Below are 57,671 nucleotides of genomic sequence, written 5' to 3'. Positions count from 1 at the left end.
TACTTTCGCCGTGCCGGTGGCGGCTATAATGCCCAGCTCCGACAAATGCCCGCGAAGCGCGTTGATCGCCTGTGTTTGCTGGCGAACTAAAAAAGGCGCGCGTCTTCAGCACCATGGCCGCCGCCTGCTGATCGGCCGATTTGATCGGAACGAAACGCATCGTCTCGCGGGTCACAGCTTCGCTGATCGCCTCGGCGTCGGCAGCGTCCGTCTTGCCCCGTTTCACGAACGGCTTTACGTAAACCGGCGGGATCAAGCGCACGTCGTCACCGAGCGCCGCAATCTCGCGCGCCCAATAATGGGCACTGCCGCACGCCTCCAAGCCGACCAGACACGGCGGAAGCTTTTCGAAAAAGCGCAGCACTTCGGCCCGACGCAGTTTTTGATTGAATATCGGCGCGCCCTCGGCATCGGCACCGTGTATTTGAAAAACGTTCTTGGCCAAATCCCGGCCGATGGTGCTAACCTGATTCACGGAACGGCTCCCTACCTTGTGGCGTTGCCAGCAACGACCCACGTTTTAGCACTTTGATGCTGTCGGTAACGGGGCCGTTCCACACCATCAATCTGGATGGGAAGCGACTTCCATCCTGATTGCCGCGCCGCAAGCTACTCCCAGCCAGAATGTATTCTAACTTGAGCTGGCCTGCAGCCAGCCAGGCATAGTATGCAGATCCGCGGAGCGGCCCACGCCGTGATCGTCGCAGGAAAACGACATTCGTGATGGCTGCTACCTGCGGTTTGGCCAGAGTGCTGCGCTTCTCTCGGCGGCATTGCCCCACCCTAGACTTTCGGCTGCAGCTGAAACGTGGACGAGACTAGCCGTCTCGCGGCGCAGTCGGAGTGCCGTTAGGACTTGGACTATTTGCGCGTCGCGGCGGCCGGCAGGTGGTCGCACTGCAGTGCAAGGGGGTACCGTACTCATCCTTTGAGACCGAGGGCTCGAATACACGGTTCTTGCGGTTGACGATGCCGGAGAAGTGGTCCTGCCACCTGTCCCGCGGCCTGCCTGCTGACGAGACGAAACTGTTGGAAAAAGGAGGCTGCCTGTATACCAATCGCTGGGCGATCTCGAAAGGACCGCCGGCTCTCAAAACCAGGACGATGTCTTCTTATTACCCGATCCAGTGATCTAACCTACGCCTTATGCAGAATTCCGCCAGGTGCTAAGCGGAACCTCGATTTGATTAGACGAGTAAGAGTTGAACGTCTGATCGAGCAAATCGCCAAGAACGCAGGCGCCGTGAGTCGGGTCGGACTTGGCTTCACGTGTCGTTCCCCGAGCTAGAACAAGTTTGGCGATTTGCGTACGATTGGCGATAGTACGGCGATCTGGCGGTAAAGCTGCGACTGCCTGGTCGAAAATGTTAGCTAGGATGCGGAGGTCTTCTGGATAGAAGAGGTCACCGTATTGTTTCGACGGGACTGTTCGCCTGCTGGGTCTGCTGGCGCTCGCCTCGCCTATTTCGCCGAGTTCCAGCTTTGCCGCGACCAGTTCGCTTGTGAGTTCGTCGAGCAGCTTGATCGCTCCAAGCGCGAATCTGTCCTGGCAGATCAGTTGAGCAACGACCTCCAATTGTAGAGCAATGCGGTGCTCAAGGTGCTGAATGCGCGACGTGCAAACAATCTTCTTGGGCTTGTCGGTTGTCGGGCCCGGGCACAAGAACTTGCCATGCGTTCCATTTCCGTTGGGCAAATCGGCTGGTCTGCGCGAGAGCCAGTCGCTGTTGCTCAAGGTACAGAGCGCATAGGCTTTCATCGGGAGCAGGAGGAAGATGTTGATCGGGGTGTGCAGCGAGAAGCCGATAAATCGAAGCTCGCCGGCACGAAGGGCCGCCACGCTGCATCGAATCATGGTCATCACGACGATGGTCAGACCGGTCCACCAGGGCACGGTGCCGGTGAGCGCGAGCTGAGCGAGCGCGGCAATCGATGAGATGGCGAGCAGCAGCGGCCCGAGGTTCTGTCCGAGCACGTCGAGCGTAAGGTACCGGTCGAGGTCGGGCAACAGGTGCAAACCCAGCAGCGTGTCGCGGTAAGTGCTGCGCGCCCAGCGGAGCTGTTGCCGCAGATACGGCAAGAGCCTGTCCGGGACCACCGTGGCGGCGATAGCGTCCGGAACGTATTCGGTTCGAAACCCTGCCTTGAGCATGAGGATCGTCAGATGACGGTCCTCACCGAAGTCGCTCGGCTTTCCCCGGAAGAACTGCGTCTCGTACTGGTCCAGCAGCAACAGCAGCGCGGAGCGGCGGTACATGGCACACGGCCCGCAGCAGCACATGACGGCACCAAAGCGCGTCTGCGCCGCGCGCTCCTCGTTGCAAGCCAACCAGTACTCCATATCGATCAATCGGGTCAGCCAGCTGTCGTTCCGGTTGCTGGCCGTCAATTGCCCCATGGCCGCGCCGACGGCTGGATCCTGCATCTTGCGTACGAGCTTGCTGACCACGTCGCTGGCGATTTCCGTGTCGGAATCGACATTGAGCACGAGATCGCCGAACGACCGGCGTATCGCTGCGATCTGCGCCTTGCGCTTTCCAACGTTGCTTGGCAGCAGAATGACGTTGAACCTCGGGTCATATGCGTAGCTCCCATGGACCGGGGCCACTGCACCGACATTTGCAGAGCCGTCATCGACCACATAGACCTGCAATCGCCCTGGGTAGTCCTGGCTTGCGAGAGACTTCAGGCAGGCCGCCAGCGTGCGCGGGTCCTCGTTGAAGCAGGGCACGATGACATCCACGCTGGGCAGAGCACCGGTGTCGACCGGGTCGTACGGCGGCAGTGAGGCGTCGGTTCGCAGCGCATAAAGCGCCTGCGCGCTCTTATGGACGCTGGAGAGCAACGCGTAGGAGGCAACAGCAACGGTGCTGATGGTGGCAAGCAGGCTCATGGGAATTGATCTATTCAGTGAGTTTGAGGAAGCGACCGGATTGCAAATCCACGGTCATGCAGTGCTGGAATGAGCTGGGCGAGCGCCGTCACGGTCTGGTCGCGCCGACCAGAGTGAGGGCAGCGTTCCAACTCGTCGGGAGGGCACCCGTCGTGCAGGAGCACGATTGCCCCCGGCCGGACCGAGGCCAGCACCGCGGCAACAATCGCCTCGCCGCCAGGACGAGACCAGTCTTGCGGGTCGACTGACCAGTGCAGGGCTGCCAGTTCGGCCTTCGCCGACACGGCGAGGGCCTCCTTGGTCCATATCCCATACGGCGCACGCATGTGCCGCGGCCACGAGCCGCATCGAAAACACTCCAGTTCCTTGTTGACTCGCAAAGGGCTCACCGCGCGCCACCGGACAGATGCGCGTCAAGCGCGGCCATCCGGGATCAGCCTGCCAGAGCGTTGCACCCGGCGACGCTAGATCGCCCTTGTCGCTATTGGCTTGGGCTGCGCCGTTCTCGCTAAGGCTGGCCAGAGATCTGAGGGCGAGCTGCCCATGCTGCCTCATGGCTGATGTTCGGGCCAGATTGATGCATCCAAGCAGCTCCCGCGCGCCAGTGGCTCGCTGATGCAATAGAACACGTTGCACTGCGCCCTAGTCCGATAGCGCGACCAAGACGGGCCTCGATCTGGGCGCAAGAGGTGATCACGTGCTGGCGCTTGCACGACATCCGCCAATTGCATTGAAAATAGCGAATACGTCATGACGCGCCTTTTCCTCAATCATCCTTGATAGCCGGCGGTTAGCTATGTGGATTTGGAGAATATTGGTATTGTTTTGATGCGAGGTATCCATGCTGCGGATGGGCCAAGAGGGATCCATCAACATTGAGTGCGTGAGCCGATCCTCTTGATTCAATTGATCAGGCGCATGCCGAAGAATGGCTCAGCATGCGACCGTCCATTCGGTGAAGGTCCTAGCCAGGCATCGAAGCCATCTCGGGAACGCGAATCATGACGCTTAGCTGGATCAACTCAAGCGCTGCTTCCCACGAGCACAGTCGAGCCTACGCCGCTGCCTAATGACGACACCTGGCCGGTCCTTTGTAAGCGCGAAGCCGATACCCTTGCTTCAGAATTCGAATGAACGTGCGAAGAAGCCTCCGGCTCTGGACGGAGGTTTGGGATGGGATTGGACAGCAAAAAGGACGTCCATTTGGACGGCTCATCGGTAGGGCCGGTGAGCTGGCTGGAGGTCCTTGAAGGACCGTCGGGACGCCGCGTGCGTTCGGAGGCTGAGAGAGCTCGGATCGTCGCCGAGAGTCTGCTACCCGGTGCCCAGGTGTCCGAGGTAGCGCGCAAGCACGGAGCGACGCGCTGGCAGATTTACGATTGGCGACGACGCTTCCGACAGCGAGGCATGTGGGCGCCGTGCGAGGCGTCGCAGTCGACATTCGCGCCGCTGGTCGTGGAAAGCGCGTTGGAGGCGGGTCACGTTCCGGCCATCAAGCTTGAGATCGCGATCGGCGATGTCGTGCTGCGGACGGACACAGCCATAGATGGCGAGCAGCTGTCCCGGGTGATCCGCGCAGTGCGAGCGTCACGATGATCGCGGCCGGTGCCGATCTGAAGATTTACATCGCGACGCGGCCGATCGACTTCCGCTGTGGCCATGATGGGCTTGCGACGAAGGTGCAGGAGATGCTTCGCCTCGACCCGTTCAGCGGCGCAGCCTTCGTGTTCCGATCGAAACGAGCGGACCGGATCAAGATTTTGGTCTGGGATCGAACGGGCCTGGTGCTGGTGCACAAGCGTCTCGAAGGTTGCAAGTTCGTTTGGCCAACGATCGCAGACGGCGTGATGCGCATATCGCCGGCGATGTTCGCAGCCCTGTTCGAGGGGCTGGATTGGAGGTTGGTCCGCCCGGAAGAAGCGCGGCGTCCCCAGGCAGCTGGATAACTGCGGCAGATTGACTCGGAAGCTATTTTGAACGTGGCACGCGCAGTGACGATGTGCTCGAAATAGCGCATGAGCATTGCGGCGCTGCGCAACGAAAATGAACGCCTGAAAGCGCTTTTGGCGCAAACGCAGGCAGCCTTGAGCGAGCATCAGGGGGCACTGGCGGCATCGGAGGAAGCGCGACGTCGGCTGGAGGTCATTCTCGGGGAATTGCGACGCGAGAAGTTCGGCGCGACGTCCGAGAAGCTGCGGCCAGATCAGTATCACTTGCCGCTGGAAGACGTGGAGATCGCGCAAGGCATCCTGGACGCGGCGCAGGAGAGAGCCGAGGCTGTGATCCAGGGCCGATCGCGGACCGCGCCGGATCAAGGTTCTCATCGCAATCGCGGCTGCTTGCCTGCCCATTTGCCGCGGGTGGAACGGATCATCGAGCCTGCGAGCACGCTCTGTCCGTGCGGTTGCGGCGCCATGACGAAGATCGGCGAGGACGTCAGCAAACGCCTCGACGTGATCCCGGCGCAATGGCGCGTGCTGATCACACGCCGCCCGAAATACATCTGTCGCCGCTGCTCGGGCCCTGTCGTGCAGGCGCACGCACCGGAGCACGTGGTGCCTGGTGGACTGCCGACCGAAGCGGCGATTGCGCACGTGATCGTCTCCAAGTTTGGTGACCATACGCCGTTTTACCGCCAGTCCGAGATCTATGCGCGTCAGGGCATCCGGCTTGATCGGGCGACACTGGGCAACTGGTCCGGTCGCGCCTGCTTCCATCTTCAACCCATGGCGGACCACATGCGCCGCCACCTGGCCATGGCGGATCGTCTGTTCATGGACGAAACCACGGCGCCGGTACTCGATCCCGGGCGCGGCCAAACGAAGAAAGGCTACTTCTGGGCGATCGTGTCCGATGACCGCGGCCACAGCGGCCCAAGTCCGCCGATCGTGCTGTTCCGATATGCCCCCAGTCGCAGCGGTGCCTTCGCTGAGCAGTTCCTGGACGGCTTTGGCGGACGCTTCCTGCAATGCGATGCCTATGGCGGTTATGACCGGCTAACCGAAGTCGCCCGACCACAGGGGTCGTGGACGCTCGTGCATTGCTGGAGCCATTTGCGCCGGCGTTTTGTCAAATTGGCCCGCAACAGCAAATCGCCGATCGCTGAGGCCGCCATTCGGCACATCGCACAGCTTTACGCTATCGAAGCCATGGTGCGCGGCTCATCGTCGGACATTCGGCTGGCCGCACGCAAGGAGCATTCGTTGGCTCTCGTCGCCGCGTTAAAGCCGTGGTTCGAGAAACAGTTGTCGATGATCTCCAGCGGCTCGACGCTCGCCGACGACATCCGCTACGCGCTCAATCACTGGCAAGGGCTGACCCGCTTCCTCGAAGACGGGCGCCTCGAGCTTGACACGAACCCGGTCGAGAACGCCATCCGGCCAGTCTGCCTGACCAGAAAAAATGCGCTCTTCGCCGGTCATGAAGTGGGCGCGGAAAACTGGGCCTTGCTCGCCTCGATCGTCGCCACCTGCAAGCTCAACGACGTTAACCCGGCCGCCTACATCGCCGAAACACTCGAGGCAATCATCGACGGCCATCCCCATAGCCGCATCGAAGACCTCATGCCGTGGCGATTCCGCAAAACGTCAAGCCAGCCTCAATAGGGTTGCGGCTAAGCGCTTACGGTCCTTTCGATGATCAAGTTACAGAGCTGAGGGGGAGGCGCACATTGGCTCGACGCAGCGGACCGCTAAAGACGGCCAGAGAAGCCTGGTTCGGGATGCTCGATAAAAACAGAGCCTGCAGCATTTCGGCAGGTGCCCACCCAAGCCTGCGGGCCGCCAGGACAGATTAGATTGATCAACTAGCGAGGTGCTGTCGCTCCATTCCCATCAGCTTCATAGCTGCTCAGGAGCTCAATCGAAGCCCCTCGGCTAACATCAATCCTGCACAGCCAAGTGTCCGGGCAAGCGATCGCTGGAGCGGGGCATGGATCAATGCATCTTGGGATGAGCGCTGCAGGTACCGACTTCGTTAAAAGGGATCCTGAGGGCGGCGCGGTTCGCTGGTCATGAACATTTTCATTGCAAAGTCGAGCGACCTGTATGCTCGATCGCGGACCGCCTGCGGCAAATCAGGAGTTGCGTCAATCGCAGCGCGCGCGTCGCTCAGAATCTTATCTTTTGCGGAAAGAAGCTTTGCATCTAACTGAAGTGGACCCCGGAAATAGGACCAAACGTTAAGGTGTGAAGCGTCCTGCTCTGTTTGAACCGACGGAGCACGGATATGACGAAATCACGCAAGAAGTTCGATGCCGCATTCAAGGCCAAGATTGCCCTGGAGGCCCTGCGCGAGGTCGCGACGGTGCCTGAACTGGCGAAGCGGCACGGCGTTCACCCGAACCAGATCTACGGCTGGAAGAAGCAAGTCCTCGACAATTTGGCGAGCCTGTTTGTGCGTGGCGCGACGGCTTTGGGAGATGGCGAGGAGGAGCATGAGCGTGAGACGGCGAAGCTATATACCAAGATTGGCCAGTTGACGGTTGAAAGGGATTTCTTGGCCAAGAGGCCCGGGCGATGACCGTCCCCGAGCGCAGGGCGATGGTCGAGCGCCCTGGCGAGAATTTGTCGGTTCGGCGGCAATGTGAGCTGCTGAATCTGGCGCGTTCGGGCGTCTATCGCTCCGAGCCGGTGACCAGCTCCGACGATCTGGCCATGATGCGACGGATCGACGAATTGCATCTGAAGTGGCCGTTCTACGGCTCGCGACGAATGGTGTTCGAACTCAACCAGGCAGGCTACGGCATCAACCGCAAGCGCATGCAAAGGCTGATGCGCGTGATGGGAATCGAGGCGCTGGTCCCGCGTCCCGGCACCAGCAAGGCAGCGCCCGGCCACAAGATCTATCCATATCTTTTGCGCGGCGTCAGCATCACCGAGCCCAATCACGTCTGGGCCAGCGACATCACCTACATTCCGATGGCGCAGGGATTCCTGTATCTGGTGGCGATCATCGACTGGGCTACCCGGGCGGTACTGGCGTGGCGTCTGTCGAACACGATGGATACGGGCTTTTGCATCGCCGCGCTCGACGAAGCGCTGGCGCGGCACGGCCGGCCTAAAATATTCAACACGGATCAGGGCGCGCAGTTCACCAGCTCAGCCTTCACCGGCAGGCTTGAGGCTGTAGGCATTGCGATTTCGATGGACGGACGCGGTCGTTTCATGGACAATATTTTCATCGAACGGCTGTGGCGCTCGATCAAGTACGAGGAAGTGCATCTGAAGGCCTATGCCGACGGACGCGAAGCGCGAGATGGCATCGGATCATGGATGAGCTTTTACAATCATCACCGCCCGCACCAGGCAATGAATAACCAGTTTCCGATGGCGGCATGGCGTGCCGGCATCGACAGGATCGAGGCGGCGAGGACTGTGGATATGCCGCTTCGCTTGGACAACGCAAACGCGTTGCCCACATACCCACAGCAGACGCAACAGCAGCAGAAGAAAGCTGCTTGATTTGAACGACAAGGCAGGCCGGATCACACCTTAACTTTGGCGATCCATGGTCCCCGCTCCGGGGTCCACTTCATAACATTACATGAAGCGTCTCTCGAACTTCAGGTGAGATCGCGCTATCGCCATCGATCAATTCTCGAAGTTTCCAAAACATACGCTCGACTGCTACCATCGACCCGAGGACTGACATCAGTCTTGGTGACATCATTGGCCATCTCCTTCTCCAGCCAGAATCTGGCGACCATCCCAGCGAAATCAGACCTGTCCCCGTTTGACACCGGCGCGCGAGGCGGCCCTGAACAGGCGAATGACTGGGATACATGTCCGCTGCTACGCCTCAGCGGGCGTGAGACGGACGTTCAAGATATGCTCAGGGGAACTCGCAAAGTGTGCGATTTGCGAGCAAGGCATTTATCTTTCCTGTGCTCCAGGCCGTAACCCGGTAGCGTCCGGTGGCTCACGTGCAAAACTGACATGGTGTGCGCCGCTTTCCATTTGCCACAATACATGCAGCGGCATCGGAGTTGGACTTCTGCCACGCGTCCGTGCTCTTCCGCTTTCTCACTCGGATCGCTCTTAGGCCGAATTGAGTGAGTGATCCCGGTCACGCAAAGGTGGTCATCCGATATCCCGGTGCTCGGGGCGCCCACCCGTTTTGTGATTGCGTGGGTGCATCGACATCGAGTCTCCCGATCTGGCGATGGTGTGTTGGTCGTGCGCCACGTCGACCTCGATCGATCTCTTGATTCTCCATTGGCCGTCCGGTCGAGCTCAGAAAAGCTAGCAACTTAAACGCGCAGATCATTTCCATGTGCTGGACTCCGTATCTCGAATTGGTTCATTTCGTCTGTCTTACTGTCCTCGCCACTGCACGGCTATGCTGTGCAAACCGTGCATTTCACCCACCAGCGGCCACCGCGCTTCTCCGCGCGCAACTTGCCGCGGCGGATCCGAGAGAGCACGCCTTCGGGGCTTATTTGGTTCATCGCTGCGAATCGCTGAACAGTGAGGTAGTCCTCATGCAGAGGTGGAGGGGTGCTAATTCCGTGCGCAGCCAGCAGAATGCGCAGCGAAGCCAACTCCGCCAGCACGATCTCGAGCTTACGCGCGATCTTCTCCGTCTGGTCGGAGCGCTGCCGGGACCGCGTCACGACAGGCCCGCCCGTGCGATAAGCCACATCTTGGATTCGTGTGGAATGCGATCGACGAACTGGCGCGCCAAAGCGGGATGAGCGTGAGCCAACTCACCTGTCCAAGCAAACCACTGCTCGCGCAATGTCAACGCTCGCAAAATGGCAGACAGGGCATTTATTGCCGTTGAGACTACTGTTTGGTGATGTAGTCGAAAAGATCTCATGCGCGTAAGAGCCATTTGAACCATAAGAGCGGCCTGACAAATGCATCCGGCTGCGGTGCTCATGGGCCTCGGTGTTGCCATTTATTGCCTGGTCAAGGACGAACTTATTGGAATCGCTGTTGGCTCACCGTCAGTGGTCTGCCGCTATGAGCTCGGAGTGAATCGCAGTTGCTGTGTTGAGGCAGGCATCCAGTGACAGAGATCCAAAGGCGAGCTGACAAAGGAGATAGTTGGCGCCTGCCTCTTCCACGTGATCGAGAAGAGTTTGGCGCACCGAAGCGCGCGTTCCGACAACGCACAGTTCACTCTCAATTGCGGCATCCAAGGTTAGGGGCAGGTTGGATGGAGGCGGGATGTCATTGAGCTCGTACAGGAACTTAAAGCTCTTGAGCCATGTTTCGTAGGCTGGCGCGGCGAGGGAGCGGGCGGCTGCTTCAGAGCTGGCAATTACGACCATGCGGAGTAATGCGAGAAATGGTCCTGAACCGTTGGCGTCATGCTTGGCGCTTCGATGAGCGCGATAGCGATCTGTTACCTTGCGAACGGCAGAAGAGGGCCCCATGCACGCCAGATTAGCGCCATTCGCCGCCGCCCAATGCGCGGACTCTGGCCGATTTGTAGCAATCCATGTCGGGGGACAAGGACGCTGGTGAGGCGAAAGCGTCAAAGGAACGTCGCTCAGCGCAAAATGTTGCCCTTCGTACGAGAGCGGGCCGCCATTCATCGCGTTAACGAAGATTTGGGAAGCTTCCTCGTAACGGCTTGAGGCAACATCGGCTCCAACCCCAAAATAGCTCAGTTCGATCGGTAGGGAGCCGCGACCAAGACCGACCTCGACCCTGCCGCTGCTCAGGTGATCCAACATGCAGATCTCCTCGAATGCCCGCAACGGGTGGTAGAGGTTGAGCAGCATGACCAATGGACCAACGCGAAGTCGCCGTGTGCGTTGTATGACGCTTGACAGAAACAAGTTCGGCGATGGACCGCGTCCATGCGGGGTGCAATGATGTTCCGCCAGATGATAGGCATAGAAACCGAGCCGGTCGTAGGCCTCCGCCAGCGCGAGGCGGTCCGCGTATTGCCGGGCGATATCGGGGCCGTCCTCGTCAAGATGATCAAAGATGCCGCAGGTCAGGTTTGAGGGAAGAACGTTTCTCACTCAGTTATCTCCTATACAGAGGACCGGAGTCCGCCGGGTTTTTGGGTGCAAGCGGCGCTCGCTGGCACTGCGGTGCATATGCTGCGAAGCCGTTCTCAACAGCTCGTAATGCGCCGACCGGACAAAAACTGAATCGGGCTGCGTCGCGAAGCTGCATCATGTGTGAGTCCGGATCGATTACGAACGGGGATCTGTGACCTGAGTGGAAGGGGTCACTAGCCACGGCATCCCACTTTCTTAAGAATGCTGCCGACAGCCGCAAGGAACGCATCCATCTGGCGCTTTGTACCGATGCTAACCCGAATGCACTCTTGCAGGCCGGCATCCGGAAAGAAGGCAACGAGGACGCTCTGGTCTTGCAACGCCGCCTGCCACCATCTGCCACCCTGGCCTACCGGCACACGGGCGAGGAGGAAGTTCGCGTGGGAAGGCGTTACGGAGAACCCAAATTCTGAGAGGGCGGCCGCTACGCGCTGACGCTCAAGCCTGACGTGGCGATGGTTCTCCTCGTAGGCGTCGCGATGCGCAAGGACGCTCATGCCCACGGCATGAGCGACCACATTCATGTTGAAAACATTCTGGATGTTGCGAAGCCGCCCAATCAGCTCGGGATGGCCGAAACCGAAGCCTACGCGAATGCCAGCGGCGGAATAACTCTTGGAAAACGTGCGCAGGACCAGAAGATTCGAATGGCGCTCAACGAGGCGTAGGCCGTCCTCAGGTGCGAAATCGACATAAGCTTCGTCCAATACAATCAATCGGTCAGATCGTATAATAAGGCGCTCGATCTCAGCGAGCGGAACAAAGGTTCCGGTCGGATTGTTCGGATTGGCCAGCAGAATGAACTTGGCATGTTTAGCCGAACCGAAAAGCAGCTCGTCCATCGGCAAGCAGTCGGGTTCAGACCAGGGAATTTCGATGAACCGGGCCCCTTGCAACATGGCAAGCTTGCGATTGAATGAGAAGCCGGGCGACATCATTGCGATGCCGTCGCCCGGGGCAAGAAAGGCTCTGTAAATGAGACTGAGGAGTTCAGACGATCCATTGCCAGCCATCACGCGATCAGTGGCAATCCCATAGGCCGCTGCGGCCGCTTGTCTCAAGCTGATATTGTCGTCTTCTGGATAGCGGTATTGCACCTCAAGAGCTGCAATTGCGCTTCGCATCACGATGGCTGGCAAAGGAAATGGGTTCTCATTCGTGTTCAGTTTCACGCAAGTATTGTCCGGGGTGGGCCGCCCGGACGGCAGTGCATCCAATTCGCGAGCCACCGGCGAGAGCGAGGAAAGCATAGTTTGCAGTTTTGCATCCAATTTGGTGTTCTCCCTTTTGTCGGCGAGAGCAGTTGACGGCCTTCATCGAGCCTACGTGATGCGCGCGCTGTGTTCGGAGCCGGGAGCGCAAGGCGTGCATGAATGTTAAGGGGTGGGGTGCCATAGGCGGGCTCAGATCTAAGCGCCGCACCGGATCAGAGCCCGTCTCAAAGTCCGGCAGGGATCAGCACGGATCAGGCGGCGCACGGCGTTATCCCAGCGAATACCTGTTTCACGAGGGGAGGGAACGCCACGTCCACTCGGCCGAACAGCGCTGCCAACGCTTGGCTTGAACTCGCGTAATCCGCAGACAGACTGCGCACGACTGACATCTTGCCACAAGCTACGTTCCTTCTAAAGAGGTCCTGGCAGCTCACTCCCGAGAGCGAGGTGCGCATCGGTCTCACGAGCTGGAGGAAGCCACCGATGTTCGTCGGCCTTACGAATGTGGAAGTGATGCTCACTCTAGTGGTACCAGGCGAATGGGAACGTACTCTTCGGGCGGCCGTTCGGGCGTGCACGACAGCTGTGATAGCGTTGCCGCGAGGGCGAGAAATGCTGCGACTGCGGCGACTGCGACGCACGTGAGCAGCGCGTAATCGCCATGTCGAGGATGGTTCATCTTTCAACGCTCCGTGCGGTGTTGGTGCGGGCGGTCAGGTCTGCGCGACCACTTCGACGGTATTGTCGCGCCAGCGGTAAACGATGAACCCAGGAGCGGCATTGTCTCCCTTGGAGTCGAATCGAACCGTTGCAATGGCCGTTTCGATTGAGCCCGAGGAGGGCCGCAGCGACCCGCGTGGCAGCGAAGGTGCCCGCCTGTTTGACCGAGCCTTCCCATGCCTGAACTGCGGCATAGGCGTAGAGCGTGCAACCTGCGGCAGATAGGCTCGAACCCTTGAGCTTGGCGACAGCGGCTGCCCCTGCAGCATTCGTCGTCGAGTCCGGCATAAAGGTAAAGAGCGTGCCGTTTGCGCAGTCGCCGGCAATGGCCAAAGACGATCATCCACCGACTTGTTCTCGCCCAGCGCTCTCACCGGAAATTTCCGAAAGTGATGCCGATCATTGGAGTCTCCGTCGGCCTAGCCGGCGCTCTGTCCGTTGCCCCGCCGCTGTGTCGATGCTTTTAGAAGGTACAATTTGACGCTACGTACGAATCAAGTACTTCGAAGCGTGCTCGTCGAGGTTGATTGCCAAGATCCACAGAGCGAAGGACCCCAAGAGTGCCGACAACGCAGATTCTGAGGCGAATTGCTACGGGCCAACGATCCTCAGTCAGACAAGGATCAGCATCAGCTCATTGGGTTTAGAGACATTCCAGTAACCGAGTCGCGGGCAACCGGGTGCGTCAACTCTTTCCCAGCTGGTCCTCCAGCGCGGCGAGGGCGCAATCCAGATACCGCATGAGGCTCGCATCCCAGCCGGCGAGATTGTGTGGTTCGGTCAATCGCGTCAGCACCTTAAGTATCATCGAGACAGTCGAGTCAACTCCTGCGATCTCAGTCAGCAGCGAACGGGCCTGACGCGCGACCGCATTTGCCCGCTCACTGCATGGAGGCTCGCCCCGATCCATGCAGCTTCGTAGCTCGTCCCGAATCTTCCGCCACCGATCTTCGCGGCTAGCGTTAGAGGCGCACGTGCAGATGGCCGAGGGGGTACGCTCCTCAATCCGCGACATTGCATCTAACGTGGCCGGCAGCTCGTCGACACTGACTTCTGTCTCACCTTGCGTCGTCATATTGCGCAATCGATCCCGTAATAATGTCGCCCGCGCGACTTGAACTTCAATTCGCTCCAGATGGTTGCGCAATAGGTCCGTGAGAGATGTCCGCCCCTCGATGGCTTTGCGGATCTCAGGAAGCGAGAAGCCGAGCTCACGTAGCGCGCGAATCTGAGAGACGCGTTGTAGACTTTCACGATCGTACATGCGGTGACCGCCATCGGTACGTTCCGAGACCGTCAACAACCCGGTATGTTCATAGTGATGCAGAGTGCGCACCGTTACGCCGGTCGCCTCTGCAAGTTCTCCAATGCGCCATCGGCGCCGTCGTGGTGTGGCGTTTGTCATGGTCCTCAATTTGCAAGCCTACAACCTGACGTCACGTGAGAATCAAGTTATTTCAATGATCTAGATGATGGTCTCTTGCTGCGAACCCCCGGGAGGACTGAGCGCATGCTGTTGATCAAGTGGCCGAGACAAGTGCAAGCATCAAGTTCGCCAGCGACGCCAATTCGTCCCTCGCTGCGCGTTGCATCACAAGTCTGGCGATCGCCACGCGATTCTCGCTGGTTCGCATGCATGTCGGTAAAGACGCGATTGCTCGATCAAAAAGGTTTCCCAAGCTCGCGAGATCCTCCGGATCGTAGACTCCGCTCGGCTTATCCAAGAGTAAGCTCCTTTGATTGTCGCACCCGCGCCGCACGTGACGAAGCCGTTTGGCTGTGGTGGGGCAAAAAGGAGACGGAGCGGCGACGTGCGCGAAAGAATGTGACAGGTACGTTCGTGTGGTGCCGTTGTGCAACACGGCGTTTGCTTCTCTTTTGTCCAACACTGCCCTAACCGAAACTGTGCAATTTCCGCTGTATGCTGCTGCAGCAGTGGCCATCTGCTGTCTGATCGCCACGCGAAGCGAAAGCAGGTACATGCAGTCCCGCTTGATCTTGAGACACAGCTTCACGAACGGCGGCCCAGACACAGTACTGATCTGATCAGATGGGCCTCTTTCGGTCGCAATCCTTGCTGCGATGTCTATCGTCGAGCCGGGCGTTGATTGGTCAATCATCGCAGATTAGTCCTGCCACCACATCGTGGCGTGGCCGCCCGCTCGGCGCCTAACAGCGTTTTGTACACGCAGCTAGTACCCGGAATCAGAGCTGAGTGATACGGCGGCCTTTGAAGGGGCGTTGACGAACCTTTTTCTTGGTCCAGACGAAGGGCTCGGCTTTGTCATTGTACGCGTTGACGTAGGCATCGATGTGTTCCTGAAGCTGCTTGAGACTTGTGAAGGAGGAGCCGCTAAGTGACTGCCCCTGCAAGATCGAGAACCAGACCTCGACCTGATTGAGCCAGGACGCGCTTGTCGGCGTGAAATGAAATTGCACGTTGGGGTGGGCCTTGAGCCAGTGCTCGTTTTTCTTGTGGGTGTTGAGGTTGTCGAGGATGACGTGAAGCCTTCGGCCCGGAAAGGCCGCGATAACGCCGTTCATGAAGTCGAGGAACTCGACGCGGCGACGGCGTTTTGAATGAGCCGCGATGATCTTTCCGGTGGCGACTTCGAGCGCCGCAAACAATGTCGTAGTGCCATGCCGCTTATAATCGTGGCTCTGGCCGGTCAAGGCGCGGCCATTGGGCAACTTCAGATAACCCTGCGCTCGCTCTAAAGCCTGGATCGAGGGCTTCTCGTCCACGCATAGCACAATGGCCTTCGCGGGCGGGGCGACGTAGAGGCCAACAACATCGGCGGCTTTGGCCGTAAAGTTCGGATCGTTGCTCTCGCACCAGGACTTGCGAGCCGCGAGGTCAATCTTGTGGCTGCGCAGGAACCGCCAGACATATTGGACGTCAACATTGCCCAGCGCCTCGGCCAGCAGAGGCCCGGTCCAGCGCGCAAACCCTTGCGGCGGCGGCTTATCCAGCAGCTTCAGAATCCGCTTGTCGGTGGCCTTCGTATAAATCGGCTGCTTGCCGGGCCGCGGCTTGTCGTGCAGTCCTTCAAGGCCATGATCGGCATAGCGGTGTCGCCAAAGGCTGACAATCCGCGGCTGGACTCCGACTTCTTTGGCGATCGAGCGGGTGCTGCGCCCGTCCGCCGCCAACAGAACTATCCGCGCCCGCTTCAAATCGCGCTGCAACGTCACCGGCGAGCGACAACACGCCTCAAGCACCGTGCGATCTTTCCGCGAAAGGCGGACTTCTCTTGCTTCGGGGATCATCCATATCTTGAATCACGACTCACGTTCCAAGAAAAGTGGGTACTAGTCCTGTCGAGATGGCTTTGTGGGCGCGAAGGCGTTGTTCGCGCATGGCAACATCGGGTTTTGGAATGCCACAAGATGATGGCTGCTCTTCAACGGCGCAAGTCTGCGACGCAAAGCGTCGGTAGAATGAGAGAAGGCGGGCCGCAAAACCATCCCGGCATGTATCTCAACGCAAGCGCACCTCGCGCGGCTGGCGAAACGTTACTCGCGATTGAGGACCGCGCCTCGAAGGATCGCTCCAGTATCCGTTGGACGTGGAGGCGCTCAAAACGGGTCGACGGGCCTCCGGCGCCGCGCGGCCACGCCCGGGAAAACAACGACGTGCCATAGCTCCTACAGCAATAACTCGCATATCCAAACGTGAGCCGGATCAGTGTTGCGCACCACAGTCCAGCTGTCGCGGGCTTGCTCGTCCGGAAACACCCTCACTCGCTTTCATCCTCGAACAGTATCGCTTTGGTGTGCGAGCGCTGGACATAGATGCTTTGGGTAAGATAGGCAAATCATGTTACCGCACCGAAGTAGCTCTTCGGGGGCAGCGGTGAGGGGCCGTAACTCGGGTCTGGCGGCGGCGGCATCCCGCGCGCCACCCGCCACGGCGCTTTCGAAAATAACACGACTGTCGCGAGATCCGAAAGGATGACCCTGCACCCACGATCCGATGGCTGGATTGACCATGTCGCCCGAAATGGTCGAAAGCTGGAGGCGGAGCACGGCTTGGCGAAGGGAGCGGCGAGCCCTTTCGTGCGCGGACATTGGCATAGTTGCCGTCCTCTCATCATAAACACTCATCACCTAAGCGCGCGCAGCGGGACGATGCCGCAAGCTCATGGCGGGTGGATCCAGGTTGATCCTGCGGTCAGCGAGTTTGCGGTTGCGCTCCGTCATGCGGGACCGAGTACAATAAGAGTAAGACAAGCGCCGTTGAGATGACGTGTCCCAACCTCCATGCCAGCCTTGCGCACACCTCTCACTTGCAGGTTCCGCTCTCCCGAGTTACGCCAGCTGGCGTTGCGCTTTCCGGGCGCGACTGTGGACAGCGTTGGCGTTCGGCAGAACAAGTTGGTTCGACGCGAACGAGCCGGCATCGACCTGTGGGTCGGCCCGCCAAGAGACTCTAGCTACTGGCTTCGGCATTACTGCAATTGCCGGGACAGTAGACGGCAAGGAGAATGCCCACCGGCAGGCGAAGAGCGGTGCGGGTGCGCTACCAGTGTCCACGTTGCAGCCTCGATCGCAGGTCTTAGTCTACAACCTGACGCGGTGTACGATTCAAGGGATTTTAGTGCCGAGGCCGGATATCGTTCACCTGACTGGCCGGAACATGCTCCGAGCTCAGCTCATGTAGAACAGTGCGATGCAGCCCGTCGGATCAGCGGAAAGTCATTGCGGAGCGCCGCCGAACGAGCTGTATGACGCGCAAGATCGTCACGCCAGCGCGAGATCAATAGCGCCGCCGACGCGATCAAACTACGCTCAAGCGCGCCAATGTCGACAGGCCGAACACCAGCGAGGACCGGAGCTTCGAGCCTGGCGTAGATCTGGTTAAAGAAGAGTAGGTCGCAAACGGCCGAACAATCCTAGAACGGGCCGTGACATTGGTTGGTCTCGGACGGAGAGACCATCATGGATGCCTGTTGCAAGAACATGTTGCGCATCCAAATGCTTGCAGGATCAGTATTATGAATGGCCGGCCATTGGACGGCCTCGGTGAATGTGAGAAGTCGCAGCGGAGGTTCGATGACCCGCAGGGGCATCGTGTTTGCGAAATGGCTGACCAGTCTTGAGGGCATGCTCGCTATACGGTTGGTGCCCAATAACATAGGCGGAATCATACCAAAACCCTGCACAGCGACCTCGGTGCGTATCTTGAAACCATGCTCGAGCAAGAGCCATTCGTGGAAGGAGGGCTTCAGGGAGCGCCCGAACTGGGCTTCCACGTGCCCGATCGACGTGTACATCTCGAACGTAAGTCGCTGCGCCAGCTGCTTGTTCATGGGGCAGCCCACGCAAACGAAAGTGTCCTCGAACAGTGCCGCCTTGGGATGCGCACTCGACATGAACATCTCCGGATACATAAGAAAATCGACTTCACCGCGCCGGAGAAGTTCATCGGGTTCCTCTACGGGCGGCAGCAACTCGAAATTGATTGTCGGAGCTTCCCGAGCGACGCGGTCCACGATTCGTCGAAGAAACACGACAGTCATGAAGTCGGACAGGATGATCCTGAATCGCCGATTCGATTGAGATGGAGTGAACCCGTCCGGAGAAATGATGGAGAGCTGAATGTGAGCGAGAGCCTCGCGAATCGGGACTGCGAGCGCTTGAGCCCGCGGCGTTGGGACAAGCTTCCGGCCCCTCATCGTGAATAGCTCATCGCTAAAGTAAGTGCGAAGCCGCGCGACGGCAGCACTCATGGCAGGTTGACTGAGGTTGATGCTTCTTGCCGCCGCAGTGAGATTGCCTTGCGTCGCCAGGGCGTCAAACGCAACGAGGAGATTCAGATCGAGGCCCTTGAAACGCATAATCTTGAGTGATCCACGGTATGAATGTGTTCTATCGATACAATCGATTTTACCATTTGTACCGAATGAGGCAAAGAATAGTTTAGCGAGATGTCAGATCTATCAGAGTGGTTACAAATCGTAGCGCGTCTCAGCCCAGCGCCAGGGATCGATCAAGACATCTGGACCGTGCGGTCGCAGTTTCGCGCGTGTTGCGCAAGTCATATCTCGGCGAGCTAGCAAGTGGGGATCCGCAAATGTGCGTGGGCATATAGGACGAGCAAACCTTCGTATGGCTTCGCCAACCCATTCTATACCGGCCGTCTACCGCCGTAGAATTGAGCGAACGCTCAACCTAGCAGTAGATTTCCCTCCAGTTGGACCCCTTCGGTTGCGGGTGCCAAATATGTTTTGGCGCATCCGATTGCGTCCTTGCTGCGGAGAAATCGTGCGGAACATGCAAGCGAAGGCGTCCTTGGCGAGTCTGATGCGAGTTGTGCACACGCTCGACGTCGTATCCATTGTGAATGCAGATCGGTCAGTGCTTGGAGCTCTGACAGATATGGTATTTTCCGCGGGTTACGTACCCGAACCCTTCGAGAGCGCAGACGAGTTCTTGAAATCGGGCCGCCGTTTGATCACGTCGTGCTTGATCGCGGACATGCAGTCGAGCGTGATGAGTGGCTTTGAGCTTTTCCATCATCTGGCTGCGTCCGGAGGCGCGATTCCCACCGTTCTGCTCACAGACAACTCCGAAGGCGATAAGAGTCGAGTCCTGCAAGCTGGACTCCAGTTCTTGAGCAAGCCTTTCGAGCGTAGCGAACTGCTGGCCTGCGTCAGGAGCCAGATAATGAATAGGAATTACTCTCTATGAAAATGATCGCGCCCGGATCCACACGAGGTGTTTCGGCGCGCCCTCCAGTTCGTTGGAGGCTGTGCTGGGAGAATGAGCTTCAACTTGCTGACCATATTGAATTGTCAGACTTCTTCCGGAAGACCTACGGTCCGACCGGGGCATTCAATGCACAGCCCTTTGAAGGTCATCGAAGCTGGGCCGGCGCAAGGCCTGAGATTCGGGCAATCGGCTACGACGATCGTGGCGTCGCGATTCACATCGGCGCACTGCGCCGCTTCATAAAAGTTGGTGAGGTCGATCTGCTTGTGGCTGAACTCGGATTGTACGGGGTACGCCCGGATCTCGAGGGGCTCGGAATCAGCCACTCCATCCGCGTGATGTATCCCGTATTGGGAGATCTTGGGGTGCCGTTCGGCTTTGGCACGGTCCGATCCGCCCTGCAGAAACATATTACCAGGCTGCTCGGGCGACAGGGGTTAGCGACAGTTCTGCCAGGGCTCCGTGTCCGGTCCGCTCGTCCGGATATCTATCTCACTGTGCCTCCGACGCGCGTGGAGGACGTGGTCGTCCTCGTCCTGCCGATTGCGAGGCCAATGAGCGAATGGCCGGACGGTGAGATGATTGAACGGAACGGGCCAGAACTGTGACGTCCGCAAACGACCAGACTGAAGCGCGGAGCGACTACGCTGACGCCGGCGGAGAGCACTGCGTCTATCTTACATTTGATGATGGTCCCAACCCGCATTGCACGCCGGCTATCCTGGATGTGCTGGCGCAGCATCGGGCCCCCGCCACCTTCTGCGTGATCGGTGCATATGCAGCGGGTCAGCCGGAGCTGATCCAGCGCATCATTGCAGAAGGGCACGAAATCGCAAACCACACAATGACGCACCCGGATTTATCCAAATGCATGCCGGATGAGATGGAATACGAGATCCTCACAACGAACAAGGTCATCGGAATGGCCTGCCCGCGAGCCTCTGTGCGGCACATGCGTGCGCCGTATGGGACTTGGACCAAGGAGGCCCTCGCCGCGTCGGCGAAGGCCGAACTGGCAGCCCTGCACTGGTCAGTCGACCCGCAAGACTGGTCTCGTCCTGGCGGCGAGGCGATTGTTGCCGCGGTGCTGGCCTCGGTCCGGCCGGGGGCAATCGTGCTCCTGCACGACGGGTGCCCTCCCGACGAGTTGGAACGCTGCCCTCACTCTGGTCGGCGCGACCAGACCGTGACGGCGCTCGCCCAGCTCATTCCAGCACTGCATGACCGTGGATTTGCAATCCGGTCGCTTCCTCAAACTCACTGAATAGATCAATTCCCATGAGCCTGCTTGCCACCGTCAGCACCGTTGCTGTTGCCTCCTACGCGTTGCTCTCCAGCGTCCATAAGAGCGCGCAGGCGCTTTATGCGCTGCGAACCGACGCCTCACTGCCGCCGTACGACCCGGTCGACACCGGTGCTCTGCCCAGCGTGGATGTCATCGTGCCCTGCTTCAACGAGGACCCGCGCACGCTGGCGGCCTGCCTGAAGTCTCTCGCAAGCCAGGACTACCCAGGGCGATTGCAGGTCTATGTGGTCGATGACGGCTCTGCAAATGTCGGTGCAGTGGCCCCGGTCCATGGGAGCTACGCATATGACCCGAGGTTCAACGTCATTCTGCTGCCAAGCAACGTTGGAAAGCGCAAGGCGCAGATCGCAGCGATACGCCGGTCGTTCGGCGATCTCGTGCTCAATGTCGATTCCGACACGGAAATCGCCAGCGACGTGGTCAGCAAGCTCGTACGCAAGATGCAGGATCCAGCCGTCGGCGCGGCCATGGGGCAATTGACGGCCAGCAACCGGAACGACAGCTGGCTGACCCGATTGATCGATATGGAGTACTGGTTGGCTTGCAACGAGGAGCGCGCGGCGCAGACGCGCTTTGGTGCCGTCATGTGCTGCTGCGGGCCGTGTGCCATGTACCGCCGCTCCGCGCTGCTGTTGCTGCTGGACCAGTACGAGACGCAGTTCTTCCGGGGAAAGCCGAGCGACTTCGGTGAGGACCGTCATCTGACGATCCTCATGCTCAAGGCAGGGTTTCGAACCGAATACGTTCCGGACGCTATCGCCGCCACGGTGGTCCCGGACAGGCTCTTGCCGTATCTGCGGCAACAGCTCCGCTGGGCGCGCAGCACTTACCGCGACACGCTGCTGGGTTTGCACCTGTTGCCCGACCTCGACCGGTACCTTACGCTCGACGTGCTCGGACAGAACCTCGGGCCGCTGCTGCTCGCCATCTCATCGATTGCCGCGCTCGCTCAGCTCGCGCTCACCGGCACCATGCCCTGGTGGACCGGTCTGACCATCGTCGCGATGACCATGATTCGATGCAGCGTAGCGGCCCTTCGTGCCGGCGAGCTTCGATTTATCGGCTTCTCGCTGCACACCCCGATCAACATCTTCCTCCTGCTCCCGATGAAGGCCTATGCGCTCTGTACCTTGAGCAACAGCGACTGGCTCTCGCGCAAAGTAGCAAAATCATCAGACGTCGATGAATCGAAGGCCTCGATCGAAGACGCGACAACTGGACCAAGCCTTAACCCGGCATCGGAAACGCCTGGCTCAATTCGCGGGGCAGGTCTTTCGCGCGCTCCCTCGCAGCTGATCGCGTCTGATGGCATTGCGGCCGCGACTGACTGACAGCTTTGTAGGGGATTTAGTGGTGAGCGTGGACAAGACATATCAATCGTTGCAACGGGAGCTGACTAACGATGACCCGTGGCGGCTTGACGACAATCCGTTCGAACGTGAGCGTCACACTCAATTACTACGGCTATCGCTGTCGAACGGCGCCGTCTCAACCTGCCTCGAGATCGGGTGCGCGGCCGGTGCATTCACAGAGAAGCTTGCTCCTCACTGCAAGCGGCTCACGGTCATCGATGTTATGCCGCGAGCAATTGGTCGAGCGGTCCAGCGGACCAAGAGGTGGTCGCATATCAGCTGGGCGGCGACCGATATTCTGCAGTTCTCGACCGAAGAGCTGTTCGATCTGATCGTGGTGGCCGAAGTTCTCTACTATCTCGAAGACATGACACGGATGCGTACCGCAATCGACAAAATGGTGAAGATGCTTGCTCCAGGTGGGCATCTGGTCTTCGGATCTGCACGTGATGCCACCTGCAGGCGATGGGGGCATGTCGCTGGCGCCGAGACAGTCATCACGATTTTGACTGAAGCGCTCATTGAGGTCGAACGCGTGCAGTGCCAGGGGCAGTCGGCTGACGAAGACTGCTTGTTGGTCCGCTTTCGCAATCCGGAGCGATCTTCGATCCGTCCTAACGGCCGAGCTTGATAAGGAGCTACTATGCGTATCTGCGGTATCAAGTTGACGCATGACGGGGCAGTCGCTCTGATCGAGGACGGCCGGGTGGTGTTTTGTGTCGAACAGGAGAAGCTGAATAACAATCCGCGTTATCAAACCATCGACAACCTGGATGCCGTTGTTAACGCCTTGGCGGAGCACGGGCTGGATCCGAGCGATGTTGATCAGTTCGTCATTGATGGCTGGGATGGAGAGTTCGAGTCGCAGTTTGAAGTCCTTAGTGGGACGACGACCATCAAGCTCAAGGGCGCGCCGTATGTCGAACGGCAAGGCGATAGCCCCCTGACGTCCCGCGATCGGATCGGCCTCATGCTTGATGGGAAGCTATATCCCTATCAAAGCTATCCCCATGTCACCGGGCACGTAGCATCCGCATACTGCGCCAGCTCGTTTGCCAAATCCGCACAATCTGCTTTCTGCTTGGTGTGGGACGGCTGCATGTTTCCACGCCTCTACTATGTCGAGCCCCACGGCATCCGGTTCATCGAGTGCCTGTTTCCGATGATAGGTCACGCCTATGCGACGGCAGGACATCACTTTGGACCTTACAGGCGGGCAGACCGGACCAGCTGGGATCTCGGTATTGCCGGCAAGCTGATGGCCTATATCGCGCTGGGATCGCCCGACGAGGACTGTATTAAGACGTTTCATGAACTTTATGAGGCGCACTTTGCCACGGATGCTGAGGGCGCTTGTCCTGAGCTTGAAGAGATCAACAGCTCACAATCGCCACTTGAAGCTCTGCACGACTTCTTCGATGCGTGCGCAATGCGACTGAAGGAAAAACAAGCCGAAGACGTCCTTGCGTCATTTCACGTCTTTCTAGAGCGTCTGCTGGTTCGCACCATTGCTGATGTGGTGGAGCGGCATTCGGATCTTGCGGGGGCGCGTAACCTCTGCATAGCCGGCGGCTGTGGCCTGAATATTAAGTGGAATAGTGCATTTCGTGCGACTGGCCTGTTCGATGTCGTGTGGGTGCCGCCCTTTCCAAACGACAGCGGCTCAGCCATTGGTGCTGCTTGCTCTGCACTGGCGGCACAGCAAGGCTTTAGAGCTCTGGAATGGTCGGTCTACAGTGGACCGGCCGTTCGTCCCGGCGAAGTCCCGCCCGAATGGGAGGGCGCGCCCTGCACTATGGGCGAACTTGCGGCAATCCTCGCTTGCGACAAGCCCGTGGTCTTCCTTGCCGGGCGTGCCGAGCTCGGACCACGAGCCTTGGGTGGCAGAAGCATTCTCGCGGCTGCGAGCTGGGAAGGAATGAAAGATCATCTCAACGACATCAAACTTCGTGAGCATTTCAGGCCGGTAGCGCCGATATGCCTGGAGGATCGTGCGGCGGAGGTTTTTAGTCCTGGAATACCCGATCCGTACATGCTGTTCGATCACCAGACGCGACCGGAATGGCGGGACAAAATTCCCGCCGTCGTGCATCTCGATGGATCTGCTCGTCTACAGACCGTTTCCCGAACCTCTCAGCATAAAGTGGCCGAGCTTCTCGTCGAGTACGAGAAGCTCACAGCCATTCCGCTGCTTTGCAATACCAGCGCCAATCTGCATGGACGCGGCTTTTTCCCGGATGCTGCCGCCGCGTGCCAGTGGGGACGCGTCGATCACGTATGGTGTGACGGCCTGCTTTGGACAAAAAAGCGCGCGAGCGAGGAAGCGGCGCGAACAACGTCCGTCGCGATGGCGTAAGCAAATGTCAACCGCGGCAGTCGACCTTTTCCAGGTGAGCAAGTTCTACGACGACAGGGTCGTCGTGGACGCTCTTTCGTTTACGGTCTCGCCGGGAGAGTGCTTCGGTCTGCTGGGACCAAACGGAGCGGGTAAAAGCACGCTTGCGCGTTTGATCCTGGGTGTTGCATCGCCCGACGCAGGTAAGATATGCGTGCTCGGCGAGTCAGTGCCGGCACGGGCGCGCTTGGCGCGCCGGGGGATCGGGGTTGTCCCACAGTTCGATAACCTTGATCTTCAGCTCACGGTGCGCGAAAACTTGCTCGTTTTCGGGCGCTACTTCGCCATGAGCGCGGCTGAGGTGGAAGCGGTCACGCCGTCACTGCTCGAATTCGCGCGCCTGGAGAACAAAGCGGATGCCCGCGTCGCCGAACTGTCCGGCGGCATGAAGCGACGCCTGACGTTGGCACGGGCCCTCATTAACGACCCGCAGCTCTTGGTGCTTGATGAGCCGACGACCGGCCTCGATCCGCACGGCCGTCACCTGATCTGGGAACGCTTGCGCTCGTTATTAGGGCGCGGCAAAACGATCCTTCTCACCACCCACTTCATGGAAGAGGCGGAGCGATTGTGCGACCGCCTGTGCGTGCTTGAGCACGGCCGTAAGATCGCCGAAGGTCAGCCTCACGCGCTGATCGAGCAGCAGATCGGCTGCCAAGTGATCGAGATTTACGGCGGTAATCCGCATGAACTGCTGCCGCTGGTCAGACCCCAAGTGCAGCGCGCTGAGGTGAGCGGGGAGACGCTGTTCTGCTATGTCACGGATCCAGAGCAGGTGCGCCTCCGGCTTGCCAACCGCACGGATCTGCGCTTTCTGCAGCGTCCTCCAAATCTGGAGGATGTCTTCTTGCGGCTAACCGGGCGAGAGATAAAGGACTGAACGATGTGGCAACGTTTTGCGCCGGCGCTCCCTGCTAATCCATGGAACTGGATCGCGGTATGGCGTCGCAATTTTCTGGTCTGGCGGAAAGTCGCGCTGGCATCGATTCTTGGGAATCTGGCCGAGCCGATGAGCTCTCTGTTCGGTCTCGGTTTTGGCCTTGGAATGATCATAGGTGGTGTTGAGGGGACCTCATACATCTCGTTTCTGGCGGCTGGCATGGTCGCCACAAGCGCGATGGTCTCCGCAACCTTCGAAACGATCTATGCGGCTTACGCTCGCATGCAGACAAATTGCACGTGGGAGGCAGTGCTCTGTACGCCCCTTACGCTCGGCGACATTGTTCTCGGTGAAGTGGCATGGGCAGCGAGCAAGGCCTTGCTCGCTGGGACCGCGATCACGATTGTCGCCGTCGCGCTGGGTTACGCAGAGTGGTCATCCATCCCCTATGCGTTACCAGCCATCGCCCTCACTGGCGTTACTTTCGCGAGCCTCGCAATGGTCGTTTCAGCAGTTGCACCGAGCCACGACTATTTCATCTTCTACCAGTCGCTCATTCTCACGCCCATGATGTATTTGAGCGGGACGATCTTCCCAATGAGCCAGTTGCCCGGTTCATTTCAACGCATCGCGGCCTTATTGCCGCTGACTCATTCGGTCGATCTCATTCGTCCAGCAATGCTCGGTCGGCCGGTCGACAGCGTCGGATTGCATGTGGGCGCACTTTGCATCTACGCAGCATTTCCCTTCCTCGTCTCGGCCGTGCTGCTTCGGCAGCGCCTGATGCGGTGAGAGGAACAAGACCTAAAGCGAAGCATCGCGTGTGCGAGATGAGATATCGGGCCTAACGAACTTCCGATCGCGTGCGACGCTTATGTGAGCCTCGTCACGCTAGCGATGCCTGATCGGCCCCGCGGCGACGTGCGGCCTACTCCCAAAGCAAGCGATACGAAATAGGCCAACAGGCCTCTCAGGATTAACGGAGAACAAGATGCTGTGTCTAGGATTGAGTGGCGGCCTCGACAGGGTCTATGAAAACCCCCTTGGACTACCGAACACGTTTCTGCACGACGGCGCCGCGGTACTTGTCAAGGACGGGCGCGTAATCGCTGCCGTGGAAGAGGAGCGCCTCAACCGGATCAAACATTCAAACAAGCTTCCGAGCAGTGCGATTGAATACTGTCTTGCAGCCGCGGGTGTGGAGCTTTGCGACGTCGATCGTATTGCGTTCTACGCTACTGAAGCCTATTGCAATGCGATGCTCGAACGGTTGTTCATCTCACAACCGGAAATCTCAATTCCGCTAGATGCGAATCTGCTGTTACGGCACCTTCTAGCGACGGAGTTCGGTACCCAAGTTGATCCTTCGCGGGTGTCATTCGTAGGCCACCATCAGGCCCATGCCGTGAGCGCTCTGGCGATGTCGGGTTTTGAAGAAAGTCTGGTCCTCGCGATCGACGGTTGTGGCGACTTCCTCTCGGGTCTGTTGGCTGTCGGGTCGGGCACCGAAATGACCGAGCTTATGACGTTTCCAGAGAATAACTCTCTCGGACTGTTCTATCTAGAGACGATCCGATATCTCGGCTACGGCCTGTTCGACGAGTATAAGGTTATGGGACTGGCTCCTTACGGAGATCCCGCACGCTATCGCGAGCTCTTTTCCCAATTTTATGAGCTCTCCGCAAACGGTGGCTACCGCGTTCACCTCGAACGTATCGGGCCGGCACTGCTGCGCAATATCGAGGTCCGGCGAAAGGGAATGCCGTTCACGCAACAGCATCGAGATGTGAGCGCATCGTTGCAGGAGGCGCTGGAGCAGATCGTGTTTCACATTCTTCGGCATTACCGTGAGTCGACCGGAATGAAACGGTTGTGCCTGGCTGGCGGGGTGGCCCACAACTGCACGCTGAATGGAAAACTCCTGTATTCAGGCCTGTTCGAAGACATCTTCGTGCAGCCGGCTGCGCACGACGCCGGATGCGCATTGGGCGCGGCACTGATGGTGTCGAACGAGGCCGGGCAGCCTGCGCCCCGCGAGCGACTACAGGCGGTTTATTGGGGGCCAGATGTCGGCAGCGACGACAGCATTGAACAGGAACTGAAGGGATGGGCCGGACACCTCGAGATTGAGCGGACCGCTGACGTCGCAACCAGAGCAGCCGAGTGGATCGCTGATGGCGCCGTGATCGGGTGGGTACAGGGCCGATCGGAGTTCGGCCCTCGTGCGCTCGGCAACCGTAGTATTCTTGCGGACCCGAGGCCCGCGGCGAACAAGGATCGGATCAATGCGATGGTCAAGAAGCGGGAGAGTTATCGACCATTTGCGCCATCGGTTCTGGAGGAGGATGCGGGCGCGTTCTTTGAGTTGCCGGATGGTCGCGCAGAATATCCCTTCATGAATTTCGTCGTTCGCGTGCGTGAATCCAAGCGTGCTTTGCTGGGCGCGATCACGCATATCGATGGTACGGCTCGGCTGCAAACGGTTTCCCGCACGAACAATGCCGCCTATTGGGAACTCATCAATGCGTTCAAGAGCCGGACAGGCGTCCCGGTTCTGCTTAATACGTCGTTCAACAACAATGCCGAACCGATCGTAGATTCCGTTGCCGATGCGATTACAGCGTTTTTGTCGACCGAGCTGGATGGCCTTGTGGTCGGTTCATTCCTCGTCAAGAAGCGGGCAACAACGCTCGAAAGCTGGACTGCACTCGCTGTATCACTGCCGCCCCATGTATCTCTTTACCGAGTTCGCGCTCATGCGGGCCGAGAACGCCAGGAGACAGTCTGCGAGATCCGCATGGGTCACTCCAGCCAGGACAGCGTGCGCGTCTCGCATGACCTGTTCGACATGCTGATGCAAATTGAGAAGGAAGCTGTTCTTGCCGATCTTCTCGCCAGGGTCACCTCTGACAGGACTAGGCGAGAAGCTCTCGTGAACGAACTGCGCGGGATCTGGGATCTGCGCCGTATTCGGCTGCATCCGTCACAGACTGCGCGATCGTAAAAGGTGAGTAATGCGGAAGAGGGCTTTTGGACGCCTCTTGCATGATCTGCCAATCGCGGTGCCGTGGAGGAGGGCTTGCGGGTTGATCGCCTTGCGTCCAGGTGACCAGCCGTCCATTGGCGTGGATCGGAATCGCAGATGAGTAGGTGCGCCACACAAAACTGATCTTGCGCAACGAGAAGGGTTTGATAACTTGACCAAGGAACGCTTTGTTATTTCTCGGAGGCGTACCGGCTTTGGTGATTGCCTCTGGTCGCTGGCGTCAGCTTGGTCGTACGCGCAGCGGACCGGGCGGACGCTCGTCGTTGACTGGCGCGGTTCCTGCTACATCGACCAACCGTTCAGCAATGCCTTTCCGGTATTCTTCGAGCCGGTTGAGGACATCGCTGGAGTGCCGGTGATTTGTGATGACCGAGTCAACCAGCTCTCGTTTCCCGGACCGTTCTTCCCGCGGTGGTGGAATAGGCCATCGATCGACTGCATCAATCGTCCGGATGAGCAGATCTTCCGTGAACGTGACGAACTGACCGAGCTGTTCCAGGCAAGAGAAGATAGCGAAGCCAACACCATTGTCTGTGACGCTTGCCTGATGTGGCGTTGTGGCGAGGAAGCCGAACGACTGATCTTTCGGAACATCAAGCTCAGGTCTGAGATTCAAGCGCGGATCGACGCCTTGTATGAGGAACACTTTAGCGGCCATAGCATCATTGGCGTTCATGTTCGGCACGGCAATGGCGAAGATATCATGGAGCATGCGCCGTACTGGGCCGATTCGGAGCTCGCCCTTCGTCAGGTCTGCATGGCAATCCGTAAAGCCAAGGCTTTGCCATATCCAAAGCCTGTAAAGGTCTTCCTGTGCACGGACAGTGCACAGGTTCTCGATCGCCTATCGGGTCTGTTTCCCGATGTCTTCGCCGTACCAAAACGTTTCCAGGCCGATCGGGCAGGGCCGTTGCATAGTGCGGAAATGGGAATTGAAGGTGGAGCTTCCGCTCTCATCGACATGTATCTTCTTGCGCGATGCGCTACCGTGATCCGCTTTCCCCCCACCAGCGCCTTCACGCGCTATGCCCGTCTGCTCGTGCCACGGATCATTGAATTCGACCAGCGCAATCCGGAGCAATTGACCATGATCGATAACCCATACGAGCATTTCGCGGCTTCATGAAGCGCCAGAATCTGAGCCTGAGCAATGGCGGGCTAGACCGAAGTTTTTCGCTTGGGAAGTGTGCAAGGGATTGATCCGACTCGACAAGTTGACGGTCGATCTTTTCGATTACTGGACACGCAGCGGGTCGAGATCGAGCAGCTTGAAGGCGGCCTCTTGGAGGGAAGTTGGTTGGGAATGGAGCGTGAAGCGGTGCTTGGAGTGAAGGGGCACGCGCATCGTGTTTCGGACCAGCGTGCCGAGATGAGCAATCAGCGCATCGAAGCTCATGACGCGGTGGCCATCGGCGGAACGGTTGGTCGCCTTCTTGGCCTTTACGACCTCTGACGGTTCGGTCTTGGCGACCGGAGATGTCCGTTCCGTCCTGGCGACGTCGATCCCGGTGTCATGGAATAACAACGGCGCCAAAGCCTCTCGCAGGTGCCATTCGACGTGATAGGCCAGCATGCACAGGAAGACGTGGGCGCGCACGTGCTGTGCCGTCCAGTGCCGGATCGGCCGGATTTCGAGATCGATGGTTTTCATGGAGCGGAAGGCGCGTTCGACCCGCGACAAGTCCTTGTAGGCTTGGACCGCCTCTGCAGCGTCGAGATGTTCGGCGGGCATGCTGGTTCGGATGACGTAGATGCCGTCGAGGCGAGCCTCTTCCTCGATCTGTTCGATCCGGCGCTGCCATGAGAGATAGCCCTCGGCCACTTCGACGTCGAAGTGCTTGGCCATCTTCTTGCGGTCCAAAACCGCACCGACCGCGATGCCGATCTGGGCAGGGCTGCGCAACGGAGCGTGTTTGCGCTGGACCTGGGCCTGAACGCGAGCAAGTTCGCGTTCGGTCGCGGCCAACAGATCCTCGCGCTTGCGGGCTCGTTCGGCCGCCAGATCGCGATTGCGACAGACGATCAGCCGCTCGCCTGGGAACATGTCAGGGGCCCTGATCTCGGCGAGATCGCGGTCATCGAACAGCGACAGTTGCAGCGGCCCATTCTCCGCCGCCAAAGCCTGGATCGCCGGCGCGCGCAGGCAGGTGATCCAATCGACGCCCGCCGGCTTGAGATCATCGCGGATGCGCGCCGAGGTGATCATTCCCCGATCCCCGACCAACACCATACGGCTGATCCCGAAGCGATCCTTGATCTTTTCGACTTGAGAACTCAGCGTCTTCGGGTCAGCCGTGTTGCCGTCGAAGACTTCAACCGCAATCGGCAGCCCCTCGCGCGTACAGAGCAGCCCGTAGACAATCTGTGGCCGGTCGCGCCGGTGATCGCGGCTATGGCCATAGCGCGCCAACGGGCAGCAACGGCCTTCAAAGTAGGACGAACTGACGTCGTAGAGCACCAGCACGCCGTCCTGGAGATGTCGCCGTGCCAGGCCGTTCTCGATCCGGCTCTGGCGATCGACCAGCCAATCGAGCGCCTCATAGGCCTCGCGCTCCTTCACCTTGCCCAGGCGCAGAGCCGATCCGAGGCTGGAGATTGCCGTCTCCTGATCCACCGCCCGCACAAAGCCAAACTTTGAGCGTGGCGCAATCAACCGATCAACGATCATGGCTACCACCAGATCGCAATGGCGCCGCGAGGCCTCGTCCTTCGTCGTGCTCAAAATCAGCCGGTCCAGCGCAATCTTGCGGATCGTCCCAAGCGCCGCTGCAACATGGCCGTGAGGCAGCGAACGCTCGATTTGAATTTCGTCCGGTCCGGCACCAATCACCGTGCCGCCCTTGAGCAGAGCCCTCAGTCCGCCAATCAAATCCCCCGGCAGCTTGCTCAGGTTGGCCAGAGTGCGCTTCTGCGCCCGGCCATACTCGTCGCGATACGCCTCCCGCAATAGCACCGCAGGCGGCGAGCCTCGATTGGGAATCGTCTCGATGAACATTCCCGAATCGAATCACATCTCGACCAATTTGGGAATCCCGTTACATGGATACAAACCGGAAGCCATTTTCCGCCCAACACCCCGAAAGGATTCGTCTTTCAGGTCGAACCAAGCGAAAACTTCGGTCTAGATCATCAGCCTGATACTGCTGGCTTCGACACCATCGAGTTTCGCAACGTCTCGCAGGAACGGTGGATGGCGACTTCCGTCCGCAAGCGACGGCTGACCGGCGCACTACCACGGATGCGGTGCTGGTGGGAGGGCGAACGCCTGCGAAGCGTAGGCCAATGCCGGCGGGCGCCGGCGGCCTTGCCCCGCAATGCTTCGGGCCCTCATGTGTAAGTCGAGTCGCGCGGAAAGGTTATGGTCCTGTCATTATCCGCCCCAAATCCGCCATCGCTGGCCAGACGGTGAAAAGCACGGCAATGGCGGTCCGGGTCGCCGAGGAAATCTGACGTAACAGACAGTCACGTCAGAATGTCCCAGCAGCAAGGAGGCGCGTCTGGTAAATGGATCGCCTTTGCTGGGCGACCCTTTTTGCGGTCAGCTCGTTTTCTGGACGACGGCCTTGTTCATGCTCCGCTCGCAGAGTCATTTCGGACGGAGGTGTGATGAACCGCGCGGCCCGCGGCCCATCGATATTGCTCAAGAGCCGCATGTGCGGCCGCGCATACCACGGCTGAGAGCAACTTGGACGAACTGGCCATTAAATCCTGATCTCCGCTAAAGGCAGCTAACCGATCTCGTCTGGCGCGCATGATCCACAGACCACTCGTGGAGGGCGACGCAGTCAGCTCGCCATGGAAACACCAGCCTCTCGGCTCGAAGACGTAGCGCACGCAGTGGGCAGCACCCGGGAGCTCGACGACAGCCATTGCTGCGGCGTTGCTGGTGTCGAAAAGCAAGCAGGCCAGATGTTCGGAACCTGCCATTTGCGTCGCAGAAGCGCGCCACCTGTGCCCTGCATCGCTCTGGCCCGGATCCTGCACCAGGTGCACAGGCGAGGGGAGCGGAAGAGAATCGCGTGTGAATCTACGTCTACCAGATGACAATGCGGTCGCAGCTCAATCGTCGGAAACGGATCCTCGCGGTCCAATTCACTCCGATGGAGCGGGTCGTCCGCTGCGTGAGCGGAAGACGCTGGTATTGACCGGGGCATCGCGCGGGATCGGTCGCGCCACCGGAAGATTGTTTTCGGAAGCCGGTTGGCGCATCATTTCTTGCGCGCGCCAACCATTCGACGCGGTGCGCTGCCCATGGGACTCAGAGGGGGATAGCTATATCGAAGTCGACCTGAGCGATCATCGGACGCTGCCGCGCGTGATTACCCAGATAAAGGAGCGCCTTGCCGGCGCACCGCTGCAAGGACTGATAAACAATGCCGGAAACTCACCAAAAACGCCAAACGGTGCCCGGCTGACGTCGCTGGCGACCTCAGTCGATACTTGGATGAGCGTGTTCCACCTCAATCTGGTGGCGCCGATCCTGCTCGCTCAGGGTCTGTTCGATGAGCTAAAAGCGGCCTCAGGCTCGATCGTCAATGTGACTTCGATCGCCGGCGCGCGGGTGCATCCATTTGCAGGCACGGCATATGCGACGTCGAAAGCTGCGCTCGCTTGTCTCACGCGCGAAATGGCACACGATTACGCCTCACATGGCATTCGCGTCAATGCGATCGCGCCCGGCGAAATCAAGACGGACATTTTGTCGCCTGACACGGAAGCGCATCTTGTGCCAAAGATCCCACTTCGCCGGGTGGGTACACCCGAAGAGGTCGCCAAGGTCATTTTCTTCCTATGTTCAGATGCGGCAAGTTATGTCACTGGCGCCGAAGTGCCGATCAATGGCGGGCAACACTTGTGAGTGAATCCGCCCCTGGCGAACCCGGCTAGTCGGAGCTTCATCGATGGAAGCCATGTTGGCCGGGGCGAATCCGTGCAGCGAGTTGGAAAGAATAAAGCGGCAAATCTAGTCACTGTAAGTACTGCCGGCGTGCCATGAAGAGGCGTCATCTCTCGCCCCGCCCCTGAGAACTGGATGTCAGATCGAGGCAGGCATGCAACACGAGTCCAACAAGTCCGATCGAGGTGACGGGGAGGATCAAGAAAGGAACGGAGAAGTCATTATGCTGGACAGCGTTTCCCTGCGCGAAAAACCAAACTCAACCTCCGACGCGGATCCTTCCGCTAGTATTCTGCGGTCGCAAGAGAAATCGCTAAGCACGATCTTTGAAATAGCGCACACGCTCACCGGCCTATGCCGGCTCGAAGCCAAGCTGGCGAGCGTCATCGAGCGTCTGCCATCGCTCGTGCAGATGCGGCGCGGCATCGTATGTCTGTTCGATCATGACGGGGTGCCCGAGATCATTGTAGACGACGGCCGGAGTGAAGGGCGCGACGCGCGTTGCGCGGTGCGCTTGCCGCAAGGAGCAATTGATCAAATTGTGGCGACGGGGCGGCCTCTCATCGTCGAGAACGTAGCGCTGCATTCGATCTTCAGTTCTTCGGACGTCGAGATGCTAGATGCCGCCGGTAATACGCGTGTTGCGTTCATCGGCGTTCCCATAGACATTGACGAGAAAGTTGTCGGTACGCTGAGCATCGACCGCATCGCAGACAACGGGACGCATGCGCAGCTCGAGGACGACCTCGGCCTGCTGACGATGGTCGCAAGCCTTCTGGGCCAGACGGCGAAGCTGCATTGCGTTCTTGCGCGCGATCGCGGGCGGCTTATGGACGAGGAGTTCCGGCCGCAGAAGCAGCTGTCCGAGCTCAAGCCTCATGGGCGGGAGCGTAAGAAGGTCCAAGTCGAGGGAATTATCGGCGACAGTCCGGCGCTGCGCGCGTTGCTTGAGAAGATCGAGCTGATCGCTAAATCGAATAGCACCGTTCTGTTGCGCGGCGAATCGGGTACCGGCAAAGAGCTGGTCGCGAAGGCTATTCACGAGCGTTCAGCGCGCGCCAAACGCCCCTTTATCAAGCTGAATTGCGCAGCCCTCACCGAGACGGTGCTGGAATCCGAATTGTTCGGTCACGAGAAGGGGGCGTTTACGGGCGCATTCAACGCGCGCAAGGGTCGCTTCGAGCTCGCCGACAAGGGAACGTTGTTTCTGGACGAGATTGGAGAGATCTCGGCGTCGTTCCAGGCGAAGCTCCTGCGCGTGCTTCAGGAGCAGGAGTTCGAGCGGGTCGGCGGCAATCAGACGATCAAAGTCGACGTCCGCGTGATTGCAGCCACGAATAAGAATCTTGAAGAGGCGGTGGTAAGGAAGGAGTTTCGTGCCGATCTCTATTATCGCATCAGCGTGGTTCCTCTGCTACTGCCGCCGCTGCGCGAAAGACGCACTGATATTCCGCTTCTCGCCGCTCGATTCTTGAAGAACTTCAACAATGAGAACGGCCGTGCTCTGGTCTTCGATTCAAGTGCGATTGACGTTCTTGTGAATTGCGGATTTCCCGGTAATGTCCGCGAGCTGGAGAACTGTGTGCAGCGGACCGCGACCCTGGCGCACGGATCGTCGATCGTAAGAGACGATTTTGCCTGCTGCCACGGGCAATGCCTGTCGGCCACGCTATGGAAGTGCGGGCCGGAGCAAGTGGCGCGACAGCCGAGCCCGATAATGTCACTCCCCGCGAGGCTGAGCATGCCGCCAACACAAGCTGTGGCACACGTTCAGCCGGTCGGTAGCGAACTGACGCCGCTAGAGCCGCCCGGCCGACCTGTCATAGGTGCCGCCAAGGTCACAGATCGCGAGCGCATAATCGCGGCGATGGAAAGGTCCGGGTGGGTACAGGCCAAGGCGGCGCGCCTGCTTGGACTGACGCCGCGCCAGATTGGCTATGCCTTGAGAAGGCACGGTATCGAGATCAAGCGCTTCTGAATAAAAAGTCGGGCTCGCGTCTCTCTCGCTCGCCCAGGCGCGGTAGGAGAGCGTGCGCAAGAGGCGGTACTCTGGTCCATGAAGCGGATACGAAACCGATGTGCTCTGCTTGGGGGTGGCCCATGCCGGGAAGCGTAAGCCCTCTTCGCGTCAGCCGGGTGCTGGTCATCGTCTGCTTGCAATGTATTCGCCCTATGAGAAAGGATTAGGTGTCGAACTAGCGCAAGATCGCGGCCGCGCCGTTTCTGCCGCGACTCAGATCAGAGAGAGATCACGTCCGCTTTGCGCAGCCCGTCGCAGTCCCGACAACGGTCTCACCGTCAGTCGCCAGCCATTGCATTCGTCCCTCATCGGCGAAATGCCTGGGGTGGTATGACAGTTGCTATTCGTGGGGAGCCTGCTCAACATCTTAGGAGAAGTATATGCACAGCATCGTCTGCATCAAACAGGTCCCCGACTCCGCACAAATCCGCGTGCATCCTGTCACGAATACGATCATGCGTCAGGGCGTGCCGACAATCATCAACCCATATGATCTGTTCGCACTGGAAGCTGCGCTCGAGCTACGAGACAAGTTCGGCGGCGAAATCACTGTTCTGACAATGGGGCCGCCGTCGGCCGAAGAATCTCTCCGAAAGGCGCTGACATTTGGTGCCGATCGTGCTGTCCTGCTCACTGATCGTAGTTTCGCGGGCTCCGATACGCTGGCGACGAGTTACGCACTGGCGTGCGCGATTCGCAATATCGGGAAGGAATATGGCCCACCAGACGTCATATTCACTGGCAAGCAGACTATCGACGGCGATACGGCGCAGGTGGGACCTGGCATTGCGAAGAGGCTCGGGGTCCAGCAGCTTACTTATGTTTCCACAATCAAAGCGTTGGACTTCAAAGTACGCACGATCGATGCGGAACGGCGCTGCGAAGGAGGAGTCCAGGTGCTGCGTTCCAAGCTTCCTTGTCTCGTCAGCATGTTAGAGGCAAGCAATCAAATTCGCCGCGGTGCAATGATCGATGCCTTGCGTGCGGCCCGTGCCTCAATCGTAAAATGGAGCGCTCAAACTGCCGGCGTGGATGACATGGCCAAATGCGGTCTGAGGGGGTCGCCGACCGTCGTCAAGCGTGTCTTCGCGCCCTCCGCACGAGCGGAGAAGGCGACGTGGGTGGAAGCGGCCGAGCAGCCGGCGCAAGCGTTGATCGACGCCATATTCAAGCGCAACCCTACGCTCGAGACGGAGCTCGCACAGCTTGCGCGCGGTACCTCATCCGCGCAAACTAGCGGTGCGTGAAGTCGCGGCTGATCGAGCGGAGCCAGCGATGGCCTGGGTCGTGGTCATGCATTGGCCCGTCGCTCGGTGCACCAGGCACGTTTCAAGCTTTTTAAACGCTCGCTAAGGTTTGGCGAGCTGCGATACACCGGTCCACTGGGGAATTCATGCAGCCTCAAGACGTGCCCGTTAAGTTTGCTTGGCAGCGCACGTGGAGCTCGCGCGAGGGATGTATCTCCCTCGCGCGAGCTCTGCCGTGTTTCAGGTCACCGCAAAGTGCGAGCATTATCATCGCGCCGCTCCCACAGAACGAATCGAGCGTGGTGATAGTGCTCAGCCATTCCCAGTCAACATCAGCGACGGCTCGTCCCGATACTGCTCGACATCGCATACGAAGAACCGTGGCCCGCAGAGTGGCACGCGGACCACCGTGAGATCACCGCAAGGACCGCCACGCACCTCCGTTCAGTTCAGTCTTGGACGTGAAGGTCCCGTGGGCGCGCTGCTAATGCGTGGTAAATTGCGCGCTTACGGCCCGGTTAGACCGCTCGGGTCGCGACAGCTTTGCAACTCTCTTGGTGTTTCCTGGATAAATGGTGAGTGCGGCGATAATGCCGAGCAAAGCTGCAAACATCAACCAGAAACCCGGCGAAGCCTTGTCGTCGGTCCGATCGATCAGCCAAGTCGATGCGAGCGGCGTAAAGGTGCCAAAGAGAGCTGCGGCGAGTGCGAAGGCCAAAGAAAAGCAGGTTGTGCGAACGTGCTTCGGCACGATTTCGACCAGAGCGCCCAACATGGCGCCGCTATAGGTGCCAAAGTAGAACGAGAACATCATCTCCACTACCAGCATCTTGCCAAAGCTTGGGTCGGTCACAAGCCAAGACAACGCCGGATATACAGTCACCAAGGCAAGGCCGGCAATGGTCAGCAAGACCGGCTTCCGACCGATTCTGTCAGAAATCGCGCCGCCAATCGGGTTCCAGATGAAGTTCGTCACGGCGACCAAAAGCGTCACCAAGAGCGTGTTCTGCGAGGACAGCTGCAATACGTGCTTGCCGAACGTAGGCGTGTACACTGTGACGAAATAGAAGGTCGTGGTCGTCAGCATCGCGATCATCATGCCGAGAATGACAATGCGCCAGTTCGCAACTGTGGAGGCAAAGACTTCGCGGGCCGTTGGGTGGGTCTTCATGACCAGAAACTCCGGAGTTTCCTCCAGCGTCCGGCGCAGGAAGAAGATAAGCGGAACGATCAAGCAGCCAAGGAAGAATGGGATCCGCCAGCCCCAGGCGGCAACCATTTCGGCCGGAAGTGCTTCGCTCAAAAAATATCCGATAAGAGCCGCGACAAAGATCGCAACCTGCTGGCTCGAGGACTGAAACGATGTGTAAAAGCCGCGGTTGCCCGGAGTGGCAATCTCGGAGAGGTAGACGGAAACGCCGCCAACCTCAACGCCGGCTGAAAAGCCCTGCAACAGCCGTCCGAACAGCACGATGGCGGGTGCGGCAATGCCGATTGTTGCATAGCCGGGGCAAAAGGCGATGATGACGGTGCCAATAGCCATGATCGAAAGCGTGATGATCAGGCCTTGCCGACGGCCAATCCGGTCAATATAGGCTCCAAGCACAATCGCGCCAACAGGTCGCATCAAGGCCCCCAGCCAGAACACACCGAAGGTGTTAAGCAGTGAAGCGGTTTCGCTTCCTGATGGAAAGAACGCGTTTCCGATGGCACTGGCGTAGAACCCGAACAAGAAGAAGTCGAACTGCTCGAGGAAGTTGCCGCTCGTCGCACGTAAGATGGCGCCAATGCGCGATTTGGCATTTGACGCATGCGCGATGGACGCTGGTGACATGGCGAGTTTCCTCTCGGTTTGAAATGGCCGGTTCCGGAGAAAATCTCACGCCAGCCGAGTGCAGTTTCATGGCCGCGAATCTGCCATCAGGGCACTATCGACCAACCCGTAAGCGCCTGACGTTTCCGGCATATTTTCGGCAATTGCCGCAAACTCGCACAGTTTTTCGGGCGTTATTCCGCTCGCGCCGCTGGAGTGACTGTCAAGCTACTGAAACCTCGGGCAAATCTCGGTGACAAGGTTGTTGTCTGTGGCGTGGCCGAATTTCTCATTGAGCGCATCGACATGCAATGAAAAGGAAGGGCGAGATGCATGGCATACGAGCGGCAGAGAAGAGCTCCGTGAGATGTCGTGCTAGAACAGCTCGCGAGCCTGCGATTGGGGCCGAGGTGCGTTAGCATCTCACCCGATGTCCAGCGATTTGGCCTCGAGTTGCTCAAGTTAACCTGAGGTTTGACGGAAAAGATTTGGTAAGCGTGCTGGCGATGGAGCCCGTCCGATAGCGCCGATCGCCATGCTCGGCAAGTGCCACGTTGTCCTTCGAAGCGAGGCACGCCTTGTCCTTGAGGGGCGCTGCGGTCCGAATGCGGTCCAAAACCCGCGCTGAGGGGGAGGAACATAGCGGGCCTCCTCAGCGATAACGGGCATTCGTTTGGATCAATCGAACAGGTTCATCTGGCTTCCACGCCGCATGAAAAACCTGGATGTTTGTCACGAATTATGACCAGGTCCAAGCAATCGGAATGCCGTGATAAGCCATACGCGACTCCTTGCTTGCCGGAGGCAACGCCACGCCAGCCTCGCAACCTGATTGGCCGTAGATTTTGCACATGAGTCTCAGCCTCCGTAAGCAAGGGCTATGAACCGGCACAAACCATGCGGTGGCATCGGGCCAAGAGCCGGGCGGCACATCGTAATTCGATCTGACCGAGGCTTGTGCGCATTCGGAATCTGACCACGACAATTCCAGGTCGCGTCACCTTGCCTTATTCGACGGTTACCGATTTCGCGAGATTTCGGGGTTGGTCGACGTCCGTGCCCATCAAGATGGCCGTGTGGTAGGCCAGAAGCTGCACCGGAATCGCATAGACAATCGACGTAAATGTCGTACCCATCTCCGGCAGCACAATCGTCGCGAGTGAATCCATGGATACCTCTGCGGCTCCCCGAACGTCCGTTATCAAGATAATCTTGCCGCCGCGTGCGGCGACTTCCTGCATGTTCGAGATGGTCTTTTCGAACACCCGGTCGCAGGGAGCAATGACGATTACGGGAACGCTCTCGTCGATCAAGGCGATCGGGCCGTGCTTGAGCTCTCCGGCCGCATAGCCCTCGGCGTGAATATAGGAGATCTCCTTCAGCTTCAGTGCCCCTTCCAGAGCCAGTGGAAACGACGTGCCGCGACCAAGATATAGCACGTCACGCGATTTGGCGATGTCGCGTGCGAGCTTCTCGATCTGCGGCTCGCTGGCAAGCGCCGCTGTAACTAGCCGCGGAATTTCGATCAGCGCTCGCACGAGATTGACCTCGTCGCTCTCCGGCAATTCACCGCGCGCCTTGCCAGCAGCGACCGCAAGCGCCGCCAGGACGACCAGCTGGCATGTGAACGCCTTGGTCGAGGCAACGCCGATTTCAGGTCCGGCGAGTGTCTGCAACACTGTCCCGCTTTCGCGCGCAATGGTCGAACTCAGTACGTTCACGATCGAGAGGGTATGCAGGCCTTGCGATTTGGCATAGCGGAGCGCGGCCAGCGTATCGGCCGTCTCGCCGGACTGCGAGATGAAGATAGCAAGATCTCCCTTGCGCATCGGCGCCTCACGATAGCGAAATTCGGAGGCGACATCGAGATCGACCGGAATACGAGCCAGCCGCTCGAACCAGTATTTGGCGATATGGCCGGCGTAGCCTGCCGTACCGCAAGCCGTGATCGAGATATGTCCGATCTCGTTGAAGTCGAACGGAAGCTCCTGCGGCAGTGCCACGCTCTCGGTGACGATATCGACGTAATGCGCCAGCGTCTGCCCGATCACCTCTGGCTGTTCGTGGATTTCCTTCGCCATGAAGTGGCGGTAGTTTGCTTTCTCGACGAGAACCGACGACGCGCCAGATTTCATCACCTCCCGGCGGACAACTGTGCCTTGTGCGTCGTAGACCACGCTGCAGTTGCGGTTGAGCACAGCCCAATCGCCGTCCTCAAGGTAGGTGATCAAGCCGGTAAGGGGCGCGAGCGCGATAGCATCCGATCCGAGATACATTTCGCCTTCGCCATGCCCGATCGCGAGTGGTGAGCCCTTGCGCGCACCGATCATGAGGTCGTGTTGACCCTTGAACAGGATTGCAAGCGCAAACGCGCCGACTAGCCGCGGCAGCGACGCTTTTACTGCCTCCTGCGGCGAGCAGCCATCTTTCAGATAAAAGTCGATGAGATGCGTCACCACCTCGGTGTCTGTATCAGAGGCGAAACAGGCGCCATGCTGTTTTAGCTCCGCTCGCAGCTCGCGGAAATTCTCGATTATGCCGTTATGGACGACTGCAACATTGTCTGTTGCATGCGGATGAGCATTGTGCTCCGTCGGCTTGCCATGAGTAGCCCATCGCGTGTGCCCAATCCCGACATGGCCTGAGAGCGGATGGCAGCGAACGCGTGTCTCAAGGTTCCTCAGCTTGCCCTCGGCGCGTCGAAGCTCGATATGGTTTCCTTTGAGCGTTCCGATGCCCGCTGAGTCGTAGCCGCGATATTCCAGTCGCTTCAGTGAATCGATGAGACGATCCGCGACCGGACCGCGCCCCAAGATGCCGACAATTCCGCACATTTAATCAGTTTACCTCAAGTTCAAAACAGAGCGTCCCGCAAGGCGCGCCTGACCAATTCGCTCGCTATAGTTATCGGCCAGTCTAGCCGTGCCTGCCCTCCATCGGGCACGCGGCACCCGGAGGTGCGCGAGCTCCAAGCAACACATAGAGCCTGTCGAATTCGCCGGAAGATCCTAAAGCAACTTTCTGGCAATCGGACAATGAGCGCCGTCAGCAGTTAGCAGCTGCATGAGTCTCTCGTTTTGTCCGATGTACTCGATACCGCCAAGAAGGCCTGGTAGGTCTGCCGCATTCCATCTACAAGCCATGTCCTCGCGCGCCAGCCGAGGCTTGCGAGACGGCTGACGTCGAGCAGCTTGCGCGGCGTGCCGTCGGGGCGCGAGGTGTCGAAGGCGATCTCGCCGCTGTAGCCGACGACCTCGGCGACGACACGGGCGAACTCGGCGATGGTGATGTCCTCGCCTGTGCCGATATTGATCAGCTCCGGTCCCGAATAGCTCTTCATCAGGTGCACGCAGGCATCCGCCATGTCGTCGACATAGAGGAACTCGCGCCGTGGCGTGCCGGTGCCCCACACGGCGACACTCCTTGCGCCCGCGACCTTCGCCTCGTGGAAGCGGCGGATCAGCGCGGCAACGACATGGCTCAGTTCGGGATGATAATTGTCGCCGCGGCCATAGAGATTGGTCGGCATCACGCTGATGAAGTCGCTGCCATACTGGCTGCGATAGGCTTCCGCCATCTTGATGCCGGCGATCTTGGCAATCGCATAGGGCTCGTTGGTCGGCTCGAGCGGGCCTGATAGCACCGAATCCTCGCGCAGCGGCTGTGGGGCCAACTTCGGATAGATGCAGGACGAGCCCAAAAACATCAGCTTTTCGGCACCGTTTTGATGCGCGGCCTGGATCACGTTCGCGGCAATCGCGATGTTGTCGTAGATGAACTCGGCGCGCAGCGTGTCGTTGGCGACGATGCCGCCGACTTTTGCGGCGGCGAGGAAGATCACTTGCGGCCGCGTTTTCGCGAACCAGTCGAACACGGCCGCCTGGTTGCAGAGATCGACCTCGCGCCGGTCGACCGTGACGAGCTGCACGTCCTCCCGCGCGAGCCGGCGCACCAGCGCACTGCCGACCATGCCGCGATGACCTGCGACGTAGACGCTTTTGCCCTTCAGGTCAAACGGTGCGCTTGCCATGGGCCGCCTCTCGTTTTGCTTCCGCCAGATCGCTTGCCATCATCTCCTCGACGAGCTGGGCAAAGCTGCGCTTCGGCTTCCAGCCGAGCACCTGTTGCGCCTTGCTGGCGTCGCCGACCAGGAGATCGACTTCAGTCGGGCGGAAATAGGTCGGGTCGATCTTCACCACCGTCTTGCCGTTGTTAGCATCGATGCCGGTCTCGTCGACGCCGGCGCCGTGCCATTCGATGCGGCGGCCAACCTGCGCAAAGGACAGCTCGACCATCTCGCGCACCGAGCGCATCTCGCCGGTCGCCAGCACGAAGTCGTCGGGCTTGTCGGCCTGGAGGATCATGTGCATGCCCTCGACATAATCCCTGGCATGGCCCCAGTCGCGCTTGGCCGAGAGATTGCCGAGATAGAGCGTCTGTTCGAGCCCGACCTCGATACGCGCGACGCCGCGCGTGATCTTACGGGTGACGAAGGTCTCGCCGCGGATCGGGCTCTCATGGTTGAACAGGATGCCGTTACTGGCGAACATGCCGTAGGCCTCGCGGTAGTTCACCGTGATCCAGTAGCCGTAGAGCTTCGCCACGCCATAAGGCGAGCGCGGATAGAACGGCGTGGTCTCCTTCTGCGGGATCTCCTGAACGAGGCCGTAGAGCTCGGAGGTCGAGGCCTGGTAGAACCGGGTCTCCTTCTCCATGCCGAGGATGCGGATCGCCTCGAGCAGCCGCAGTACGCCGATCCCATCGGCATTGGCGGTGTATTCCGGGCTCTCGAAGCTGACGGCGACGTGGCTCTGGGCGGCGAGATTGTAGATCTCGGTCGGCCGGATCTGCTGCACCAGGCGGATCAGATTGGTCGAGTCCGTCATGTCGCCGTAGTGCATCAGGAACGGCACGTCCTCGAGATGCGGGTCCTGGTAGAGATGGTCGACCCGCGCAGTGTTGAACGAGGACGAGCGCCGCTTGATGCCGTGCACGACATAGCCGAGCGACAGCAGATGTTCGGCGAGATAGGCGCCGTCCTGTCCAGTCACGCCGGTGATTAGAGCGACCCGCCGTTTGCTCTGTTGGTTTGACAATTCGTTGCTCTGCGCAGGCTAATGTCGGTCCCCGATCGACGACGTCGATCGCGTCTGGCCTCTTCGAATGCGGAAGCGTCACGCTCTCGAACTGCCGAGTTCTGGGCTCTGTATAGGCATTGCATCGATCGCTCAACTGTACGGAGGTAAACCTTCCACATTGAAAGGGTTTTGAAGGACTATACGAAAGTTTGCAGTCCGGATGATTTCGTTCGGCCTTCGTCAGGCGTTTCTCGGCGTGGGTGCGACCAATGAAATTGCGCCGCGGATAGGAGATAAGCAGACCCGTTTGGCCGAGAAGCGTTCCACAGTCCCTGCGTGCTCAACTCGCGCGTCGAGCCAGCGAGTTTCCCTCATTTCGTCTCCTTGCCCAAAAGTTTTCCAGTCTTGCTGTTCATCCAGTACAACTGCGAGCAAGCCGGGCAAACAAAGCATTGAAATTCGTTCTCTGTCGCGCAGTACTTATCATCCCTGGACAATCATGTTGGTGATCTGGCAAGCAAAAGTGAAGGCGCGCATATTGCCTCTGTGCTGTTTGAGTTCACAGAAAAACGCTGCATGAATGAGGCCAGTGCACCTGCTATACGGGACCTCAAGGGGTTTATCGCGACGATCAGTGTGCCCTGTGCCCCCGAAGGACGAATTCAGTAGCGAAAAGCATCTGGCGGTTCATTGCTCGCGCGTGGCCACGGAAACAACAACAATGGTGCGTCTAACGCGCGGACGATATGGCTCAGAAGGTCAGTGCTCGGTTCGGCGACCATTCCATTGATTTGCAGCCCCTCGGCAGAAAGAAGTCGGATGAGCTGCTCGTGGAGCGGTCGACCCGGGCCTTTAAACCACGTGCCCCCCGCTCGAATGCGCCGAAAGCAGCGTAAGCTTTAGAGACGCGTCCTCGAAATGGATCGCCGGCTTATCGGGTCCGAACGCGGCGTTGCGCTCAATCAAGGTGCCGAGATCAATCTTCAGTCGCTCGCGGGTCTAAACTTCCACATCATTTCTGTTCCAAGGCGCTCACATGAGCTTCTCAATACTCGTTCGTCAGGTCTTGATGGGCCTCATTGCCTGGATAGGCGTTCGGCCCTGGGGCAATCGTCAGGCCTGAACGTCGAGCAGATCCAGCTCGCGGATCTATCGGCAGCTCTCTTGCCGTCACGTTGACTGCTGCCCATGCCTAGCAATTGCGCGCGCTCGTCTCGGATTACTGTTGGTCATCTAGTCTGCTTTCCTTCAACGACGCTGCGTCCGTCCGACCATGGCATGACGTGCATTCGGGAATGGTGATAAGCGCACCATGATGACAGCTTTTGGCGAGGTCCCGTCACAACGGGTTCGCCGCACATATACGCGGTTCCAGGATCGCCATTCTTAAAGCCAACAATGGCCCGGCATTGGCCCTCACAGTGATCGACGAGCAAGACCCTGTTGGATCCATCGGGTCCTCTCACATGACCGCTCCGGGATACCGCATCAATCTCGCGGCGGCTGGTTGGGCACTCAGTGCCCGCAAACGTATTTCGAAGCCTCCAAGGCTGGATTGGTCCTTCTTACATGCGGGCGATCTTGTCTTCATACGGCTCGGCGATCTGCGTGGACAGGACAGAAACAGCGTTCTTCGCAGTGAGCGCGATCCTCAGCCGCTTTGGCAGAAGACCTCTCATCGCAAGCGATCGTCCTGCTCCGCTTTAGCACATGAATTCTGAAGCGACCGAACATTGGTGCTCCCCAGCTGGGCACTCTACAATCTGACGCTACGTACGGTTCAATCCCCCTGCGGGCTTATCGCGTGAATATGTCGAACCCGTCTTCGTTCCCCAGGGGCCAGCCGCAAGGCGAGGAGGGCGGGAGGCGCTTCACCAAGGCAGTTGGCTTTCGGTATTCGTCGTCTGCGGAACGCGCAGCTCGGATCCGCTCGAATGTGCGCGCATAGCTACGCCCAGCTGTGTGGCTGCTCCTCGCTGGCTACGAGCGACCAAGCGAATCAATCAAGCTAACTTGAATGTGTGGATAGGAGCTGCCGCGGCGCCGGAATCAATCGTCCATGGCTAGAATGCTCTGTCGAGTCTGTGCGAATTGGCTTTGTCTATCCAGCCGAGCTCTCCCGCTGTCACCATCATAATGGGGCTGCTTCCCGGGAGTTGTCGGTGCCGCGGCGGCTGAGCAGAATAGGAAACGAGACCAATCGGCAGCGCGTTAATCTGGTCAATGAGCCAAACTCCCGTCAAGGCACCCAACAGTGACTTCGCCGTTCTAGGGTCTGTTTGGATTCATCTTGAGTTTGTCACGGCGGCGGTCAGATTGATCATTGCTTCGAAGCTCAAATCGGTTTTGTCGGCGCGCATGGCGATCCGCTTGAATTCCTTGAGCTTGCAGAAGAAATTTTCGATCAGATGCCGCCATTTGTACATTTCCTTGTCGATGGCGAGAGGCTTGGCGCGACGTGGGTGCTGGGAAATGACCACCTTGGCGCCGCGCTTGTCGAGGTCGGCGATGATGGCATTGCTGTCGAACGCCTTGTCTGCGATCAGCGCATCGAAGGCCAGCCCTTCGATAAGCGGCGAGACGCCGACCGTGTCGAAGCGCTGGCCGGGCAGCAGCACGAAACGCACGAGATTACCGAGCGCGTCGGTAAGTGCCAGGATTTTGGTGGTCATACCGCCTTTCGAGCGGCCGATGGCTTGGTTTTGCGTCCCCCTTTTGCGCCCTGTCCGTGGCGGTGGACTTTGACGATGGTGGCATCGACCATGACGTATTCCATGTCCGGCTCGTCCGAGACCGCATCGAACAGACGCTTCCAGACACCTGCCTTCGCCCAGTCGCGGAAACGCGTGTATACGGTTATCCAGTTGCCGAAGGCGCGCGGCAGATCGCGCCATGGGCTGCCTGTCCGGGCGATCCACAAGACTGCTTCGACAAATAGCCGGTTGTTCTTGCCGCTCCGGCCGGGATCAGCCGGCTTGCCAAGACAATGTGGTTCCATCTTCGCCCATTGGGCGTCAGTCAAAACGAATCGGTTCATCCCAAGCTTGAATCACAGCCAAGCCCAAATGAGAATCCTGAATCCAAACAGGCCCTAGATAACTTTGAACTATGGACCTCGAAAGGCGCCGTCAGGTGCAGGCCACGCCGGGTTGATCATCGCGGGTTCGATACTTGTGGGAAGATCTGCCGGGCGTCATACGTTGGAAGCCCGCGCCTAAGCGGTACTCAGCCCTGGTCCCGTTGAGAGCATCGCGGCTTGGGTCCAGATTGGCGCGTTTGCTAAAATCGTTGTTGGTATCAAAGAGTTGCTATGGCGCCTGCAACTCCAGATCGGCCGGGGGAAAGACGGCGGTTTTGCAGGCAATCAAATGGCTGTTGGAACGAGCGGCGCAGTTGGCCATGCTCTCTGATGGGCGGGCGGGGCCTCGTAGCGGCGCCGATCGGCGTTCCTCCCATTCATCTTGAGGCGCGAGCGATTGTTAGGCCGGCATTCTCCAGCGCATCCAAAATCCTGTCAGCAACCGCCCGCGGATCGCGCTGGTCCTCTATGCTCACGTTACAGGCCAAGGTAGCTGCGATGATCGCGTGCGCTGTTTTGCGCTGGAGGCAATCGTACTCGGCATACTCACCGCAAGTATTGCAGTTGATCACTGGTCGGCCGCTCCAGGGATCGTGCATTGCAATCTCGCACCAGTTATCTGTGTGACATTTCGGACAGAGCATAGATCGAGATTTCCTTGTGGTCTGACCTCGCGCGCTCCATGGCCATCAGTTGAACGACTGCTTGGTAGCCAAAGCGGCAGAAGTCATTCTACTCCGGAGGCCGTGTTGCCCGTCGTTGGATACGAAAAAACACGATGGAGGCGGCGACGGAGGCAATCGAGGCACCCGAAGGGGGGCTCCGGCATGAGCGACCAGTTGACGCATCTCTGGCGAGCATGCTGGCAACCGTCTATGCCTACAGCTACCTGTTTCGGCGTGAGCAAGCTATTGCAGGTTCGCCGCGGCCACATCAGGGCTACGTAAGATGAGTATGGCCTCCAACTTCCATTCTACTCTGAGTGGCGAGGCCCCGATCTCCGGACGGGGACCTCTGCGTGAGCAATCTCTCGAATCGGGCAATCGCCACGCGACGATGGTGCTCCGATCTTAGCATCCAGTTCTCCTGCAGCCCGGCTTCATCGCGACAGCTTGCAAAGATGCCGAGGCGGCCTCACTGCGGCGTCCCGGGGCAACGCGGGCGTTCTGCAATCTGGGCGCCAAATGACACAATCAAAATTGTGTCGCTCGGAAGCTGTTGTACGGCCAAGCACGGTCGCCAGCTGTAAGAAGACCCTACAATCTGACGCTACGTACGATTCAAGTCCTAATATCGAGAGTCGCGCATTTCGCGCGCCTCGCCTCGCTTGCGTTTGCTGCGAGCGGCTTGTCGCTTCTCAGACATTAACGGAGCGGGCGCCAGATAACGGCAAATGAGGTGCTTTTGCGAAAGCCAACCTACGGGATCTTACGTAGGGCATGTGTCGCATTTTCTTGATCTAAAAATTGCATCGTCTTCCGCATGACGCAAAAAAAGCTGTTCTCAGACGCCAAACATTGGCGAGGCCGTGCTGAAGCGACGCGAAGAAAAGCGGAGTCGCTCGAGGACGACACATCCAGATGCAGGCTCCTCAAGGTCGCTGAGGAATATGATAAACTGGCTCGCCTCGCGGAGGGGCGGCAAAGCAAAGAGGTTGATGGGCAGTTCTGATCGCCACCGGAGCGGACGGTTGCACCGTCAACGCGTTGTGACCGCGGCGCGGGTGTCTCTCCGTTGGAGCTCACAGCCCGCTAGGGCTGAACTGCGAAACTGCGTCATGCGGTAAGCCCAATGAGCGAGGCTGCTGAACGAGTGCGGTCCGCGCGTCCGAGCCTCTGACCATGAATCCATTCTGAGTCACAGTGGCCGGCCACATAGATGACGCATTGACGGTGTCTCAGGCGGCAAGCCGGCTAACCGCTAGACATGAGAAGGAATGAGATGAGGGCCCAGCGTCAGATCGTCGAATTAAAAGCCTCTCGCTCGATGAACTGGCGAGGCATTGGCGTCGCTTTGCATCATGTGTTGAAGCCAGCGACGTTTCTTTGGGTGACAAAGTAGCCGGTTCGCCGGATCATGCCACGCGAATTCCGCCGCCATTTTGGCTGTGAGGCGTTTCAGTCGAATTCTGGCATCTTGCACCAAGCACGGTTGCTCAACGCCATACGTTGCGGACCTGTTTAGGCGAAGAGGCGAGCAGAAGCTCCTACTGGCACGGCTTGCCAAGACAAGCCATCGTAGATGTCTGCGCAGATTTTCTGTATGAGGCCAAGTTCGCAACGAAGGCGGGAATGACGAGAAAATTGAAGAAAGATCAGATGTCGAAAGACGAACCCAAGAGAACTCCCCGGTGAACGATGCGGACAGAACCGATGTTCTTCATCCGAGTAAGTTCGGTGCAAATGATCAGCAGTAGTTGGGGCTGCCCATGCCGGGGTACCAGCCGTTCGATGTACGAGTCGGACAACACGAGTGGTGCCGGATGCAACTCTATCGGCCAAAAGAAGAAGGGCGCATGAGGAAGCAAACTGTAGAAAGACTCGAAGCGGGGCGCGTCCGCGAGGGCCGATTCGCCACCGCACCGGGGTCTGGTCCTTCGGGTCTCTTCTTCGTGCAGGGGCCTTGTGGCTGCCAACTCAAGATCATCGGCCTCGTCCGTCCGGGATGGGAGCATGTCTCTGTGTCGACGCCACGGCGATCTCCAAACTGGGAGGAGATGTGCCTCGCCAAAGATATGTTTTGGGATGAAGAGGAATGCGTGATGCAGCTTCATCCTCCTCATTCGCAGTATGTGAACAATAATCGCTATTGCCTGCATCTCTGGAGGCCGACCCGTCAGGTCATTCCGACGCCTCCGGCAGCCTTCGTGGGCATCGTCGGGCTCGGGCCATCCGAAGCGGCAATTCTGTTTGCACAGATGAGTGCGACGTCTTAGCGGATCTCGCCGCGTATATGCCAAGTCGGGCCGCGGCGACGTGATCGAGAGTCCAGCGGAGTTGCTCACCACAGTCAGGGGCGACGAGCGAGCCTAGGTGGCCACAGGCCCGCCAAGGGCGCGCGGGGCACCACTCTGCGCCCCAGAGCCCAACCCGCTGCGCTTCTGAAGGCGGCGGGAGGCAACACTCGCAGCGTCGGCTGGTCCGGACTACCATTTCTTGTGCGGAATGTGACGCGCATAACCACACCATCGAGGAATCGGCCAGGTGAGCAGATCCGTCGATCCGCTATACACGGCGCGCGGCCAAATACATTTGTATCAGCAGAGGCTCCTACGGGGCGCAACGACCGTACGCATCGGCTGTTACCTGAGTGCGGCGCGTCGAGGAGCGTTGTTGCGCTTGCCTCGATCCTGCGAGGAAATCCTGCATGAGGAGCGGCGATTAGCCTGACATGAGCGCCATGCCCGCGCAACTCGGCGATATTTCTCGTCAATACCGGGCAAGAGTGTTGCTTTGCGGACCTACGCATGACGGTGTCATCTGTATGATCGAGCGAAAATCTTGGGGGTGCTGTGGAAGTCGAAGGTAATAGCGGCCGCAACGGCGCACCGGTCCGCCGCGACTGGGAACGTGCCGAGGCGGAAGGGGTTTACGCGCAGCCGTTTGCCGAGCTCCTATTTCAGGCCCAGACCGTTCATCGCGGAAATTTCGACCCAAACCACGTCGAAACCGCAAGCCTGCTCAGCATCAAGACCGGCGGCTGTCCTGAAGACTGCGCCTACTGCGCACAGAGCGTGCATTACGACACTGGCCTGAAGCCGACCCGCTTGATGGATCGCGCTGATGTGGTCGCCGCCGCGCAGCGCGCCAAGGCGGCCGGGGCGAGTCGCTTCTGCATGGCCGCGGCGTGGCGCAGTCCAAAGGACCGCGACCTCGATCAGGTCTGCGACATGATTGCCGCCGTTAAACGTGTTGGCATGGAGACGTGCGTAACGCTCGGCATGCTCACGCCAAAGCAAGCCGCACGGCTCGCCGACGCCGGCCTCGACTTCTACAATCATAACGTGGACACTTCGCCAGAGTTCTACCGCAGCATCATCACTACCCGGACCTTGCAAGATCGGATCGACACTCTTACACGCGTGCGCGAGGTGGGGATCAAAGTCTGCTGCGGCGGCATTATTGGCATGGGTGAGCACGTCGATGACCGTCTCGGCATGCTGGTACTGCTCGCCAATCTTCCCAACCATCCGGAAAGTGTACCGATCAACCTGTGGAACGAGGTGAATGGCGTGCCGGTGAAGGTCACGGCGGAGCGTCCCGATCCGATTGCACTGGTGCGCCTGGTGGCGACCGCGCGGATCATGATTCCCAAGAGCGTCGTACGGTTGGCCGCCGGGCGCCAGTACATGACTGATGAACTCCAAGCCCTGTGCTTCTTGGCGGGTGCGAATTCCATCTTTGTCGGCGATGTGTTGCTGACTACCAAAAACCCGCGACTTGACCGTGATGCAAGTTTGCTAGCCCGGCTCGGCATTACGTCTGGACTCGTTTAAGCCATCAGAACAATAGGCGTGCTGCGCGCAAGCCATCAGCGTAGGTAAGAGATGCAGATTGTCTTAATGAAGGGAAAGATTCATGGCGCCTCGGTAACCGAATCCGACCTGCACTATGAAGGCTCGATCTCGATTGATCGCGCACTGCTGGACGCGGCCGGTATCCTGATTAACGAACGCGTCGAACTCTACAACCTCGAGACGGGGCACGCTTTGCAACGTTTGTGACAGAAGCGCCACAAGGGTCCGGCACGGTAGACGTGAACGGTGCGGCGGCGCGACTGGCGATGCCCCTGAGATAAGATAAGTATCGTTGCATACGCCTCACTTGACGAGGCGGATGCAAGAATCTTCAGGCCGCGCATTGTGCTGGCTGATCGAGAAAATCGCATCGTGCCGGTTTGACTCCAACAAGCTAACCGCCGGAAGACCCTGTCCTTGGCGGCCAGTTGATCCTTGCTCAGCGAGTGAAGAATGAATTCCATCATTGCGAGTAAAGTCGCCAGCTATGCGGCAGGCTTAGATGCGCTTAAAGACGACGACCGCCTGCGGAGTCTCGGGCCGCGCACCGGGATTGACTTTTCATCCAACGATTATCTGGCGCTGGCGAGCGCGCCGCGCATGAAAAAAGCCATCGTCACCGCGCTCGAAGCCGGTACTCCGATCGGAGCCGGCGGATCACGGCTTCTGCGCGGCAACTGCGAGGAGCACGAGTGCCTCGAAGCAGCAGCGGCGCGGTTCTTCGGCGCGCAGACCGCCCTCTTCTTCGGCGGTGGTTATATCGCAAATTTTGCGGTGCTGACAACGTTGCCGCAACGGGACGACCTGCTCGTCCTTGATTCCCTGGTTCACGCCAGCATTCACGAAGGAGCACGAGCTGGCCGAGCCGCGTTCCGAATCAGCGCCCATAACGACCCGCAGGTTATCGAAAGCGCAATTTGCGACTGGCGTGCCGCGGGCGGAGCGGGGCAGGTCTGGATCGTAGTCGAGAGCCTCTACAGCATGGATGGCGATTTCGCACCGGTTGAAGACCTGCTCGCGATCGCGGACCGGCACGATGCGTTCTTGGTTGTGGACGAAGCTCATGCCACCGGCGTTTACGGCGAGCAGGGGCGAGGGCTCACAGCGCCCTATGAAGGACGCGAAAATCTCCTGGTTATTCATACCTGCGGCAAGGCGCTGGGAGCTGCCGGCGCGCTTGTTACCGCCTCTGGCGTGCTGCGCGACTTCATAATCAATCGCTGTCGCCCGTTCATCTTCGCGACCGCCCCTTCGCCGTTAATGGCGGTGGCCGTACGGGAGGCTCTGTTGATCCTGCAGGAGGAGCCGGAGCGCCAACAGCGGCTGGCGAAGCTTGTCGCGTTCACGCATCGGGAGATGGTTGCGCGAGGCGAGAGAAGTCCTTCGAACTCGCAGATCCTGCCCTATATCGTTGGCGAGAATGCCCGCGCCATGAGGCTAGCGTCCGCGCTCCAGGCTCGCGGATTTGACATCCGAGGAATCAGACCACCAACGGTGCCGGCCGGCACGGCCCGTTTACGAATTTCACTGACGCTCAACGTGGGAGAGGATGAGGTGCGTGCGATGCTCGATGCCCTCGCTGAGGAGACGAGGGGCGGATCTCGATGACTCAGCGGATCGTGGTGACCGGCACAGATACAGGAATCGGCAAAACTGTCTTTTCGGCAGGCCTTGCCCATCTTCTCGGCGCGAATTATTGGAAACCAATTCAGGCCGGTGTTGAAGGAGAGACCGATAGCCAGCAGGTCCTACGACTGAGCGGTCTTCCGGCCGATCGGATCGTTCCGGAGCGTTACCGCCTTAAAACGCCCGCTTCCCCGCATCATGCCGCCGAAATAGACGGAATTCGCATCGACCCCGATTCGCTCGTCCTGCCGCATACCGGGGAGCTACCGCTCGTCATCGAAGGCGCTGGCGGGCTGATGGTGCCGCTGAATTCTAGTGCACTCTACATCGACATCTTCGAGCGGTGGCGACTTCCCGTCGTGCTTTGCGCGCGCACGCTACTCGGGACCATCAATCACTCCCTGCTCTCGATAGAGGCCTTGCGGAAGCGCCAGATCGACATTCTTGGGATCGCATTCATCGGGGAAAGAAATTCTGAGACTGAGAGCGCAATTTGTGACATCGCGCGGGTGCGTTGGTTAGGACGGCTGCCCTGGATTTCTCCTTTGACGGCAGAGAGCCTACAGGCTGTCTTCAAATGCTCGTTTATTCCAGGGGATTTCGCGCCATGAAGCCAAACAAGACGTGGCCAATTTGGCATCCATTCACGCAGCATGCTCTTCACAACGAGATGACCAAGGTTGTGCGTGGCGATGGTGCTTATCTCTACACTGCGGATGATCATCGAATCATAGATGCAATCTCATCCTGGTGGGTCGTCACTCACGGCCATTGCCATCCGCAGATCGTGAGCGCGATTCAGGAACAGGCCGGCAAGCTGAACCAAATCATTTTCGCCGGCTACACGCATGATCCGGCCGAGGAGGTCGCTCGGCTCCTTTTGAAACTCACACCTCGAGGCTTGGACCACGTGTTCTACTCGGACAGTGGCTCAGCCAGCGTGGAAGTCGCCTTGAAGATGGCGCTCGGTTATTGGCACAATATAGGCGAACAGCGAACACGCATCGTTGTCATGCAGCACTCCTATCACGGGGACACGTTCGGCGCAATGTCAGTTGGTGCCCGCGGTGTCTTCAACGCGGCGTACGGACCTCTCCTGTTCGACGTGACCTCAATCCCGTTCCCTGCGAGCGGTCGTGAGCGGGCGACGCTCGATGCGCTTGAGTCAGCATGTCGGAACGAAAATCCCGCAGCCTTTATTGTCGAGCCTCTGGTGTTAGGGGCAGGCGGAATGCTGATGTACCCAGCTTGGGTGTTAAGAGAGATGAAGCGGATCTGCGAGGCGTTGGACGTTCTGTTCATTGCCGATGAGGTCATGACGGGCTGGGGCCGCACCGGAACAATCTTCGCCTGTGAGCAGGCCAATGTTGTGCCAGATATAGCGTGCTATTCGAAGGGTCTCACGGGAGGGGCGCTGCCGCTCGCGGTGACACTCTGCCGAGCAGAGATTTTCGATGCCCATTATTCAAAAGACCGTACGCGCACATTCTTTCACTCGAGTTCGTACACGGCAAATCCGGTGGCCTGTGCCGCCGCCAAAGCTAACCTGGATCTGTGGAAAGACCAGGAATGTCACCGGCGCATCGCTGCGGTCGCAACCATGCAAGAGCAGGCAATTGAAGGATTCCGCGCCGATCCGCGCTTTGCAAACGTTCGCCGTAGCGGCACCATCACAGCACTCGATCTGAAGACGAGAGATACCGGCTATCTCGCAGGCGTCGGCCCGAGGCTTCACGCCTTCTTTAAAGATCGCAATCTCTTGCTGCGTCCACTCGGTAATACGATTTATGTGATGCCGCCATATTGTGTAACAGCAGGAGACCTGGACGAAATATATGCCGGCATCTGTGACGCTGCCGATGCGCTGGCCTGAAGACGCGCGCGGCAGCGCAAGATCAAGGATTCTGAGCTGTCGTCGGCTTCCCGAACGACTTGAGAGAGCCTTGCCATAGACGCCTACGAAATGGATGATTGTTACCTCGCATCTGCAATGTGGGTGCTGCCGGCCGGGCACTGGTCCACAGTGTCATTGCGCGTTCGGTTTGTGTCCGATCGCGTCATCGCCATTGGTTGCGTGTTCATCTGTGTGGATGCCTGCGCGAATTTGGTACAAAGCCATGAAGTTATGCGTCCATTGGTGACGGCCTGTTGCGGAAGTTCCGCCGTTATTTCGATTAGAAGAGATTGCCTGGACGGCAGGTCTTATCAAGCGTCTACGGACGCGAAGATGCTGGACACGTCATCCGCATTCCGGAGTTTGCGGCAGCCGTGCGAGCGCTGGTACATCTTTCCTATCTCCCTCGCCTGGATCGCGGTCGTTTGCGGAGCCTGCAGTCCGCCGAAGCCGCGGCTCTAAGTGCCATAGCATCCTTGTCAGCAGCGAGAGGTAATAGACATTCCGCCTTAAGGAGCCGACAGCGGCTTTGACACGTAGATCGGAGCCTCATAAGCACATCCGCTGTCGCCGCTCGCGTGCGTCGTCTCCAGGCCGCCGTTTTGACGCGCAGAATGTTTGGATGGCCAGTCCCAGAACCACCGCGCAGAGGACATCTTGAAAGATCTAGTTTGCTGACCGCGCAATCATTGGAAACTTCGTGCTTTCCAAGTTCTCGGTGACGCGCCTTTTCGGCCTCCCTATTGACAGATGCCTTTTGCTCTTCCAAGGGGAAGGCCATTTCCAGAGACATGCGGGGGCCGGATCAGATCGAACATGAGCCACATTCGCAGCTGTCAGTTGAACGTGATGATCCGAGCCTTGGTGAATTGCGAAATTCCGGTTATGGGTCATCTTGGTCTCACGCCACAAAGCGTCAACGCGATGGGTGGCTTCAAGGTACAAGGTCGAACCGCGGACGATGCCCTACGTCTGCTTGACGATGCGCACCAGCTACAGCAGGCCGGATGCTTTGCTCTTGTCCTCGAAGGCATCCCGACCGAGCTCGCTGCGCGGGCGACTGAATCTCTGAGCATACCAACGATTGGCATCGGAGCGGGTCCAAGTTGCTCAGGTCAAGTTCTAGTGTTCCACGACGTGTTGGGGCTCGCAGGAAGTCATCATCCCAAATTCGTGCGTGTCTATGTTGAGGGCCGTCAGCTGCTGCAGGAGGGCCTCTCGCGCTGAGCAGCTGATGTCCGTAGCGCAGCATTCCCTGCGCCGCAGGAGTCATATCGCCTTCCGGACGGCTTGCGCGACTCGATCGTAAACTGGACGCCTTCCAAGTCAAGGTAGTGCATGGGCAACTGCGGGCCGAGACGGAGATTCGAACGACTGGGACGTCTCGGATTCAGTACGGCACTCGAAGAAACATTTCGCCGAGTGTGATTGGATTACGTTCGATCGCCGAGATCTGGGTCGAAACCCGGCGGCTAGACGACTGGTACAGCGAAGCTCATCTCACGACAGTCGATTGGATGGACGCAATGGGCTGAGTTCGCCGGTGCCATACAAACCCTGAGCAATACACGCTTCGATGGGGTTGCTCTTATGCCGATCACCGGCTCGACCGGCGGCACGCCGTCGCCGCCGGATCTGGGTTCGAACGCTATTCCGGCCGCGTCACAAGTCGATGCTATCGCAATACCCTGCCGTACTCAAACAATCAAATGCATACAGCTAGTTCATTGCAGGTTTGGCTTGCGGGAGACCTGAGCGTGGCGGCATTCCAAGGACGAGCTGAGACAGATATGGAACGCCGCGAAGAATCGAGCGCACCGTTAGCGCGATCGCAATAATCGAGGCACCGAGCATACCCGCGATGATCAACCGGGTCGTGAGATCCCAAAGTTCTCCGAACTGTACGAAATCCATGAGACGGAACACGGTACCCTGGACCAGGTAGAGCAGCAGCGTGGTCTGGCCCAACTCCACAGCGATAAAGCGGGCCATCCGATTTGAATGGCTAACGCTCCAGCATTGCAGCAGGAGTTCGATAGCGATTGCTGAGGCAGCTGCAGAGCCAACAAACATCAGAAGCACGTCTTTAGCCGACCGAAAATCGTGAATTACCCCAAGATTATTGTAGACATAGGTGTCCTTGCCCCAAGCTAGAAAGCATACGCAAGTCACTATCGAGAGAAATAAAATCAGGAGCGGCTTGTGATGTCGCGATGTACTCGTCCATCGTTCTCTCGATTGAGCAAGCAAGAAGCCGAAGCAGAAGAATGGGTAAGTGAATCTGATCAGGGGTGATATGGAGAATGTCAGAGGCGCGAGTGTGACCAGTATCGCTAAGCCAAATATGACCCACGATCGCTGGTTGAGCCTGGTAGAAACCTTGATGAGAAGGTAGGAAACAAACGTGGCCCAGATGAACCAGTATGTGCCAGCGAAATCGTCTACAAATTCCAAAAGTCCGCTCGTTAGGCTGGTCGCGCGCCACAATGCCGCCAGCTTAACTGTCTCCATGAACGTCCACCAAAACAGCATCGGCAGCAAGAGCTGCTTCGCACGGTCGCTGGCGGCTCGAGTGAACGACTTTTGCAGCAGCGATCGAGAAGAAAGATATCCGCTTATCGCCATAAAGAGTGGCATGTGAAACATATAGATCGATTTGTAGTACGGCGAATACCAAAACCCGTCGTCTCGGTAGATGACATACTGGATCAGGTGCCCAACGATCACCAAAACAATGAGCGCACCTTTCGCGAAGTCTAAGCTTAGATCTCGATCGTTTGCCTCTGTCGTGCGCGAACTCGGGGCGATCGTTCCAGTCACGCGTAGCAATGTATCAAACATCTAGATATCTGTTGTTGATGAGCCGGCGGCCCATTGTCGGCTTCTTCTGCCTCATTTTTGATCCAAACAAAAGGTGATGGCGGGACTTTTTGGAAGGGGAATAAGCTCAGCTTGTTAGGC

The 57,671-nt window shown here is 58.8% G+C and carries 33 protein-coding genes and 7 pseudogenes (1 of these 40 only partly in view); 24 read left to right on the top strand and 16 right to left on the bottom strand.

The features are described from left to right. From IVB23_RS13290 to IVB23_RS13280, 3 pseudogenes are all read right to left on the bottom strand, one after another. Positions 1-475 (bottom strand): annotated as a pseudogene (locus tag IVB23_RS13290) (IS110 family transposase); it reaches 551 nt to the left of the window's first position. Positions 476-1,708: 1,233 nt separating this feature from the next. Next, positions 1,709-2,893: pseudogene (gene nodC / locus IVB23_RS13285) on the bottom strand (chitooligosaccharide synthase NodC); the annotation flags it as partial. Between the two features lie 14 nt (positions 2,894-2,907). Further along, positions 2,908-3,225 (bottom strand): annotated as a pseudogene (locus IVB23_RS13280) (chitooligosaccharide deacetylase NodB); the annotation flags it as partial. A gap of 841 nt (positions 3,226-4,066) precedes the next feature. Here IVB23_RS13280 and IVB23_RS13275 point away from each other — a divergent pair. The 4 genes and pseudogenes from IVB23_RS13275 to IVB23_RS13260 form a co-directional block, all read left to right on the top strand. Then, complete coding sequence (locus tag IVB23_RS13275) at positions 4,067-4,489, top strand: transposase (RefSeq protein WP_247803850.1); 423 nt, start codon at positions 4,067-4,069, stop codon at positions 4,487-4,489. Beyond that, on the top strand, positions 4,486-4,839 hold the full coding sequence (gene tnpB, locus IVB23_RS13270; protein ID WP_247803849.1) for an IS66 family insertion sequence element accessory protein TnpB: 354 nt from the start codon (positions 4,486-4,488) through the stop codon (positions 4,837-4,839). Before IVB23_RS13275 ends, tnpB begins: the two co-directional genes overlap by 4 nt. A gap of 69 nt (positions 4,840-4,908) precedes the next feature. Then, a complete protein-coding gene (locus IVB23_RS13265; RefSeq protein ID WP_247803848.1) occupies positions 4,909-6,498 on the top strand; it encodes an IS66 family transposase in 1,590 nt (529 codons plus the stop codon). 622 nt (positions 6,499-7,120) lie between these two features. Further along, a pseudogene (locus IVB23_RS13260) lies at positions 7,121-8,211 on the top strand (IS3 family transposase); the annotation flags it as partial. Between the two features lie 1,631 nt (positions 8,212-9,842). On the opposite strand, the gene IVB23_RS13255 reads toward IVB23_RS13260, so the two are convergent. From IVB23_RS13255 to IVB23_RS13230, 6 genes are all read right to left on the bottom strand, one after another. Continuing rightward, positions 9,843-10,871, bottom strand: coding sequence for an LLM class flavin-dependent oxidoreductase (locus IVB23_RS13255; RefSeq protein WP_247803847.1), 1,029 nt, complete (start codon positions 10,869-10,871; stop codon positions 9,843-9,845). A gap of 215 nt (positions 10,872-11,086) precedes the next feature. Continuing rightward, on the bottom strand, positions 11,087-12,163 hold the full coding sequence (gene hisC, locus IVB23_RS13250) for a histidinol-phosphate transaminase (RefSeq protein WP_247804841.1): 1,077 nt from the start codon (positions 12,161-12,163) through the stop codon (positions 11,087-11,089). 639 nt (positions 12,164-12,802) lie between these two features. Further along, the gene (locus IVB23_RS13245; RefSeq protein WP_247803846.1) at positions 12,803-13,180 is read right to left on the bottom strand and encodes a hypothetical protein; all 378 of its coding nucleotides are present in this window, start codon (positions 13,178-13,180) and stop codon (positions 12,803-12,805) included. 352 nt (positions 13,181-13,532) lie between these two features. Then, on the bottom strand, positions 13,533-14,252 hold the full coding sequence (locus IVB23_RS13240; protein WP_247803845.1) for a MerR family transcriptional regulator: 720 nt from the start codon (positions 14,250-14,252) through the stop codon (positions 13,533-13,535). A gap of 800 nt (positions 14,253-15,052) precedes the next feature. After that, positions 15,053-16,117 carry an IS630 family transposase gene (locus tag IVB23_RS13235; protein WP_247803844.1) on the bottom strand — a complete coding sequence of 355 codons (1,065 nt, stop codon included), beginning with the start codon at positions 16,115-16,117 and terminating at the stop codon, positions 15,053-15,055. 1,625 nt (positions 16,118-17,742) lie between these two features. Further along, entirely contained in the window at positions 17,743-18,687 is a 945-nt protein-coding gene (locus tag IVB23_RS13230) for a LysR family transcriptional regulator (RefSeq protein ID WP_247803843.1), read from the bottom strand. A 271-nt stretch (positions 18,688-18,958) separates the two neighbouring features. Between IVB23_RS13230 and IVB23_RS39440 the strand changes: the two genes are divergently transcribed. The 10 genes from IVB23_RS39440 to IVB23_RS13180 all read left to right on the top strand — a co-directional run bounded on the left by IVB23_RS39440 (position 18,959) and on the right by IVB23_RS13180 (position 29,666). Further along, entirely contained in the window at positions 18,959-19,540 is a 582-nt protein-coding gene (locus tag IVB23_RS39440) for a response regulator (protein WP_346659138.1), read from the top strand. Then, positions 19,537-20,169 (top strand): NodA family N-acyltransferase, encoded by a 633-nt coding sequence (locus tag IVB23_RS13220; RefSeq protein ID WP_247803842.1) that lies wholly within the window; start codon positions 19,537-19,539, stop codon positions 20,167-20,169. The genes IVB23_RS39440 and IVB23_RS13220 overlap by 4 nt, the downstream gene beginning before the upstream one ends. Then, on the top strand, positions 20,166-20,825 hold the full coding sequence (gene nodB, locus IVB23_RS13215) for a chitooligosaccharide deacetylase NodB (protein WP_247803841.1): 660 nt from the start codon (positions 20,166-20,168) through the stop codon (positions 20,823-20,825). The genes IVB23_RS13220 and nodB overlap by 4 nt, the downstream gene beginning before the upstream one ends. A gap of 14 nt (positions 20,826-20,839) precedes the next feature. After that, the gene (nodC, locus tag IVB23_RS13210) at positions 20,840-22,198 is read left to right on the top strand and encodes a chitooligosaccharide synthase NodC (RefSeq protein ID WP_247803840.1); all 1,359 of its coding nucleotides are present in this window, start codon (positions 20,840-20,842) and stop codon (positions 22,196-22,198) included. 22 nt (positions 22,199-22,220) lie between these two features. Next, positions 22,221-22,850 (top strand): nodulation methyltransferase NodS, encoded by a 630-nt coding sequence (gene nodS / locus IVB23_RS13205; RefSeq protein ID WP_247803839.1) that lies wholly within the window; start codon positions 22,221-22,223, stop codon positions 22,848-22,850. A 12-nt stretch (positions 22,851-22,862) separates the two neighbouring features. After that, on the top strand, positions 22,863-24,575 hold the full coding sequence (gene nodU, locus IVB23_RS13200) for a nodulation protein NodU (RefSeq protein WP_247803838.1): 1,713 nt from the start codon (positions 22,863-22,865) through the stop codon (positions 24,573-24,575). 4 nt (positions 24,576-24,579) lie between these two features. After that, complete coding sequence (gene nodI / locus IVB23_RS13195) at positions 24,580-25,494, top strand: nodulation factor ABC transporter ATP-binding protein NodI (protein ID WP_247803837.1); 915 nt, start codon at positions 24,580-24,582, stop codon at positions 25,492-25,494. A 3-nt stretch (positions 25,495-25,497) separates the two neighbouring features. Next, positions 25,498-26,286, top strand: a complete 789-nt coding sequence (locus tag IVB23_RS13190) for an ABC transporter permease (RefSeq protein ID WP_247803836.1) — start codon at positions 25,498-25,500, stop codon at positions 26,284-26,286. A gap of 199 nt (positions 26,287-26,485) precedes the next feature. Beyond that, positions 26,486-28,498 carry a carbamoyltransferase gene (locus tag IVB23_RS13185; RefSeq protein WP_247803835.1) on the top strand — a complete coding sequence of 671 codons (2,013 nt, stop codon included), beginning with the start codon at positions 26,486-26,488 and terminating at the stop codon, positions 28,496-28,498. Positions 28,499-28,691: 193 nt separating this feature from the next. Beyond that, positions 28,692-29,666: a nodulation protein NodZ gene (locus IVB23_RS13180; RefSeq protein WP_247803834.1), complete on the top strand. Its 975-nt coding sequence runs from the start codon at positions 28,692-28,694 to the stop codon at positions 29,664-29,666. A 108-nt stretch (positions 29,667-29,774) separates the two neighbouring features. On the opposite strand, the gene IVB23_RS13175 is transcribed toward IVB23_RS13180, so the two are convergent. Then, positions 29,775-31,535, bottom strand: coding sequence for an IS1634 family transposase (locus tag IVB23_RS13175; RefSeq protein WP_247803833.1), 1,761 nt, complete (start codon positions 31,533-31,535; stop codon positions 29,775-29,777). Positions 31,536-32,630: 1,095 nt separating this feature from the next. On the opposite strand from IVB23_RS13175, the gene IVB23_RS13170 reads away from it, so the two are divergent. The 3 genes from IVB23_RS13170 to IVB23_RS13160 all read left to right on the top strand — a co-directional run bounded on the left by IVB23_RS13170 (position 32,631) and on the right by IVB23_RS13160 (position 36,704). Continuing rightward, positions 32,631-33,398, top strand: a complete 768-nt coding sequence (locus IVB23_RS13170) for an SDR family oxidoreductase (protein WP_247804838.1) — start codon at positions 32,631-32,633, stop codon at positions 33,396-33,398. A gap of 262 nt (positions 33,399-33,660) precedes the next feature. Continuing rightward, positions 33,661-35,415, top strand: coding sequence for a nif-specific transcriptional activator NifA (gene nifA, locus IVB23_RS13165; protein ID WP_247803832.1), 1,755 nt, complete (start codon positions 33,661-33,663; stop codon positions 35,413-35,415). 422 nt (positions 35,416-35,837) lie between these two features. Then, the gene (locus IVB23_RS13160; RefSeq protein WP_247803831.1) at positions 35,838-36,704 is read left to right on the top strand and encodes an electron transfer flavoprotein subunit beta/FixA family protein; all 867 of its coding nucleotides are present in this window, start codon (positions 35,838-35,840) and stop codon (positions 36,702-36,704) included. 484 nt (positions 36,705-37,188) lie between these two features. Here IVB23_RS13160 and IVB23_RS13155 read toward each other — a convergent pair whose 3' ends face one another. From IVB23_RS13155 to IVB23_RS13135, 5 genes and pseudogenes are all read right to left on the bottom strand, one after another. Then, on the bottom strand, positions 37,189-38,538 hold the full coding sequence (locus tag IVB23_RS13155; protein ID WP_247803830.1) for an MFS transporter: 1,350 nt from the start codon (positions 38,536-38,538) through the stop codon (positions 37,189-37,191). Positions 38,539-39,524: 986 nt separating this feature from the next. Further along, positions 39,525-41,351: a glutamine--fructose-6-phosphate transaminase (isomerizing) gene (gene glmS, locus IVB23_RS13150; protein ID WP_247803829.1), complete on the bottom strand. Its 1,827-nt coding sequence runs from the start codon at positions 41,349-41,351 to the stop codon at positions 39,525-39,527. Positions 41,352-41,569: 218 nt separating this feature from the next. Next, a complete protein-coding gene (locus tag IVB23_RS13145; RefSeq protein ID WP_276578175.1) occupies positions 41,570-42,547 on the bottom strand; it encodes a GDP-L-fucose synthase in 978 nt (325 codons plus the stop codon). Beyond that, entirely contained in the window at positions 42,528-43,613 is a 1,086-nt protein-coding gene (gene gmd, locus IVB23_RS13140) for a GDP-mannose 4,6-dehydratase (RefSeq protein ID WP_247803828.1), read from the bottom strand. The genes IVB23_RS13145 and gmd overlap by 20 nt, the downstream gene beginning before the upstream one ends. Before the next feature lie 2,267 nt (positions 43,614-45,880). Next, positions 45,881-46,593, bottom strand: a pseudogene (locus tag IVB23_RS13135) (IS5 family transposase). Positions 46,594-49,156: 2,563 nt separating this feature from the next. On the opposite strand from IVB23_RS13135, the gene IVB23_RS13130 reads away from it, so the two are divergent. The 7 genes and pseudogenes from IVB23_RS13130 to IVB23_RS13100 form a co-directional block, all read left to right on the top strand. Continuing rightward, positions 49,157-49,609, top strand: a complete 453-nt coding sequence (locus IVB23_RS13130; protein WP_247311303.1) for a hypothetical protein — start codon at positions 49,157-49,159, stop codon at positions 49,607-49,609. Between the two features lie 576 nt (positions 49,610-50,185). Then, positions 50,186-51,169 (top strand): biotin synthase BioB, encoded by a 984-nt coding sequence (gene bioB / locus IVB23_RS13125; RefSeq protein WP_247803827.1) that lies wholly within the window; start codon positions 50,186-50,188, stop codon positions 51,167-51,169. A gap of 51 nt (positions 51,170-51,220) precedes the next feature. Continuing rightward, positions 51,221-51,574, top strand: a pseudogene (gene panD / locus IVB23_RS13120) (aspartate 1-decarboxylase). A 69-nt stretch (positions 51,575-51,643) separates the two neighbouring features. Next, positions 51,644-52,798, top strand: coding sequence for an 8-amino-7-oxononanoate synthase (locus IVB23_RS13115; protein ID WP_247311297.1), 1,155 nt, complete (start codon positions 51,644-51,646; stop codon positions 52,796-52,798). Further along, the gene (bioD, locus tag IVB23_RS13110) at positions 52,795-53,427 is read left to right on the top strand and encodes a dethiobiotin synthase (protein ID WP_247311294.1); all 633 of its coding nucleotides are present in this window, start codon (positions 52,795-52,797) and stop codon (positions 53,425-53,427) included. Before IVB23_RS13115 ends, bioD begins: the two co-directional genes overlap by 4 nt. Beyond that, positions 53,424-54,689: an adenosylmethionine--8-amino-7-oxononanoate transaminase gene (locus IVB23_RS13105; protein WP_247803826.1), complete on the top strand. Its 1,266-nt coding sequence runs from the start codon at positions 53,424-53,426 to the stop codon at positions 54,687-54,689. Before bioD ends, IVB23_RS13105 begins: the two co-directional genes overlap by 4 nt. Before the next feature lie 870 nt (positions 54,690-55,559). After that, positions 55,560-56,045, top strand: a pseudogene (locus IVB23_RS13100) (3-methyl-2-oxobutanoate hydroxymethyltransferase); the annotation flags it as partial. A gap of 384 nt (positions 56,046-56,429) precedes the next feature. On the opposite strand, the gene nolL reads toward IVB23_RS13100, so the two are convergent. After that, positions 56,430-57,551, bottom strand: coding sequence for a nodulation factor fucose acetyltransferase NolL (gene nolL / locus IVB23_RS13095; protein WP_247803825.1), 1,122 nt, complete (start codon positions 57,549-57,551; stop codon positions 56,430-56,432). Positions 57,552-57,671: the final 120 nt, after the last annotated feature.

Source organism: Bradyrhizobium sp. 191, assembly GCF_023100985.1.
GTDB classification, from domain to species: Bacteria; Pseudomonadota; Alphaproteobacteria; order Rhizobiales; family Xanthobacteraceae; genus Bradyrhizobium; species Bradyrhizobium diversitatis.
This window is presented reverse-complemented; position numbering and strand designations above follow the sequence as displayed.

Excerpts from the sequence above, each read along its gene's own strand:
- IVB23_RS13275 (WP_247803850.1), top strand. The coding sequence starts at position 4,067 with ATGGGATTGGACAGCAAAAAGGACGTCCATTTGGACGGCTCATCGGTA.
- tnpB (WP_247803849.1), top strand. The coding sequence starts at position 4,486 with ATGATCGCGGCCGGTGCCGATCTGAAGATTTACATCGCGACGCGGCCG.
- IVB23_RS13265 (WP_247803848.1), top strand. The coding sequence starts at position 4,909 with ATGAGCATTGCGGCGCTGCGCAACGAAAATGAACGCCTGAAAGCGCTT.
- hisC (WP_247804841.1), bottom strand. The coding sequence starts at position 12,163 with ATGCTTTCCTCGCTCTCGCCGGTGGCTCGCGAATTGGATGCACTGCCG.
- IVB23_RS13240 (WP_247803845.1), bottom strand. The coding sequence starts at position 14,252 with ATGACAAACGCCACACCACGACGGCGCCGATGGCGCATTGGAGAACTT.
- IVB23_RS13235 (WP_247803844.1), bottom strand. The coding sequence starts at position 16,117 with ATGATCCCCGAAGCAAGAGAAGTCCGCCTTTCGCGGAAAGATCGCACG.
- IVB23_RS13230 (WP_247803843.1), bottom strand. The coding sequence starts at position 18,687 with ATGCGTTTCAAGGGCCTCGATCTGAATCTCCTCGTTGCGTTTGACGCC.
- IVB23_RS39440 (WP_346659138.1), top strand. The coding sequence starts at position 18,959 with ATGGCTTCGCCAACCCATTCTATACCGGCCGTCTACCGCCGTAGAATT.
- IVB23_RS13220 (WP_247803842.1), top strand. The coding sequence starts at position 19,537 with ATGAAAATGATCGCGCCCGGATCCACACGAGGTGTTTCGGCGCGCCCT.
- nodC (WP_247803840.1), top strand. The coding sequence starts at position 20,840 with ATGAGCCTGCTTGCCACCGTCAGCACCGTTGCTGTTGCCTCCTACGCG.
- nodU (WP_247803838.1), top strand. The coding sequence starts at position 22,863 with ATGCGTATCTGCGGTATCAAGTTGACGCATGACGGGGCAGTCGCTCTG.
- nodI (WP_247803837.1), top strand. The coding sequence starts at position 24,580 with ATGTCAACCGCGGCAGTCGACCTTTTCCAGGTGAGCAAGTTCTACGAC.
- IVB23_RS13190 (WP_247803836.1), top strand. The coding sequence starts at position 25,498 with ATGTGGCAACGTTTTGCGCCGGCGCTCCCTGCTAATCCATGGAACTGG.
- IVB23_RS13185 (WP_247803835.1), top strand. The coding sequence starts at position 26,486 with ATGCTGTGTCTAGGATTGAGTGGCGGCCTCGACAGGGTCTATGAAAAC.
- IVB23_RS13175 (WP_247803833.1), bottom strand. The coding sequence starts at position 31,535 with ATGTTCATCGAGACGATTCCCAATCGAGGCTCGCCGCCTGCGGTGCTA.
- nifA (WP_247803832.1), top strand. The coding sequence starts at position 33,661 with ATGCTGGACAGCGTTTCCCTGCGCGAAAAACCAAACTCAACCTCCGAC.
- IVB23_RS13160 (WP_247803831.1), top strand. The coding sequence starts at position 35,838 with ATGCACAGCATCGTCTGCATCAAACAGGTCCCCGACTCCGCACAAATC.
- IVB23_RS13155 (WP_247803830.1), bottom strand. The coding sequence starts at position 38,538 with ATGTCACCAGCGTCCATCGCGCATGCGTCAAATGCCAAATCGCGCATT.
- glmS (WP_247803829.1), bottom strand. The coding sequence starts at position 41,351 with ATGTGCGGAATTGTCGGCATCTTGGGGCGCGGTCCGGTCGCGGATCGT.
- IVB23_RS13145 (WP_276578175.1), bottom strand. The coding sequence starts at position 42,547 with ATGGCAAGCGCACCGTTTGACCTGAAGGGCAAAAGCGTCTACGTCGCA.
- IVB23_RS13130 (WP_247311303.1), top strand. The coding sequence starts at position 49,157 with ATGCAACTCTATCGGCCAAAAGAAGAAGGGCGCATGAGGAAGCAAACT.
- IVB23_RS13115 (WP_247311297.1), top strand. The coding sequence starts at position 51,644 with ATGAATTCCATCATTGCGAGTAAAGTCGCCAGCTATGCGGCAGGCTTA.
- bioD (WP_247311294.1), top strand. The coding sequence starts at position 52,795 with ATGACTCAGCGGATCGTGGTGACCGGCACAGATACAGGAATCGGCAAA.
- IVB23_RS13105 (WP_247803826.1), top strand. The coding sequence starts at position 53,424 with ATGAAGCCAAACAAGACGTGGCCAATTTGGCATCCATTCACGCAGCAT.
- nolL (WP_247803825.1), bottom strand. The coding sequence starts at position 57,551 with ATGTTTGATACATTGCTACGCGTGACTGGAACGATCGCCCCGAGTTCG.